Genomic DNA, 55095 nt, shown 5'->3' on the forward strand with positions numbered 1-55095 from the left:
TTAGACTTGACATCTAAGGTACTTCACTTCTAGTGAGCACTTGATTTCATTGTGCCTGTGACCGAAGTCACTATGCACTCGCATCAAGCGCCCACACTTATCGGTTGTTTAATTGTTAAAGAGCGGTGCTGCTAAATTCTGTACTACTTACTGCCTGCTCGCTTCGCTACGCCGCTTTCGCCGGCGCCGCGTTGTTTGCAGCAGAGAAACGAGATTATGAAGAAGTTTTTTTCGCTTGTCAAGTCGGCGTCACATACTGCGTTTCGCTTTCTTGCTTGCGACCTCTTCAGGTCCGCCTCTCTTAGCAGCTATCGAAATATCAGGGTTAACCCTAAGTTTTCGGCAACTGCCAAGCCCAAGACTATAACACGATTTTTGCAGATTGTGCAACTGCTTTTGCCTAATTTGCACCTTATCTAGCAACCCCATCGCCGCCGCTTTCGCTTTGAATCTGAGATCGGTTACCGCCTGGATGGCCAGCGATATAAGGGCAAACCCTTAATAATCATCACGAGCCAAGCCCAAGACTATAGCACGATTTTTGCAGATTACGCAACTGGCTTCTGCCTAATTTGCTGCAACCCTTGCAATAACCGCTGTCAACATCGCTGCTGACCTGGCGGCAGGCCGGCTAGGTTTCCCTTAGCCAACCCGTGTGCCTGCTTGGCTTCACGCTTCAAAACTGCCCGAATCGCGAAGGAGCGAGACTATAGCACGGAATTTTGGCGGGACTACGAAGGTGACACCCTTTTTTTAAAAGATGCATCCTTTACGGGGACGCACCATTCGCCCTGGACACCCCACGACAAACGTCTGAGGGCGGTACCTATATATATAGAGGGGCTGAAAAGCCATAGCTAGAGCCTGAGCTCCGTGGTTTCCTTGATCTGCTGTAGGGCGAAGAATGAACGCATGTCCACCACTGCAGGGTGGCGCATCAGCGTATCCATGGCGAACCGGGAGAAATGCGCCAGGTCGGCGACCTGTATACGCAACAGGTAGTCCATGTCTCCGGACATGGCATAGCACTCCACGACCTCCGGCCATAGTTGCACGTCGCGTGCGAAGTCGCTCATGGGAGCATGACTGGATCCGCTGTGCTTGTTCAGACGGATGTTTACGTAGGCGAGCAGCCCCAGGCCGACCTTCTTCGCGTCGATCAGGGCGACGTACTTCTTGATGAAGCCCTTCTCTTCCAGTCTGCGGACCCGCCGCAGGCAGGGACTGGGCGACAGCGACACACGATCGGCCAGCTCCTGGTTGCTGAGGCGGCCGTCGCGCTGCAATTCGGCCAGAATCCGTATATCTGTCCTATCCAGCTCAATGTCAGACATTTTCAGCCCTTAATATTTTCTATCCGGCAATATTATTGCTCAACCTACTGGCTTTCGCGACATGTTTGCAATTGTCTGCCCGTCGTTCCTTCCTACAATCTCCGTCTAGACTTGAAGAACAAGTCGTCCTTAAAAACGATGCAAGGGAGCAGACTTATGAGCAGCGCTTTCCAACCCTGGGACAACCCGATGGGCACCGCCGGGTTCGAATTCATTGAATATGCCGCGCCGGACCCCGCCGCGCTGCGCAAGGTGTTCGAACTGCTGGGCTTCAAGGCCATCGCCAAGCACCGCCACAAGGACGTGACCCTGTACCGCCAGGGCGGCGTCAACTTCCTGATCAACGCAGAACCGGATTCCTTCGCCCAGCGTTTCGCGCGCCTGCATGGCCCGTCGATCTGTGCGATCGGCTTTCGTGTGCAAGATGCCAACGCCGCCTACAAGCGCGCGCTGGAACTGGGCGCGTGGGGCTTCGATTCGCACAGCGGCCCGATGGAATTGAACATTCCGGCGATCAAGGGAATCGGCGATTCGCTGATCTACCTGGTGGACCGCTGGGCTGGCAAGGACGGCCATGGCGGTATTGGCGACATCAGCATCTATGACGTGGACTTCGTTCCCGTGGATCCGCAAAACGCCCAGGCCGACCTGAATCACCGCGGCGCCGGCTTGACGCTGGTGGACCACCTGACGCACAACGTGCACAAGGGCCGCATGGCCGAGTGGGCAGAGTTCTACGAACGCCTCTTCAATTTCCGCGAAGTCCGCTACTTCGACATCGAGGGCAAGGTGACGGGCGTGAAGTCCAAGGCCATGACCTCGCCTTGCGGCAACATCCGCATTCCGATCAACGAGGAAGGCACGGAAGAAAAGGGCCAGATCCAGGAATACCTGGACCTGTACCGTGGCGAAGGCATCCAGCACATCGCCATGGCCACCGAAGATATCTACGCCACCATCGAAGCGCTGCGCCAGAACGGTGTAGTGTTCCTGGACACGCCGGAAACCTACTACGAGCTGCTGGACCGGCGTCTGCCGAACCACGGCGAAGACGTAGCGCGCCTGCAAAAGAACCGCATCCTGTTGGACGGCGCCCCCGGCGGCGGCCTGCTGCTGCAGATCTTCACCGAAAACCAGATCGGCCCGATCTTCTTCGAGATCATCCAGCGCAAGGGCAACGATGGCTTCGGCGAAGGTAACTTCAAGGCCCTGTTCGAGTCGATCGAACTGGACCAGATGCGCCGCGGCGTGGTGAAGACCGTCGAATAAAGTCTTCCCCCGCCAGCGCCCGGTGCTCGGGCATCGGCGCTGGCTTTGAAACCTCACCTTGTGGTGAGGTTTTTTTTGCCTGCTACTTTTGCAGCCGCTCCTGGAACTGCTTGCGGAACTTGGCGACCTTGGGCGCGATCACGAATTGGCAATAGCCTTGCTCGGGATGCAGGGCGAAGTAGTTGCTGTGGTAGTCCTCGGCCTGCCAGAACTTGGCGGGCGGCAGCACGTGCGTCACGATGGGCGCATCGTAGATCTGCTGTGCATTGACCTCGGCGATGACGGCTTGGGCCTGCTCGCGCTGCCCCTCGCTCTGCCAGAAGATGGCGGATTCGTATTGCGGACCGACGTCATTGCCCTGGCGGCCCGGTGTGGTGGGGTCGTGGGTCGCGAAGAATACGCGCAACAAGTCACTGTAGGACAGTTCAGCGGGATCGAACTCGATGCGGGCCACTTCAATGTGGCCCGTGGCCTTGCCGCAGACCTGCTCGTAGCTGGGATTGTCCACATGCCCGCCGCTATAACCGGGCAGCACGCTCTTGACCCCGCGCAGCTCGGTGAACACCGCTTCAACGCACCAGAAGCAGCCGCCGCCAAGTACCGCGACCTCATTGCCCGGAGAGGGTTGTTCTGCCATGACGATTCCTTCCTGATAAAGGGCCGCGGAATACGGCCTGGCGTCCCGGCTTTCGTGCGCGGAACGCGAGAGAATAAGACTACTGCTTGGGCGGAGCCAGCGACAAGATCCATTCGGCGAGCGCGCGGGCGTCGTCCGGGCTGACCTGAGTCTGCGCGGGCATGGGCACGGCACCCCAGGCGCCGCGACCGCCGCCGCGGATCTTGCCTGCCAGGTAATCGACCATGGCGTCGCCCTGCCCCGCATAGCGTTCAGCCACGCTCTTGAGCGGCGGGCCGACACGCTTGGCTTCGACCTGGTGGCAGGCCATACAGGCCTTGTTCTTGGCCAGGTCCAACCCGGTGGTTTGCGCTTGCGCCGCCCCCGCGCCCAGGACGCAGGCGGCGGCCAACAACAGACTACTCTTCAAATGCATCGGTAACTGCCCCACGGCTCGCGGTGCTGGCGAGCTTGCCGAATTTGGCAAGCACACCGCGTGTATAACGCGGCCGGGGCTGAACCCAGGCCTGGCGACGAGCCGCCATTTCTTCGTCGCTGATATTGAGCTGCAATAGCAGCTTGTGGGCATCGATGGTAACCGAATCGCCCTCGCGGATCAGCGCGATGGGGCCGCCCACGAAAGCCTCAGGCGCGACATGGCCCACGACCATCCCCCAGGTGCCACCGGAAAAACGGCCGTCGGTGATGAGACCCACCGTTTCGCCCAGTCCCTGGCCGACCAGCGCGGAGGTCGGCGCAAGCATCTCACGCATGCCGGGACCGCCCTTCGGCCCTTCGTAGCGGATGACCACCACGTCGCCATCGCGGATCTCGCGCGCCATGATGGCGGTCATGGCGTCATCCTCGGAATCGAAGACGCGCGCCGGGCCCGTGATGACGGGATTCTTCAGGCCAGTGATCTTGGCGACACAGCCTTCGGGAGAGAGATTGCCTTTCAGGATGGCAAGATGGCCTTGCGGGTACAGCGCGCGATCCAGCGGCATGATGACATCCTGGTCCGCCCTGGGAGCGTCGGGCACATCAGCCAGGGTCTCGGCGATGGTCTTGCCGGTGATGGTGATGCAGTCGCCGTGCAACAGGCCGGCGTTGAGCAGCAGCTTCATGACCTGCGGAATGCCGCCGGCGCGATGCAGGTCGGTGGCGACATATTTGCCGGACGGTTTCAGGTCGCACAGGACAGGCACGCGCTTGCGGATGCGTTCAAAGTCGTCGATGGTCCACGGCACTTCCGCCGCATGCGCGATTGCCAGGAAATGCAGCACGGCGTTGGTGGAGCCGCCCGTGGCCATGATGACGGACACCGCGTTTTCGATGGATTCGCGCGTGATGATGTCGCGCGGGCGCAAACCCTTCCTGACCGCCTCGACAAGCACGCGCGCAGACTCCGCGGCGGAGGTGACCTTTTCTTCGTCCTCGTTGGCCATGGTGCTGGAGTATGGCAGGCTCATGCCCATGGCTTCGAACGCGGAGCTCATGGTGTTGGCGGTGTACATGCCGCCACAGGACCCGGAGCCGGGAATCGCGCACTTCTCTATCTGCTTGAAATCTTCTTCGGGCATGCGGCCCATGGTGTATTCGCCCACGGCCTCGAAGACGGAGACGATGGTGAGATCGTTGCCCTTGTAGTGGCCGGGCTTGATGGTGCCGCCATAGACGTAGATGCCGGGCACATTGGTGCGCGCCAGTGCGATCATGCCGCCAGGCATGTTCTTGTCGCACCCGCCTATCACCACCACGCCGTCCATCCACTGCCCTTGCGCCGCGGTCTCGATGCAGTCGGCGATGACCTCGCGGGAGACCAGCGAGTACTTCATGCCCTCGGTGCCCATGGACATGCCGTCTGAAATGGTGGGCGTGCCGAATACCTGGGGATTGGCCCGTGACGCGCGGATCGCATCGATGGCCGCATCGGCCAGGCGCTGCAGGCCGCTATTGCATGGCGTGATCGTCGAATGGCCGTTGGCCACGCCGATCATGGGATTTTCGAAGTCGGCTTCCTGATAGCCCAGCGCGTAATACATGGCGCGATTGGGCGCGCGCGCGACACCGTGGGTGATGTGGCGGGAACGATCGTTGTGCGGCATGGTCTGTCTCCTGTCGGCCGCCGGGGCTCGGACATGGCAACCGCCCCGGGGGAACTGGCTCGCTTGCGCGCGAATCTTCAATGTTCGCCGGTTATTATCATTCAACTTTATTGTGTCGGGCAGAACATGCTGCAATATCCCCAATTTGACCCCGTCGCCCTGCAGATCGGGCCGCTTGCCATCCACTGGTACGGACTGATGTACCTGGTGGGCTTCGCCCTGGTGTACCTGCTGGGACGCCGCCGCATCACCTCCGGCCACACCACGTCACTGAACGTGAAGGATCTGGAAGATCTGATCTTCTATAGCGTGCTGGGCGTGGTGCTGGGCGGACGGCTGGGTTATGTGCTGTTCTACAAGCCCTCTTACTACCTGTCCCATCCGCTGGAAGTGCTGTACCTGTGGCAGGGCGGCATGTCGTTCCATGGCGGGCTGATCGGCGTAATCGTGGTGATGCTGCTGTTCGCACGCAAGAAGAAGCTGCCATTCTTCGCGGTCAGCGATTTCATCGCGCCGCTGATTCCGCTGGGGCTGGGCTTTGGCCGCCTGGGCAACTTCATCAATGGCGAACTCTGGGGCCGGCCCACCGATGTGCCGTGGGCCATGGTGTTTCCGGGCAGCGGCGACGGACTGGCGCGCCACCCCTCGCAACTCTATGAGCTGGGCCTGGAAGGCATCGTGCTGTTCGCGCTGCTGTGGTGGTTTTCGAGCAAGCCGCGCCCGCTGGGCCAGGTGAGCGGGCTCTTCCTGATGGGTTACGGAACGTTCCGCTTCCTGGTGGAATTCACCCGCGAGCCGGACAATTTCCTGGGCCTGCTCGCGGGCGGGTTGAGCATGGGACAGTGGCTGTCCGTGCCGATGGTCGCCCTGGGCGCCATCATGTTCAGCCTTACTGCAAAACGATCGTCCCGTTGACCGCGATGCTGACCGTGACGTTGCCCGCTTCCAGCGGGACGTCCGGGCTATAGCCGCCCGAGGCGTCCTTGGCCATGGCCGCGGCGCCCATCATGCGCGGCATCGGCACGGGGCCGCCCGAGCCGCCCAGTTCCAGCTTGGACAGGCGGTAGCCCGAGAAACCGAAGGCGTTGGCTGCGGCCAGCGCGCGGTCCTTGAAGGCTTGCGCGGCTTCCTTGAGCAGCTTGCGCTCTTCGGCCTCGCGCACTTCGCGCGACAGCAGGAAGCTGATATTCGAGATGGCGGTCTTGTCCGACAGCTTGGACGCCAACGCCGCCGCGGCTTCGAAGTCCTTGGATTCCAGGATCACTTCGCCCTGGCCGCGCCAGGAACCGATCTTGCCCTTGCTGGAAGTGTTCGGCCAGACGTTGTAGCCGCCAGTGCGCACTTCCACTCCTTTGACGTCGCGCGCACGCTTGACCACGTCGTCCAAGGCCGCGCTCAGCTTCTTGCCTGCGGCGGGCTGGTCGGGCGCCTCGACTTCGGCGGACAAGGAAATGCGGACCGTGTCCTGCTTGACTTCAGAAGACGCATTGGCCTGCAGAGTCAGTTCGGGCGCGCGGCTGGCCGACGCTTCGGTCGCGGCGGCGGGCGCCTGGGTCTGCGCATGGGCAAGCGGCGCGGCGCTCAGAGCGGCCACGGCTGCGCACGCTGCGCCGAGTTTGGTCAGCGAGAAAACAGGGTGTTTGAACATGGACTGGTCCTAGAGGGAGGACGAAGGGGAGTGGTGAGGCGCCCGAGGCGGACCTGCTCTTATGGCAGGCCCGCTGGGATAGATGCCCCGCCTGTGCCGTCAAGGCCGGCATCTCGAACCCTGAGGTTCAAGGTGGTCGCGTTCCGAAGAGCGTCGGGTTCGTCTACAGGAGACGATCACTCCAGCTCTGCACTCCCGCAACCAATATGCCATAAGACATAGGTTCAGAGAATGTATGGCCTAGTCACGAACACGGCAGGGACAAACTGAAAATACTTGAATACTGCTATATGAACTGTCAGAGCAGCTTTTCCTGACCCGACAAGGCGTCATCGAGTACTGCGTTCATGTCCTCGATTCTACGCTTGAAGTCGCCGACCGCCAAACCGCCCAGCGGACCATCGGGCGCTTTCATGGCGAGCAGCTCGCCCGCGACTTGCAGCGCGGCCATCACGGCGATGCGTTCATTGCTGGAGACCTTGCCCGTGCCCTGGATGCGCAGCATCAGTTGGTCCACGTGGCGCACGGCGGCCAGCAGCGTCGGCTTCTCTTCGGCGGAACACGCCAAAGAATAGTCGCGCCCCAGTATGGTGACATCTACGCGTTCCATCAGTGTTGCTCTCCAGACGGTGCGCCCGGCAAGCGGGCCAGCACGGCGTCAATGCGCTCGCGGGCCGATGCGGCGGCCACGCGCAAGCGCTGTAATTCGGTGTCGCGGGTCTGCAAGCTGCCTTGCAATTCGGTTTCACGGGCGGAGAAACGCGATTCGAGAGACTGGCGCTCGGAGGTTTCGCGGGCCAGTTGCTCGCGTAGCGCGGCCTCGGCCTGCTGGGCTTGCTCGAGCATGGAGGTGACCGCGCCGTCGTGATCCTGAAGCTTGCTCTGGAGCGTGACGATTTCGGCCTCGCGCTCGGCGGCGCGCTGCTTGAGCACACGCTGCTCAGCTTCGGTTTCGTTCAGGCGTTGGCGCAACGCGTCACGCTCTGCGTGGAGTTGCCGGGTGCGTTGCACCAGTTGCCCTATGCGGGCGGCGAGTTGGTCTAGATCTTGCAGCATGGGCGCTATCGTAAACCATCCTGAGTTGAACGGGGTCTCTTCACGCAAGGTGAGAAACCCGGCAATATTCAGTAGGATTTATTCCTGCCTCATTCGAAAGCCACGCATCCGGCCGATCCTGCTTTCGTCTTTCTTTCTATAAACTTTCACTTAGCTTTCAAAAAGCCCTCAAACTTCCTGACCCGTTACAACTCGGGGTCGGGAGTTCCCGAATTCTAGGGAAAACCCCAGCCTTTCACCGACCTTACAGGGTTTGCAGCGTGGCGGGCGTCCATTACCATTCGCCCTTTCAAGAATCCCAGCCTTACCTTTCATAAGAACAAATGGCACCCTGAAGTGCCTTTTTTGTGCCTGTCACTCGCCTGTCGGCGGGATTGGCCACAGACCTTTTTATCTACATGCTGTAAACAGGAGCCAACCAATCATGCAGCTACGCAATCGACAGGACTTCTGGTCGGGGGTGATGTTCATCGCCCTTGGACTGGGATTCGCCTGGCAGGCCAGCAGCTACCAAATGGGTACTGCCGCCCGAATGGGCCCAGGGTATTTTCCTTTCTGGCTAGGCATTGTTCTGGCATTGCTGGGCGCCATCGTGCTGCTTGGCTCGATGTCCAAGAAGGCGCACGAAACCCACGTCGACAAGTTCGATTGGCGCATCGTGTTCCTGGTGGTCGGATCGGTCGTGCTCTACGGCTTCATCCTCAAGCTGCTGGGCATCTACATCTCGGTGTTCGTTCTGGTTGTCGTCAGCAGCCTGGCCAGCCATGAGTTCAGCCTGAAGGTCGCCGTTGCCAACGCGATCTTCCTGGTGGTGTTCTCGTATCTGGCATTCGTCAAGGGGCTGGGGCTGATTTTCCCGCTGTGGCCGTCGTTTCTGGGCATGAACTAAGGAGCCTTCGGCCATGGAATTGTTTGACAACCTCATGCTGGGCTTCTCGGTGGCGTTCACGCCCGAGAACCTGGCCTATGCCCTGCTGGGCTGCATCCTGGGCACGCTGATCGGCGTGCTGCCGGGCATCGGCCCTGTCCCGACCATCGCAATGCTGCTGCCGATCACGTACGTGCTGCCCCCGGTGGCCGGCCTGATCATGCTGGCAGGCATCTACTACGGCGCCCAATATGGCGGCTCCACAACGGCAATTCTCGTGGCCTTGCCAGGGGAAACGTCCGCGGTGGTGACCGTGCTGGACGGCCACCAGATGGCCCGCAACGGCCGCGCGGGCGCCGCGCTGGCAATCGCTGCGCTGGGTTCGTTCTTCGCAGGCTGCGTGGCCACGCTGCTGCTGGCCGCCTTCGCGCCCCCGCTGGCTGAAGTCGCGTTCAAGTTCGGCCCGGCCGAGTACTTCTCGCTGATGTGCCTGGGCCTGGTCGGCGCCGTGGTGCTGGCTTCGGGTTCGCTGCCGAAGGCCATCGCGATGATCCTGCTGGGTCTGCTGCTGGGCATGGTGGGCACCGACGTGAACTCGGGCGTCGCCCGCTTCGACTTCGGCATCCCCGAACTGCAAGACGGCATCGACTTCGCCATCGTGGCCATGGGCGTGTTCGGCTTCGCCGAAATCATGACCAACCTCGAGCAGAAGGAAAACCGCGTCGACATCACCGACAAGATCGGCTCGCTGTACCCCAACAAGCAGGAATTCAAGGAAGCCGCCCCCGCTGTGCTGCGCGGCACGGCTCTGGGTTCGGCCCTGGGCATCCTGCCTGGCGGTGGCGCCGTGTTGTCGTCGTTCGCCTCCTACACGCTGGAAAAGAAGATCTCGCGCAATCCGGAACGCTTCGGCAAGGGCCACCCGGCCGGCCTGGCTGGCCCGGAATCGGCGAACAACGCTGCTGCCCAGACCTCGTTCATCCCGCTGCTGACCCTGGGCATCCCGGGTAACGCCGTGATGGCGCTGATGGTCGGCGCGATGACCATCCACAACATCCAGCCCGGCCCGCAAGTCATGACGAGCCACCCGGAGCTGTTCTGGGGCCTGATCGCCTCGATGTGGATCGGCAACCTGATGCTGGTCGTGCTGAACCTGCCGCTGATCGGCCTGTGGGTCAAGCTGCTGAAGGTGCCCTACCGCATCCTGTTCCCGGCGATTCTGGTGTTCTGCACGATCGGCGTGTACTCGTTGAACTACAACACGTTCGACATCTTCACCACCGCCATCTTCGGCATCATCGGCTACGTGTGGTCCAAGCTGAAGTGCGAAGGCGCACCGCTGCTGCTGGGCCTGGTGCTGGGTCCCATGATGGAAGAGAACTTCCGTCGCGCCCTGCTGCTGTCGCGCGGCGACTTCACGACCTTCGTGACGCGTCCGCTGTCGGCTTCGCTGCTGGCCGTCGCCGTCTTCCTGGTGATCCTGGTGGCCCTGCCGGCGATCCGCAAGAAGCGCGAAGAGACCTTCGTCGAAGAAGACTAAAGCCAGCCTGCCGCCCCACTGCGGCAGTCTCGCCCTGAAAACCCCCGGGTTCCGCCCGGGGGTTTTTCTTTGCGCGTCCGGCATCCAGTCCGATAAACGCTACGAATCAATACAACTCAATACGGGTTATGTTCAAACGCAGTTCGCGTACGGTAAGCTAGGGGTTTACCCCACGCGATGATTCGAGATGAATTTCAACTGGAACAACCCCTATCCCACCACCCGCCGCCCCGTGTTCGCACGCAACGTGGTCGCCACGTCACAACCGCTGGCCGCCCAGGCAGGCTTGCGGATCCTGGCGCAAGGCGGCAACGCTGTCGACGCGGCGATCGCTGCGGCCGCCACGCTGGCCCTGACGGAGCCGGTCAGCAACGGGCTGGGATCGGATTGTTTCGCCATCATCTGGGACGGGTCCAAGCTGCATGGACTGAATGCCTCGGGAACGGCGCCGGCAGCCTGGAACATGGATTATTTCCGGCGCAAGCACCAGGGCGCCATCCCGATGCGCGGCTGGGACAGCGTGACGGTGCCGGGCTGCGTGGCGGGCTGGGCCGCCCTGCACGAAAAGCTGGGCCGGTTGTCCTTTGCCGACGTGCTTGCACCCGCCATCGAATACGCCGAGCGCGGCTTTGCCGTGTCGCCCATCGTGCAGGAAAAGTGGGCGGCGCAAGCCGACCTCCTGCAACCGCAGCCGGGCTTCGCCGAGCATTTCCTACCTCGCGGACGCGCGCCGCAGGTCGGCGAGCACTTCGTGCTTCAAGGCGCGGCCGCCACGCTCAAGCGCATTGCGGCCAGCGGCGGCCGGGACTTCTACGAAGGCGAGACCGCCCACAAGCTGGTGGCGCATGCCCAAGCCCACGACGCCGCGCTGACGCTGGCGGATCTGCGCGATTACGCGCCGCAGTGGGTGACCCCGATCAGCCAAAGCTACCGCGGCCACACGCTGCATCAGATTCCGCCCAACGGCCAAGGCATCGCCGCCCTGATCGCCCTGGGCATCCTGCAGAACTTCGACGTGGCGGCACGCCCGGTGGATCACCCTGCAACGCAGCACCTGCTGATCGAGGCGATGAAGCTGGCCTTTGCCGATGTCTACGCGCACGTGGCCGACTCGCAGCACATGCAGGTCACGCCCGAACAGATGCTGGCCGCGGACTATCTGGCGCAGCGCGCGCGCCTGATCGACCCCGATGCGGCGCAGGCCCACGCCAGCGGCCATGCGCCGCGCGGCGGCACCGTCTACCTGACTGCCGCAGACAAGTGCGGCATGATGGTCAGCTTCATCCAGTCGAACTACATGGGCTTCGGCTCCGGCGTGGTGGTGCCGGGCACCGGCGTCAGCCTGCAGAACCGCGGCCATTGCTTCAACACCGACCCTGGCCACCCCAATGCGGTGGCGGGCGGCAAGCGCCCCTTCCACACCATCATCCCCGGCTTCCTGATGCGCAATGGCGCACCCGTCATGAGTTTCGGGGTCATGGGAGGCAATATGCAGCCCCAGGGGCAGGTGCAGACGCTGGTCCGGATGCTGGACTATGGCCAGCAGCCGCAGGCCGCCTGCGACGCGCCTCGCTGGAAATGGAACCATGGACTGTCGCTGGACGCGGAGGCCGGCCTGCCCGCGGCCGTTGCCGAGGGACTGCGCGCCCGCGGCCATGTGCTCGAAAGCATGGCGGATCCCTACATGGACTTCGGATCGGGGCAGTTCATCTGGCGCCTGGGCGACCCGGCCGTGGACGGATATGTCAGCGCCAGCGACAGCCGGCGCGATGGACTCGCCGCGGGCTTTTGATTGCGTTAAGGTTAGGGCCTGTTTACAGGCGTCAACGCCTGACGGCCCCAATCACATAAAGCGGAGTCCCCTGCATGGCAACGATCGGTACCAAGAGCTACGACGCTGTCGTAGCCCAGAAAGTCACTTTCCTCGGATTGGGCGTGATGGGCCTGCCCATGGCCGGCCACCTGGCGCGCGCAGGACACGACGTCACGGTCTACAACCGCTCGCCCGCCAAGGCCCAGGCCTGGGTCGCCGAATTCGGCGGCAAGAGCGCAGCCACGCCGCGCGAAGCCGTGGCCGGCGCGCAGATCGTGTTCGCCTGCGTCGGCAATGACGATGACCTGCGCAGCGTCGTGCTGGGCCCCGACGGCGCTTTCGCCGGCATGACGCCCGGCGCGGTCTTCGTCGACCACACCACCGCATCCGCCGACGTGGCGCGCGAACTCTACGCGCAGGCCAAGGAGCTGGGCCTGAATTTCGTCGACGCGCCGGTATCCGGCGGACAGGCAGGCGCGGTCAACGGCGTGTTGACCATCATGTGCGGCGGCGAACAAGCCGTGTTCGATGCGATCAAGCCCGTGGCGCAGAGCTTCGGCCGCGCGGTCACGCTGGTGGGCCCGCCCGGAGCCGGCCAACTGGCCAAGATGGTCAACCAGATCTGCATCGCAGGCGTCGTGCAGGGCCTGTCCGAGGCGATCGCTTTCGGCCAGGCTGCCGACCTGGACATGAAGCTGGTGCTGGACGTGATCAGCAAGGGCGCGGCGCAGAGCTGGCAAATGGAGAATCGCGGCGGCACCATGGTCGACGACAAGTTCGACTTCGGCTTCGCGGTGGACTGGATGCGCAAGGATCTGGGCCTGGTGCTGGCCGAAGCCCGCCACAATGGCGCGCGCCTGCCCCTGACGGCCCTGGTGGACCAGTTCTATGGCGACGTCCAGAAGCTGGGCGGCGGCCGCTGGGATACCTCCAGCCTGATCAAGCGCCTGCGCGACTGAGCCCTGCCCTCGCGGCAAGAAAAAAGGCGAGCCGCAAGGCTCGCCTTTTGCTTTGGACGCCTGCGCTTACGCGGCCAGGCTGTCCTGCTGCGCAGCGGGCAGCAGCGCGTCGATGCGCTGCTTGGCCTGCGCCATGCCTTCCAGCGCGGCCACTTCACCCATGGCCATGCCTTCGGCGGCGATGAAGGTGACGTCGGTCATGCCCAGGAAAGCCAGCATCTGGCGCAGGTAAGGCGTCATCGTGTCCGAAGGCGTGCCTTCGGCCTTGCCGCCGCGGGCGGTCAGCACGAACACCTGCTTGCCCTTGACCAGGCCTTCCGGCACGCCTTCGGGGGTATAGCGGAAGGTGACGCCAGCGCGGGCGAGATGATCGAGATAGCTCTTGAACTGAGCGGGCATATTGAAGTTGTAGACCGGAACGGCGAAGACGATGCGATCGGCATCCATCAATTCGGCTACCAGCGCGTCGCTCATCTCAACCAGGCGTTGCTGGTCCACGTTGCGGGCATCGGCCGGAGTGAACAGGGCGCCGGCGGTGTTGCCGTCGAAGTAAGGGATGGGCTGGGCGCCGATGTCGCGGACCTTGATGGCCGCGGCCGGATTAGACGCCTTGACGCGGTTGATCAGGTGATCGGCCAATTGCTTGCTGTTGGAACGATCGCCGAGAATAGAGGAAAGGATAACCAGGGTCTTCATTGCAAATTTCTCCAGTGAGGGCCCGCTCGCTGCGGGCGGTCAGGATCCGTAGGCTTTGATCAGATCCCGAGTGCATGGCGTCACTGTAGACGGGTTAATTGTTCACACAAATCCGGTTATGATGAACTATTCGTTCCAGGAATAGAACAATCATGCAAGATCTCAACGACCTCTACTACTTTTCCCAGGTAGTCGAACAGGGAGGGTTCAGCGCCGCCGCCAGGGTGCTGGACATTCCGAAATCCCGCTTGTCGCGCCGAATCTCGCACCTGGAGGAAAGCCTGGGCGTGCGCCTTCTGCAACGCACGACGCGCCGCTTGCGCCTGACCTCGGCGGGCGAACGTTATCTGCACTATTGCCGCGAAATGGCCGCATCGGCGCGCGCGGCGGACGACGCCATGCGGCAGTTGCAGGCCGAACCCACCGGCCCCGTGATCGTGAGCTGCCCCGTATCCATCGCGCAGGACGTGCTGTCGCCGCTGCTGCCCGAGTTCCTGGACGCCTGGCCCGCCGTGTCGGTGCAGTTGCTTGTGACCAACCGCCGCGTGGACCTGATCCGCGAGGGCGTGGACCTGGCGCTGCGCGTGCGCACCAAGCTGGATACCGACGCCGAACTGGTCGTGCGCCACTTCGGCACCGCGCGCGGCACGCTGGTCGCCAGCCCCAGCTACCTGCAGCGCCATGGCACGCCCGACACGCCGCAGGACCTCGCCACGCACACCACACTGAGCTTCAGTGATCCGCAAAACGAAGTGCGCTGGCCCCTGCGCAACGACAAGGGCGAGGAAGTGCATGTGGAATTGAAACCGCAGCTGTCATGCAACGACTTCATCGTGCTGACCGAAGCCGCAGTGCGGGGCCGCGGCATCGCCCTGCTGCCCTCGATCGCCACGCATGAACAGCTACGGCGCGGCCAGCTGGTGCAGGTCTTGCCGCAATGGCAGTCACCCGAGGGCATCGTGCATTGCATCTATCCGTCGCGGCGGGGCATGATGCCCGCCGTGCGCGCCCTGCTCGATTTCCTGTCGGAGCGCCTGCCCGCCATGTACCAGCGGCTGGAAAAAGCCCCGCTGCCGCCGGCTCAGTAGCCGCGCGAGCGGTCGACCACGCCGGTGATGGCTTCGCCGCGCTGCAACTGCGCGACCTTGCCTGCGATCTGGCGAATGCTCTCATCGCGCAAGGTGCGCGCCGCGATGTGCGGAGTCACGTGCACCCGCGCATCGCGCCAGAACGCGTGGTCCTTGGGCAAGGGTTCGGTGTGGAACACATCCAGCGTGGCGCCGTCGATTTCGCCTTCTTCGAGCATCTGCACCAGGTCATCCTCGACCAGGTGTTCGCCCCGGCCCACGTTGACCAGATGCGCATGGGGCAGCAACTGCGACAGCGTTTCGCGGTTGAGGATGCCAACGGTGTCCGGCGTGAGCGGCAGCACGTTCACCAGGAAGCGCGTGCGGGCCAGGAACGCCGGCAAGGCGGCCGCGCCCGCAAAGGTCTCGACGCCGGGAATCTCGCGCGGCGTGCGCGACCAGCCCGCCACGGGATAGCCGAATTCGGCCAGCGTCTGAGCGACTCTGGCGCCCACCTGCCCCAGGCCCAGCACGCCCACCGGCCAGTCCGCCTGCCGCGAGCCTTCGCGGGTATCCCAGTGTTGCCGCGCCTGCGCATGATCGAAAGCTTCGAAATCGCGCGCGACGCGCAGCAACGCGTACAGCGCGTATTCCGCCATCTGCACCGACATGCCCGCGTCTTCCAGACGGACGATGCGCACCTGCGGCGGGATCTCGGGCATCTTCAGCAAGGCGTCGACGCCCGCGCCCAGGTTGAACAGCGTGGTGAGGCCGGTCTCGTGCTTGAAGAGTTCGGCCGGCGGACGCCACACCAGAGCCGCCTGCGCGCCCGAAGGCGGGCCGTCCGGGTTCCACACGGAAATGCGGCATCCGGGCATGGCGGCTTCCAGCAGCGGAACCCAGGCGGCGGGATCATGGTGGGGACAGGCAAAGAGTATGTGCATGGTGGCTCTGTGTGCAGACTGGGGAAGCCTCAAGCATGAGGGATGCCGCCGCACAAATCAAACGGCCCGGCATGTAGCCGGGCCGCGTGCAGGCAAACGGAAAAGCGCTCAGGCCGCCTGCGGCACCTCGGGCTTGCCTTTGCCCTTGTTCTTGTTGCGGCGCAGGAAGGCCCACACCTGCAGGAGGACCAGCAAGGCGCTCGCACCGATGAACCACGCGCTGATCGGGCGCTCCACAAACACCGCCAGATCGCCGCGCGACAGCAGCAACGCCCGGCGGAAGTTCTCTTCGACCATGGGGCCGAGCACGAAGCCGAGCAGGATGGGCGCAACCGAGAATTCCAGCGTCATGAGGATGGCGCCGATCACACCGAAAGCCAGCACTTCCCAGATCTGGAAGAGACTGTTCTGGGTACTGAACACGCCCACCGCGATGAAGAACAGCGCCGACGGGAACAGATAGCGGTACGGTACCTGCAGCAGTTTCACCCACACGCCGATCAGCGGCACGTTCAGCACCATGAGCAGCACATTACCCACCCAGAAGCTGGCGATAAGGCCCCAGAAGATGTCCGGATGCTCGGTGATCAGTTGCGGGCCGGGCTGGATGCCCTGGATCAGCAGCGCGCCCAGGATCAGCGCCATCACGGCGTCGCCGGGGATGCCCAGGCTCATCGTGGGGATGAAGTCGACCTGCGTCTTGGAGTGCGAGGACGCTTCCGGCGACGCCACGCCGGCGATCATGCCGGTGCCGAATTTCTCGGGCGTCTTGGAGATCTTGCGCTCCAGCGCATAGGCCACGAAGGTGGTGATGGTAGGACCGGTGCCGGGCATGGCGCCAAACAGCGTGCCTACCGCCGTGCCGCGCACCATAGGCCAGAAGGCGGTCTTGAGCTCCTGCTTGCTGGGCCGCATGTCGCGCAGGCGCAGCTTGGCGCCGCTGCCGATGATGGTCATGCGGTTGACGCTCATGAGGAAGTCGGCAACGCCGAACAGGCCCATGGAAATCGCCACCAGCTCCAGGCCGTCGGACAGGTCCAGCAGCCCGAACGAAAAGCGGATGGTGCCGGTATTCACGTCCGTACCCACCACGCCGCACATCAGGCCGAACAAGGTCATCGCCACGCCCTTGAGCGGCGAGCCGCGCGACATGGTGGCGCCGGCCAAAAGGCCCAGCAACATAATCGAGAAGATCTCGGTGGGACCGAACTTGAACGCGACTTCGACCAGCAGCGGAGACGCGAAGATCATGACGATGATCCCCACCGACGCGGCGAAGAACGAACAGATCATCGTGATGCCGAGCGCCGTTCCGCCCTTGCCTTGTTTGGTCAGCGGATAACCGTCCAGGCAGGTGACCGCGTGCGGCGGATGCGAAGGCAGATTCAGCAGGATCGCGCCGATGGCGCCGCCGTACTGCGAACCGTAGAAGATGCCGGCCAGCATCAGGATGGCCGGCACCGGATGCATCACGTAGGTGAGCGGCAGCAGAATGGAAATGGCCGACAGCGCGCCCATGCCGGGCAGCACGCCGATGAGGTTGCCCACCAGCACGCCGAAGAACGACCACATCAGGTTATGCCACTGGAAGGCGACGCCGAAGCCGTACCAGAGGTCCATCAAGGATTGCGAAATCATGGCGCTTCAACCCCAGCGAAACAGCGGAAGCTGCAGCTGCAGCGCCCACCAGAAGACGACGACCGCGATGACGGTCATGGCGATCGAAAGCAGCAGAGCCTGCTTGATCGTGTTGTTGCGGTCGCCCAGCGCCGAAATGAAAACGATGGCGAACGTGGCAGGCAGCAAACCGCCGTAATGGCCCAGCAGCAGGAAAGCCAGGATGCCCAGCAGGATGCAGGCGCCGCCGCGGAAGTCCGGCAGGCCGTGGGCATGGCCGTCGCCGGGCGCAGGCGCGGACGATTCACCCGAGCGCGCCGAGATGGCGATCAGCACGCCGGTCAGCGCCAACAGGCCGCCGAGCGCCGCGGGAAAAAAGCCCGGCCCCATGTGACTCAGGGTGCCGATGTGATAGTCGGTGCCACCGTAAATCGCCCCCAGCCCGATGAGGACCATCAGCGCTCCGCCGTAATAGTCCTTTCTATTGATTGTCTTTTGCACTTCATCCTCCTTCGTGGTGCGGCCGTGCGCCTGGCCGGGACGCACCCGCGAAACGAGCGCCATCCGGTGCCTGGCGACAGGCCCGGACGCAGATTACGGAAGGAAGCTGCTAATCCGCTTTCTGTGCGCTGTCGCGTTCCTGAATTCAGGGGTTATCCCTGAACGGAAGCCGCGCATGACTGCGGAAATGGGGAGAAGTTACTGATCGCCCTTGAGCTCGACATCGAGCGGACGAGGATATTGGGAGACCGTGGACGCCAACGGCAGCCACAGCACGGAGGCCAGGCCAACACCGCCTTGCGCGTTCGGTTCGCCGTCGCGCAGTTCGATGTCACCGTCGTTGCGGCGCGCGTAGGCGCGGGCAATCGCCAGGCCCAGGCCCGAGCCCGACGAGGCGACCGGCTTGTCCGTGCCGACCCGCTCGAAACGCGCGAAAGCGCGCTGGCGCAGTATCGGGTCCAGCCCCGGCCCGTTGTCGGAAACAGCGACCTCGGCGCGGTTGTCGTGGCAGCAGACCGACACGGTGATGCGTGCGCCCGCGGGCGCGTAATGGATGGCGTTGTGCACCAGGTTCGACAAGGCTTCGTGCAGTTCGGCCTCGTTGCCCGACACCGGCGCGGGGATTTCCTGGCCCTCTTCGGAACCCGCCTGTACCCAGCCCAGGTCCTGCTGTTTTTCGTGCGCCAGCGGCAGATATTGCAGCACCACCTCGCGCGAGACGGCGTTCATGTCCAGCAGTTGCCGCGGCAACTGGTCGGCCTGGTTGGCGTGAGCCAGCGACAGCAGCTGTTCAGTCAGGCGACGTGTGCGACCCAGCTGGTCGACGATGCCGCGCAGGCCCTCCTGCGCCCGCGCCGGATCGCGTTCGCGCAGCGCATACTGCGCCTGCGTCAGCATGATGGCCAGCGGCGTGCGCAATTGATGCGACGCATCGGCCAGGAACTGCGACTGCTCGTCGAGGACGCGGCGGTAGCGGGCGATATGGTGATTGACCGCATCGACCAGCGGCGCCACTTCGCTGGGCACGCGCGAGGCATCCAGCGGCGTCAGGTCGTCGGGGCGGCGCGCGCGGATGTCGTTACGCAGGCGGCGCAGCGGCTTCAGCGCCCACGACACGCCCCACCACACCAGCAGCGCGACCAGCGCCAGCATGCGGGTGTCGCGCAGGATTTCCTGGCGCCGGGCATTGTTCTCGGCCTCGATGCGCTTGCCTGTGCTTTCAGCCACCACGACCAGCACCTGGCGGTGCTGACCCTGGTAGTACAGGTCGCGCACGACGGCCACGACGCGCACGGGATCGTTGCGATAGACGCTGTCGTAGAAAATCGGCTGGCTGTTGGAACGTGGCCAGGTGGGCGGACGCGGCATTTCCGGCATGCCGAGCAAAGTCTTGCCGGGCTCGGTGGGCACGGCGGCGCCGTCCGGCAGCGGCGGATCGATCTCTTCGATGCGGAAATACTTGCGCAGGCCAGCGCGGGACTCGAGCATCACCTGCGCGTACAGCGGCGTAGCGACCTGCAGGTTGCCGTCAGCAGTGAATTCCAGGCTGCTTTCCAGCACCCGGGCCGGCTCGACCAGGGCGCTGTCGTAGGCTTCGTTGGTGATCTCGGCCAGCGTGCGGTAGTCGTTCACGCTGTCCACGACCAGCAGCATGATCACGCCAGGCAGCAGCAGAATGATCAGCAGCGCGCGGATGCCCACGCGCGGCAGCTCGGATAGCCGCAGCCTCACTCAGGATTCCGCGGACTCGCTGGCGACGCTTTCCAGCATGTAGCCCAGCCCGCGCACGGTGACGATGCGCACGTCGCTGCCAGCCAGCTTCTTGCGCAGCCGGTGCAGCACCACCTCGATGGCGTCGGGATTGGCTTCGCTGTCGTGCGTGAAGACCTTGCCGAACAGCTGGGATTTGTCCACCGGATAGCCGCTGCGCGTGAGCAAGGCAGCCAGGGCGGCATGCTCGCGCGGGGTCAGGAACAGCAGCGAGCCGTCCAGGGTGAAGGCGCGGCTTTCGCTGTCGTAGGACAGCGAACCGCATTGCAGGCGCGGATGCTGGCGGCCGCGGCTGCGCCGCACCAGCGCCGTCAGGCGCGCTTCCAGTTCCTCGAGCGCGAAAGGCTTGGTGAGGAAATCGTCCGCGCCCAGGTTCAGGCCACGCACGCGGTCCTGCAAGGCGCCCTGGGCGGTCAGCAGGAGCACGGGGGTGCGGTCGTCGCGGTTGCGCATTTCACGCAGCACCACCAGGCCGTGCTTGTCGGGCAGGCGCAAGTCCATGACGATGGCGTCGTATTCGGTACCGGCCATGAAGGCTTCGGCGGTGCGGGCGTCGGCCGCGTGGTCCGGCACGAACCCGCTCTGGGCGAGCGCGCGCATCAACCAGGACGCCATGTCCCGTTCGTCTTCAACCAACAATATGCGCATGACCGTCCGTTCCTTCGGGCAGATTCTCTGCCGCCCGTTGCCCGTGCACCCGCTGGCGCAAGTAGCGGGTTTCGTGATGGCGCCGGAAGAGGATAGCCGACAGCTCGTTCAGCGCCTGGGTGTAGACGTCGCGCTTGAACTCGATCACGGCGTCCAGGGGCACCCAATACTGGCTCCAGCGCCAGGCATCGAATTCCGGATGCTGCGTCGCGCGCAAGCACACGTCACTGTCACGTCCTACCAGGCGCAACAAGAACCAAATCTGTTTTTGTCCTTTATAGTGGCCACGCCACTCACGCCGGACGAAGTGATCGGGCACGTTATAACGTAACCAATCGCGTGTACGCCCCAAAATACGGACATGCTCGGGCTTCAAGCCCACCTCTTCATGGAGTTCGCGATACATGGCCTGCACCGGGCTTTCGCCATACTTGATGCCGCCTTGGGGGAACTGCCAGGCATGTTCCCTGATACGCTTGCCCCAAAAGACCTCGTTTCTACCGTTGACGAGAATGATGCCGACATTGGGGCGGTAGCCTTCGCGGTCAAGCATGGGCCACCCCCACCGAATTCAATACAATTACGATCGATTATACGTATCTGCAGCCACCTTTAAACATGCGCGCATCCAACTACCACATCAACACCCTCAAAGAAGCCCCTTCCGAAGCCGAAGTCGCCAGCCATCAGCTGATGACCCGGGCAGGGATGATCCGCAAGCTCGCGGGCGGCATCTACACCTACATGCCCCTGGGGCTGAAAGTCATTCGCAAGGTCGAGGCCATCGTCCGCGAAGAAATGAACGCCGCGGGTGCGATCGAGCTGCTGATGCCGGTGGTGCAGCCGGCCGAGCTCTGGCAGGAGTCGGGCCGCTGGGAGCAATACGGCGCCGAGCTGCTGCGCATCAAGGACCGGCACCAGCGCGATTTCGTGCTGCAGCCCACGTCCGAGGAAGTCATCACGGACATCGCGCGCAATGAAATCCACAGCTATCGCCAGCTGCCGGTGAACTTCTATCACATCCAGACCAAGTTCCGGGACGAGCGCCGCCCGCGCTTCGGCCTGATGCGCGGCCGCGAATTCACCATGAAGGACGCCTATTCGTTCGACCGCGACGAAGCCGGCGCGCAGGCCAGCTACGACACCATGTTCAACGCCTACATGCGCATTTTCGGTCGTCTGGGCCTGGAATTCCGCGCCGTGGCCGCTGACACGGGCTCGATCGGCGGCACCCGCAGCCACGAATTCCAGGTGATCGCCGACACCGGCGAAGACCTGCTGGTCTACAACGCCGACTCGGACTACGCCGCCAACATGGAACTGGCCGAGGCCCCCGGCCTGTACCCCACCCGCGCCGAACCCGCCCAGGCCATGGCCGAAGTGCCCACGCCGGGCGCCGCCAAGTGCGAAGACGTGGCCAAGCTGCTGGGCCTGCCGCTGGAGCGCACGATCAAGTCCATCGTGCTGGCCACCGACGGCGAGAAAGGCGCCGACATCTGGCTGCTGCTGCTGCGCGGCGACCACGAACTCAATGAAATCAAGGCAGGCAAGCTGACCGGCCTGGCGGGCTTCCGTTTCGCCACGGAAACCGAGATCGTCGAAACCTTCGGCTGCAAGCCGGGCTACCTGGGCCCGGTCAAGACCGTCCGCCCCGTGCACGTCATTGCCGACCGCACCGTGGCCAACATGGCCGATTTCGTCTGCGGCGCGAACAAGGAAGACTTCCACATCCAAGGCGTGAACTGGGGCCGTGACCTGCCCGAGCCCGAACTGGTGGCGGACCTGCGCAACGTGGTTGCCGGCGACCCCTCGCCGGACGGCAAGGGCACCCTGTCGATCCAGCGCGGCATCGAAGTCGGCCACGTGTTCTACCTGGGCAAGAAGTACTCGGAAGCCCTCAAGGCCACCTTCCTGGACGAAACCGGCAAGCCCGCCGTCCTGGAAATGGGCTGCTACGGCATCGGCGTGACCCGCATCGTGGGCGCGGCCATCGAGCAGAACCACGACGCCCGCGGCATCATCTGGCCGCGCGCGATCGCCCCCTTCGAAGTGGTAATCTGCCCGGTCGGCTGGGGCAAAAGTGAAACCGTGCGTGACACCGCGCAAAAGCTCTATGAATCCCTGCTGGCGCGCGGCGTGGACGTCATCCTGGACGACCGCGATGCCCGCCCGGGCGTGATGTTTGCTGAATGGGAGCTGATCGGCGCCCCGCTGCGTGTAACAGTTGGAGAACGCGGGCTGAACGATGGTGTGGTGGAATTGCAGGCCCGTCGGGAAACCGAAGCGGCCAAGATTCCGGTAGAGTCCGCGCTTGAAGCCGTGCTGACGAAACTCGACACGCTGTAAACTTTATAGTAACTACGGACTTTCCGCGTCCCGACTGCCCTTTCCTATCCATCGTGACCGATCCGAAGTCCGCCGAATCCGTCCTGCAGGTCCGTGTCTATTACGAGGACACGGATGCAGGCGGAGTGGTTTTCTACGCCAACTACTTGAAATTCCTGGAGCGCGCACGCACCGAGTGGCTGCGCGACCTGGGGGTCAACCAGTCCAACCTGGCGGTCAGCGAGCAACGTCTATTCGTTGTCCGCTCGCTGGACATGTCCTACCGCAAGCCGGCCAGGCTGGACGATTTACTGACGATACGCAGCCGGGTCACACGACTGGGCCGCGCTTCGATACACTTCGCGCAACGCGCGGAACGCGACGGGGAACTGCTTGCCGAAGGCAACATCCAAGTCTGCTGCGTCGATGCCGTTCACATGCGGCCGGCGGAGTTGCCGGCTGACGTTCGCGCCAAACTGGAATTCATTCAGGAATAACCATGCAAGTCACCAACGACATGTCGTTGCTTTCGCTGATTTCGCACGCCAGCGTGCCGGTCCAGCTGATCATGCTGATGCTGTTGGGCATTTCGATCATGTCCTGGACCTATATCTTCGCCAAGCGGCTGGCGATCAAGCGGGCCCATGCCCAGACCCGCCGCTTCGAAGACGATTTCTGGTCGGGCGGCGACCTGTCCATGTTGCAGCAGGCCGTGGCCTCGCGCCGCGACGAGCAAGGCGCGCTGGCTCGCATCTTCGATGCCGGCATGACCGAATTCCTGAAAGCCCGCCGCGGCAATGCCTCCGGCGACGCCACCGCCCTGCTGGACGGCCCGCGCCGCGCCATGCGCGCCGCCTACCAGCGCGAGATGGATTCGCTGGAATCGCACCTGAACTTCCTGGCTTCGGCCGGCTCCGTGTCCCCTTACATCGGCCTGCTGGGTACGGTCTGGGGGATCATGCACGCCTTCATCGGCCTGTCGAACATGCAGCAGGCCACCCTGGCCTCGGTGGCTCCCGGCATCGCGGAAGCGCTGATCGCCACCGCCATCGGCCTGTTCGCGGCCATTCCCGCCGTGGTCGCCTACAACCGCTTCACGAACGACATCGATCGCATCTCGATCCGTTTCGACAGCTTCGTCGATGAATTCCTGAACATTCTGCAACGGCAGGTGCGCTAATGCCCTCGGTAAGCTCACGCGGCAGGTCCGGCCGCCGCATGAAGGCCGACATCAATGTGGTGCCGTACATTGACGTGATGCTGGTGCTGCTGGTCATCTTCATGGTGACCGCCCCTCTCATCACGCCCGGCCTGATCCAGTTGCCCTCCGTTGGCGCGGCCTCGGACGTGCCGGTCAAGCCGCTGGAAGTCCAGATTTCGGAAGACGGCAAGATCGCCCTGCGCGTGCGCGAACCCGGCGCCACCATGCAGGACATCGCGCGCCCCGAACTGGTGGCGCAAGTGCGTTCGCGAATTACCGCGGAAACCCCGGTGGTCATCGCCGCCGACGGCAAGGTGCCCTACGAGACGGTCGTGAAGGTCATGGATGAACTTCGCACCAGCGGCATCACCCGCCTGGGTCTGCTGGTGGACCAGTCCGCCGGCGCATCCCAGCCTGCTCCCGCGAAAAAACGCTAACGCGACGCCTTCCGCCGGCGCCGCCGGCATGCAACGCTCATGACGCCACCCATAATCCGACACCGCAGCGGCCCCCCGGCCACCCCGCCCAACCACGACAACCGGAAGGCATTGATCCTGGCCGTGGCCGTGCACGTGCTGCTGCTGATCGTCTTGATCTTTGGCGTGAACTGGCGCTCCGAGAGCCCCGGCCCCGTGCAGGTACAGCTCTGGGCAGACGGCAACTCGCCCGACTCCCCGCCGCCCACGCCGCAACCCGACCCCCCGAAGCCGCAGCCCAAGCCGGAACCGAAGCCCGAGCCTGAAAAGGCGCCCGAGCCTCCCCCGCCGCCGCCCCCTCCTCCCAAGCCTGAGCCCGAGGCCCAGCCCAAGACCGAGGAAGTCGATCCCGAGATCGCGCTGCAGGAAGCCAAGAAAAAGCGCGAGCAAGAGGAAAAGGCACGCCAGGCCGCCGAAGCCGCCAAGGAAAAGGCGCGCCTCGACGAAGAACGCAAGCAGGCCGAGCTGAAGGAAAAGAAGCGCCTGGAGCAGGAACGCCAGGCCGCTGAAAAGGCTGCTGCCGAAAAGGCCGCCGAGAAAGCCGCCGCCGACAAGGCTGCCGCCGAGAAGAAGGCCAAGGACGACGCTGCCAAGAAGGCCGCGGCGGAAAAGGCTGCCGCCGAAAAGGCCGCTGCCGAGAAGGCTGCGGAAGAAAAGGCTGAAAAGGCGGCTGCCGAGAAGGCTGCCGCCGAGAAGAAAGCCGCGGCCGAGAAGAAGGCCAAGGAAGAAGCCGCCAAGAAGGCCGCCGCCGACAAGGCGCTGAAGGATGCCTTCCGCAACGACGCCCTGGGCGCCGCCGGCATCCCCGGCGGCACCGCCGACCGCAATCAGGCGGGCGGCGGACGCGACAGCGGCTATGGCGCCAAGGTCCGCGCCTGCGTGCAACCCGGGGTGGCTTATCCGCCCCCGCCCCGCAGCGGATCGGAAAATCCCACGGCACAATACCGGGTACAGTTAGGTTCCGACGGGAAGGTCAACGGCGTCACCTTGACCAGTTCTTCGGGCAATGCCGGCTTCGACCGTGCGGTCGAGACGGGCATCCGCCGTTGCAACCCCTTCCCGAAGCCCTCGACGGGCCGCTACGAACCCATTATTGACGTTGTGTACAGAATGTATGATTGACAGGAGATTGATGAATATGACTCCCGCTTATAGCCGACGAGTACCCCCCCTCGCTCTCTGGCGATCGTATGGACTCGGGCTGCTGATGCTGGCCCTGGCCTGCCTGATGGCCATCAAGCCCGCCCATGCGCAGCTGCGCGTCGATATTTCCGGTACCGGCGCCACCCAATACCCCGTGGCCATCGCCGATTTCGCGGTCGACGACACCCATGGCCGCGCCCTGGCCGAAGTCATCCGCGCCGACCTGACCCGCACGGGCCAGTTTCGCCTGATCAACGCCGCCGGTTCCGGCCTGAACGTGGACTCCCCCATCGCCCATGACGACTGGCGCGGCAAGGGCGCCGACTTCATCGCCTACGGCAGCATCGTGCGCGGCGCCGACGGCCGCTACGACGTGCGCTACCGCCTGGCCGACACGGTCAAGAAGAGTCAGCTGGACGGCGTGGCGTTCTCGGGCACCGAGCAGGAACTGCGTCGCGTGGCGCACCAGATCGCCGACCGCATTTACGAGAAGATCACCGGCGTTAAGGGCGTTTTCTCGACCCGTATCGCGTACGTGCTGAAGAAGGGCGCCACCTACGAACTGCAGGTGGCGGACGCCGACGGACAGAACCCGCAGGTCGCCCTGCGTTCGCGCGAGCCCATCATTTCGCCGTCCTGGTCGCCCGATGGCTCCAAGCTCGCCTATGTGAGCTTCGAATCCGGCAAACCTGTCGTCTACGTGCACAATCTGGCAACCAGCGCCCGCTCGCCCGTCGCCAACTTCAAGGGCAACAACAGTGCGCCCGGCTGGTCGCCCGATGGCAGCAAGCTGGCGGTGGCTCTGACCCGCGATGGTTTGTCGCAAATTTACATCGTTGGCGCGACCGACGGCTCGAATCCGACCCGAGTTACGCGTTCTCCCGGGATTGACACCGAACCGAGCTTTACGCCAGACGGTGCTTCCATTATCTTTACGAGTGACCGCAGCGGCGGGCCGCAGATCTACCAGACCGGCTCGAGTGGTGGCGAAGCACGCCGCCTCACGTTTAATGGTGGTTACAACATATCACCCCGAATTTCCCCCGATGGATCGACGCTGCTGTACGTTGCAAGACGCGACGGCGCGTTTCGAATCGCATCGTTGAACCTGTCCTCAGGCTCCGAGACCTTGTTGACTGATGGTCGTGACGATCAGTCCCCGAGTTTTGCGCCGAATGGAATGCAAGTCCTCTACGCAGCCATCCAAAATGGCCGTAGCGTGCTTGCTGGTGTCTCGAGCGATGGCCGCGTACGGCAGACGCTTTCGGTACTGAATGGGGAAATACGTGAACCGACTTGGGGCCCATTTACCCGATAACACGTGTGACTCTCTTTGCAAAGGAACTATCATGAAGTCGCGCATTGCCAAAAGCCTAACCATCGCCGCTCTGGCTGCCGCCCTGGCAGCTTGCAGCTCCGTCCCTCTCGACGATAAAGCGGGTCAGGGCGGAGGCGCTGGCCAAGGATCCTCGGCCTCTGGCCAGATCCTTGATCCCTTCAACCCCCAAAGCATCCTGGCGCAACAGCGCTCGGTGTACTTTGACTTCGACAGCTACACGGTGTCGGACCAGTACCGCAGCTTGGTCGAAACCCACGCCAAGTACCTGGCCTCGCATCAGCAGCAGACCATCAAGATCGAAGGTAACACCGACGAACGCGGCGGCGCTGAATACAACCTGGCCCTGGGCCAGCGCCGTGCCGACGCTGTGCGCCGCATGATGACCCTGCTGGGCGTCAGCGACAACCAGATCGAAACCATCAGCTTCGGTAAAGAAAAGCCGAAGGCGACTGGCACGTCGGAAGCCGACTTCGCGGAAAACCGCCGCGCCGATATCGTTTATCGCCGCTAAGCTTTTTCGTATAGTCTAGAGCCCTACCACGCGTCGGGACGGTCAACCGGCCGTCCCGACGTTTGTTTTTATACCCGGGAATTTTCATGCGCGATAACGTTCTGTCCCTGCGTCCTCTGATTGCGGCCACCGGCCTGGTGCTTGCCGCCCTTGCGGCGCCCGCCCACGCTTTTTCCGACGATGAAGCCCGCCGGGCCATCCTGGACTTGCGCCAACAGGTGCAGCAGCAGAACGAACAAAGCCAGCGCGCCAAGCTGCAATTGGCCGACCAGATCCAGGCCTTGCAGCAGGAAGTCGCCCAACTGCGCGACCAGCTCGAACTGGTGTCGCGCCAGCAGCCCTCGGCCAAGCCGGGCGGCGCGGCGGGCAGCGCCAATCCGCCGGGGGCCTCCGCTGGCGATCCCCAGGAACAGGCCGCCTATGACGGCGCGATCGATCTGTTCCGCAAGGGCCAGTACAAGGAAGCGTCCGAATCGCTGGCCGCCTTCACCGCCCTGTACCCTGCCAGCCAGCTCGCGCCCAGCGCCCAGTTCTACCTGGGCAGCAGCCGCTATGCGCTGAAGGACTTCAAGGGCGCCATCGAGCAGTTGAACGCCATGGTGCAGAAGGCCCCGGACAACGCGCGCGCACCGGACGCCCTGCTGGTCATCGCCGGCAGCCAGATCGAAATGAACAACCGCGCCGGTGCCAAGACCACGCTGCAGCGCATCGTGCGCGACTACCCGACCACGCCGGCCGCCAACACGGCCAAGAGCCGTCTCCAGCTGCTGCAGTAATGCCGCCTGCCGCGAGCGCGGTTGCCGCTTACCAGCACATCCTGCGCCGCCGGGCAGGGCTTATCGCCCTGCTGCTGGCGGCGCTTTTCATTGCGCTGCTGGCCGACTTCACGGTTGGCCCTTCGGGCCTGCCCTGGGGCGAACTGTGGCAGACGCTCACGGCTCCCGCCGCGGCCGATCCAACCACACGCGTGATCGTGTGGGAGATCCGCCTGCCATCGGCGCTGATGGCGGCTCTGGTCGGCATGGCGCTGGGAATGGCGGGTGCGGAAATGCAGACCATCCTGAACAACCCGCTCGCCAGCCCGTTCACGCTGGGCGTGTCGTCCGCTGCGGCCTTTGGCGCCTCGCTGGCCATCGTGCTGCAGCTGGGCCTGCCCGGCGTCCCCGCCGGCTGGCTGGTGGCGGGCAACGCCTTCCTGTTTGCGCTGCTGGCGGCGCTGATGCTGGACGCCGTGACCCGCTGGGGCGGCATGAATACGTCGGGCGTGGTGCTGTTCGGCATTGCCATGCTGTTTACCTTCAATGCCCTGGTGTCGCTGGTGCAGTTCATGGCCAGCGCCGAGGCGCTGCAGAACCTGGTGTTCTGGACCATGGGCAGCCTGTCGCGTTCCAGCTGGATCACGGTCGGCGTGCTGGCTGCGGCCTTCGCAATGGCGCTGCCGCTGGCCATGCGCCAATCCTGGAAGCTGACCGCGCTGCGCCTGGGTGAAGACCGCGCCGCAAGCTTCGGCGTGGACGTGCGCCGCGTGCGCGTCGCGGCGCTGGCCCGGGTCAGCCTGCTGTCGGCGCTGGCCGTGGCTTTTGTCGGCACGATAGGCTTCATCGGGCTGGTCGCGCCGCACATTGCGCGGCGGCTGTTTGGCGAGGACCACCGGTTCTTCCTGCCGGGCAGCGCGCTGGTGGGCGCGGTGATCCTGTCGCTGGCGTCGATCGCCTCCAAGAACCTCATGCCGGGCGTGATCGTGCCGGTAGGCATCGTGACGGCACTGGTCGGCATACCCTTTTTTGCGTCGGTGGTGCTGCGCCGGCAGATGCCATGACCGCGCCGCGCACCGCTTCTGCAACGACGCTATCCGTGCGCGGCCTCACCGCCGGCTACGGACGCACGGACGTGCTGCATGCGCTGTCGATACCCGAGTTGGCCGCCGGCCAGGTGACCGCCCTGCTCGGCCCCAATGGCAGCGGCAAATCCACCCTGCTCAAGGCACTGGCGGGCCTGGTCCGCGTGCGCGCCGGCAACGTCACGCTGGACGGCCGCGACCTGCTGCGACAAAGCTTCGGCGAACGCGCGCGGCACGTGGTCTACCTGCCCCAGGGCCTGCCCGCCGCCGTGCACCTGCGGGTGTTCGAATCCGTGCTGGTGGCGGCCAAGGCCGGCGACGGCCTGGGTACGCCGGTGGACATGCACGCCATAGACCGGCTGCTGGAGCGCCTGGGCATTGCCCATCTGGCCTTGCAGTACCTGGATTCGCTGTCCGGCGGACAGAAGCAACTGGTGGGACTGGCGCAGGCCTTGATCCGCCATCCGCGCGTACTGCTGCTGGACGAGCCGCTTTCGGCGCTGGACCTGAACTACCAGTTCCACGTCATGCAACTGCTGCGGCAGGAAACCCTGGAGCACGGCCTGATCAGCGTCATCGTGCTGCATGACCTGAACGTGGCGCTGCAGCACGCCGACCGGGCCGTCATGATCCATGATGGCCGGCTGCACGCCGAGGGGCTGCCGGCGGATGTGATCACGCCGGCATCGCTGGCGGCGGTCTACGGGGTGGAAGGACGGGTGGAGGCCTGCTCGCGCGGCCTGCGGCAGGTGCTGATCGACGGGCTGCAAGTACACCCGCACTGAGCGCGAGACGGCGCGATGTCAGGCGCGCAGCGCCACATCCACGACCGGCGCGCCGGTCATGTCCGCCAACTGCCGCGGCGTCAGGTTGAACACCGCGTGCGGATGCCCGGCGGCGGCCCACAGGCTGTCGTAGTTGAAGAGATCCGCGTCCAACAGCATCACCGGCTTGACCGCATGGCCGATGGGGCAGACGCCGCCGATCGCGTAGCCGGTCATGTCGCGCACGAACTTCGCGTCCGCCTTGGCCAGCCCGCCCACCTGCGAGGCCACCTTGGCCTCGTCTACGCGGTTCGCGCCGCTGGCGATGACCAGCACCGGCGCGTCATCCGAGGCGCGCCGGAAGATGATGGACTTGGCGATCTGCGCAACCTCGCAGCCTAGCCCCGCCGCCGCTTCCGCCGAGGTCTTGCCGGTTTGCGGCAGGACGACCACGGGCTTGTCATGGCCCAGCTCCAGCAGCAGGCGCGCGACGCGCTGGGCGGATTCGGGCAAGGCGGCAAGGGACTCAGGCGACATCGGGGCGGCTCCGTGGAGTTGGGAAATCAGCGCGGCCAGCGCGCCGAGGGATCGGAAAACGAGTTTATCAGCGCCGGGGCCCGGCGCCTGCGGGCTAGAATGCGCTCCTGGCTTTCCCATCCGACACCCATGCGTTCCGAACCCGTCCTGCCCCTGCAAACCGCCCTGATCGGCGGCTACGCCTTGTCCTACACCGAGTACGGCAGCGGCGCGCCTCTGGTGCTGGTGCACGGTTCCCTGTCCGACTGCCGCTACTGGAAGTCGCAGATGGCGCCGTTGGGCAAGTCGTTCCGCGTGCTGGCGGTATGCCTGCGCCGCTACTGGCCCGAGACCTGGGATGGCGAGGGTGATGGCTTTTCGATCGAACAGCATGCCAGCGACGTGCTGGAGTTCATCGATACCGTGGCGGGCGAACCGGCCCATCTGGTGGGGCATTCCCGCGGCGGCCGCGTAGCGCTGGAAGCGGCGCTGCAGCAGCCCGGCGCGCTGCGCAGCCTGACCCTGGCCGACCCGGGCCTGCCCTTGCCTGGTGACGACGACCTGCGCGGCGGTTTTCGCCAGCGCGCGCTGGCGCTCATCCGCGACGGCGAGATCGAAGACGGCCTGGCGCTGTTCGTGGATACCGTGACTGGCCCCGACACCTGGCAACGCATGGTGCCGTGGTTCAAGGAGATGGTGCGCGACAACGTCGGCACGCTGTTCGGACAGGCCGAGGAGAAGCCCGAAGCGCTGACGCCGGCGCAGATCGGCACGCTGAAGCTGCCGACCCTGCTGATTGGCGGCGCGCTCAGCCCTGCCCCCTACCCGGCCGTGCTGGACGCGTTGTCGCAATGGCTGCCGCAGGCGCAGCGGGTGACGATCACGGGATCGTCGCATGGCATGAACTTGGGCAATCCGCGCGCCTTCAACGGCGCCATCGAAGCCTTCATCAACGGCTGACGCCGGATCTGCCCGGCCGCAGCGCGCGCCTCAGGGTTCGACCGAAGGCGTGTGCTTCAAGCGCCGCAACACAAAGGTGGATCGGCTGTGCCGCACGCCGCGCAGCTTGTAGAGCCGCTTGCGCAGGAATTCCTCGTAGCCTTCGGTCCCCGCCACTGCCACCTTGATCAGATAGTCGTACTCGCCCGTCACGAGAAAGGCCTCGACCACTTCCGGCAGCCGCGTGATCTCTTCGCCAAAGCGCGCCAGCGTGTCGTCGTCGTGATGTTCCAGCGTCACCTCGATCATGACGGTGTCCGGCAGGCCCAGCGCTTTCTGGTTCAAGAGGGCCGCGTAGCCTTCGATCACGCCCGCCTCTTCCAGGGCCTTGACCCGGTTCCAGCAGGGCGTGGGCGACAGCCCCACCTGCTCGGCCAGCTTCAGGTTGGTAAGGCGTCCGTCGGCGCGTAGCGCGCGCAGGATCTTGCGGTCGGTTTCGTCGATTTTGGGCGATGCGGGCATGATGGACGGATAACGAAGATATTTTCCCTGCAAAAACTAATTCTACAAGACAACTATTCTCCTGATTCCCCAAATATGGCGTGAATCAGGAAACCTATTTTGTCCTCCTGCCCGTAGACTCTCCTGCAAGACGGTCACCTATCCCGCCCGTCCGATTTCGGCGTCCACGCTGCGGCATAACCCGGCGCAGGCGCCGGCAGTATCAACGCAGCACGCCGCGCGCCGATCCGCGCGGCAGGAAACCATGTCTCTCGCAGCAGCAGCACCCGCAAGATCCGGCCTGGGCCTGTCCGGCACCGCCATGCTTTTCGCCGCTCCGGCGCTATTCGCCTCCAACATGGTGGCGGCCCGCTGGGCCCATGATGCCAACCTCCCTCCTGTTTTTCTGGCCTTCGGCCGCTGGCTGGTCGCCCTGCTGATCCTGCTGCCGCTTGCCGCGCCCGCCCTGCGCGCGCACCGCAAGACCTTGTGGCGCGCCCTGCCGTCGCTGGCGCCGCTGGCAGTGCTGGGTATGGGCGTGGCCGTGGCACCGCAGTACATCGGCGCCCAGAACACCAGCGCGACCAATATCGCCCTGATCTTTTCGTGCAGCCCTATCCTGGTGGCGCTGCTGGAAGCCATCATCTGGCGCAAGCCGCTGTCCGCCCTGCGCGGCGCGGGCCTGGCGCTGGCCCTGGGCGGCGTGCTGGTGGTGCTGGCGCGCGGCGATGCGCAGACGCTGGCCCGCCTGGATTTCGGCCAGGGCGACCTCTGGGTGCTGCTGGCCGCCACCGGCTGGGCCTTCTACACCGTGCTGCAAAAGCGGCTGAGTCTGCCCGCGGTGCCGGACAGCGCCCGGCTGGCGGCCATGATGCTGGGCGGCGTGCTGGCCCTGGCGCCCTTTGCCGCGATCGAGGCTGCGGCCGGCGCCACGCCGCCCTGGGGCGATCCGCGGCTGGCCGCGGTGCTGCTGTTCCTGGCGGTGGTGCCCAGCCTGGGCGCGTACTACGTGTACGGCCGCCTGATCAGCCAGGCGGGGCCAGCCACGGCGGGGCTGTCGATGTTCCTGGTGCCGGTCTATGCCGCGCTGCTGGCCTGGCCGCTGCTGGGCGAGGCCCCGCAGCTGTTCCATGCCTACGGCTTCGTGATGATTCTGCTGGGCGTGAAACTGGCCTCGTCGCGCATGCGCGCGGCGGCGGCCACGGCCGCCGCCCCCGCCTGACGTTGACTCAGCGGCCCGAGCCCTGGGCCGCCATCACTTCCTGCGCCACCTGGCGCGGCGCCTCGGCATAGTGCTTGAACTCCATGCTGTAGGTCGCGCGCCCCTGGGTCAGCGACCGCAGCGAGGTGGAGTACCCGAACATTTCGGCCAGCGGCACTTCGGCGCGCACCAGCTTGCCGCCGCCACCCGCGATGTCCTCCATGCCCTGCACCATGCCGCGCCGCGAGGACAAGTCGCCCATGACGTTGCCGGTGAAGTCTTCGGGCGTTTCCACCTCGACCTGCATCATGGGTTCCAGCAGCACGGGATCGGCGCGGCGCATGCCTTCCTTGAAGGCCATCGAGCCCGCCATCTTGAAGGCGTTCTCGTTCGAGTCCACGTCGTGGTACGAACCGAAGAACAGCGTCGCCTTCACATCCACCACGGGGTAGCCCGCCAATATGCCGGCGTTCAGTGCTTCGCGTATGCCCTTGTCGACGGCCGGAATGAATTCGCGCGGCACCACGCCGCCCTTGATGGCGTCGACGAATTCATAGCCCTTGCCGGGCTCCTGCGGCTCAAGCTTGAGCACCACATGGCCGTACTGGCCGCGTCCGCCGGATTGCTTGACGAACTTGCCCTCGACCTCGTTGCAGGTCTTGCGTATGGTTTCGCGGTACGCGACCTGGGGCTTGCCCACCGTGGCCTCGACGCCGAACTCGCGCTTCATGCGATCGACCAGGATCTCCAGGTGCAGCTCGCCCATGCCGGAAATGATGGTCTGTCCGGACTCTTCATCCGTGCGCACGCGGAAGGACGGATCCTCCTGCGCCAGGCGGCCCAGCGCGATGCCCATTTTTTCCTGGTCTGCCTTGGTCTTGGGCTCCACCGCCTGCGAAATGACGGGCTCCGGAAAGACCATGCGCTCCAGGATGATGATGTGGGCCGGGTCGGTGAGCGTGTCGCCGGTAGTGACGTCCTTGATGCCCACCGCCGCGGCGATGTCGCCCGCGTAGACCTCGGTGATTTCGCGCCGTTCATTGGCGTGCATCTGCAGGATGCGCCCCAGGCGTTCCCGCTTTTCCTTGATGGGATTGAAAACGGAGTCGCCCGACTTCACCACGCCGGAATAGACGCGGAAGAACACCAGCTGGCCGACGAAGGGGTCGGTCATGATCTTGAAGGCCAGCGCCGAGAACGGTTCGTTGTCGGTGGGATGCCGTTCGATTTCGTGGTCGCGCTGGTCATGGCCCTTGATCGCAGGCACGTCCACCGGCGAAGGCATGTAGTCGATGACCGCATCCAGCATGGCCTGCACGCCCTTGTTCTTGAACGCGCTGCCACAGAGCATGGGGACGATTTCGTTGGCGATGGTGCGCATGCGCAGACCCTGCTTGATCTCGTCTTCGGTCAAGGGTTCGCCCGACAGGTATTTTTCCAGCAGGGTTTCGTTGGCTTCGGCCGCCTTCTCCACCATCTTGTCGTGCCATTCCTGGGCCTGCGCCTGCATTGCGGCGGGAATGTCGCGGTACTCGAAGCGCACGCCCTGGCTGGCCTCGTCCCAGATGATGGCCTTCATCTTGACCAGGTCGATCACGCCTTCGAAATGGTCCTCGGCGCCCACCGGCAGCTGGATGGGCACGGCGTCGCCCTTCAGGCGCTCGGCGATCTGGCGCTGCACGCGCAGGAAGTCCGCGCCGACCCGGTCCATCTTGTTGACGAAGGCCAGCCTCGGCACCTTGTACTTGTTGGCCTGGCGCCAGACGGTTTCCGACTGCGGCTGCACGCCGCCCACGGCGTCGTAGACCATGACCGCGCCATCCAGCACGCGCATGGAGCGTTCGACCTCGATGGTGAAATCGACGTGGCCCGGCGTGTCGATGATGTTGATGCGGTGTTCGGGATAATTGCCCGCCATGCCCTTCCAGAAGGCGGTGGTGGCGGCCGACGTGATGGTGATGCCGCGCTCTTGTTCCTGCTCCATCCAGTCCATCACGGCGGCGCCGTCGTGCACCTCGCCAATCTTGTGGGTGATGCCGGTATAGAAGAGGATGCGCTCGGTGGTCGTCGTCTTGCCCGCGTCGATGTGGGCGCTGATGCCGATATTGCGGTAAAGCTCGATACGCGTCTTGCGAGTCATGGCCTCTTCCCTTGCAGTGAACTACCGGGCGAAGACGGCAAGCCCGACCGGGCCTTGCCGCGGCGGGCGCCATGCCGCGTAGGGTGCTTGAGAATCGCGGAACCGCGCCCGCACTGATGCGTAAATATTACGCGCGGCGCGCCAGGAAACAAGCCTAGTCCCTGCAAAGGCCAAGGATAAAAAAAGCCCCTCCAGCGGGAGGGGCTCGGTAGCCATGCACCAGCCTGGGGCAGCTCCGTAGAGCATTCCGCGGCGGTTGATGCGGCAGGCTACTTCTTTTCTTCCTTGACGCGATACACCAGCACTGCCGTGCTGGCCAGCGACAGGACCTTGGCGGTGACGCTGCCCAGCAGCAGGCGCGACAGGCCGCTGCGGCCGTGGCTGCCGATGAAGATCAGGTCGCAGCCGGCGTCGGCGGCGGCTTGCACGATGCCGTCGGCAACGTTGAAGTTCGACACGGCGCGCGACTCGGACTTCACGCCAGCGGTGTCGGCGCGGTCGGTGATCTGCTTGAGGTACTTGTCGGCCTGCTCGGCGGAGGCCTTTTCGTAGTCTTCGTCGGTGATGGCGTAAGCGGCAGCCATGCCGTCAAAACCGATCGTTGCCGCGAAAGGCTGGGTCACGTAGAGCGCGACGACTTCAGCGCCCACGGAACGCGCAAAGCAAATGCCGGCATTGGCGGCTTGGGCCGAGAGCGGAGAACCGTCGGTGGGAATCAGGATCTTCTTGAACATCTTGCCTGCTCCTGTTTGTGAGGTACCTCCATGCTACCGGAAACGCGCCAGGTTCACATCAACCGAACCCGGCGCGCCTTGACGCGCGTCAAGCCTGCGTTCAACCCAGCTGCTGGGCGGCGGCGAACAGATTGGTGCAGCGGGTGCCGGTGCGGCAGTACGCCAGGACCGGGCCGGGCAGCGTGCGCAACAGCTCGGCGAAACGCACCACGTCGGCGGCGGTCATGGCGCTGCCCACGACGGGCTGGTATTCGATCTGCAGGCCGGCGGCCAGGGCGGCCTTGGACACGTCTGCGGCGGTGGGCTGGTCCGGGCCGCCTTCGAAATCGGGACGGTTGATGATCACGCTCTTGTAGCCGGCGGCGGCGACGTCCGCCATGTCGTCCGGGCCGAGCTGGGGCGCGACGGCGAAATTCTGGGTCAGGGGTTTGATGGGTGCGGACATGGCGGTTCCTTCAATGGCTTCAAAGAGACAGCTTTCTATTATTGATTGCTGGAGACGTTTTGCGCGAAGATTTTTTCCAGATCGGTCCAGACGCCCCGATGATCGGCGATCGTGACCGAAAAGCGCAGCATCGTTGACGGCGCCTGGGACGGGGAAAACAGCGTGCCCGGCGCCAGCAGCATGCCGTGGTCGGCCGCCACGCGCGCCAGCGCCTCGGTATCGCGACCGTAGTCGGCCCAGACGAACATGCCGGCGTGGGGCTCGTGATGCACCGTCAAGCCCAGTTTCAGCAGTCCTTTCAGGCACCGCTGGCGGGCATCGTCCACCCGCAGGCGCACGCGTTCGATGTGGCGGCGGTACTGCCCTTCCATCAGCACCCGGTGGATCACCCGCTCGCCGAGTTCTGGCGAGGTCAGGCCGGCCAGCATCTTCAGGTCGGCGAGCTTCTGCAGGATCTCGGGATTCGCGGCCAGATAGCCCACCCGCAGGCTGGCCGCCAGCATCTTGGAATAGCCGCCCACCAGGATCACCCGCTTCAGGCGGTCCAGCGCGGCCAGCTTCATGGCGCCGCCTGGATGCAGTTCGCCGTAGGTGTCGTCCTCGACCACCAGGAAATCGTGGCGTTCGGCGATGCGCAGGATGTCGTAAGCGGCGCCGGCCGACAGCGTGTGGCCGGTGGGGTTGTGCACCGAACCGTTGATGATGAAGAGCTTGGGCTTGTGCTGGGCCGCCAGCTGTTCGAGCAGCGCCGTGTCGGGGCCGTCCGGGCCGCGCGGCACGCCGATCAGGCGCGCGCCGAAGGCGGCCAGCCGGCCGAAGATGACGAACCATGCCGGGTCTTCGACCAGTACGGTGTCGCCCGGTTTGACCAGGTGCCGCGCGATCAGGTCCAGCCCGTGCGTGACGCCGTTGGTCGTGAGCAGATTGAGTTCCGGATGCGCAGGCACGCCGTCGTTCTGCAGGAAGGCGGCGATCTGCTGGCGCAAGGGGCCGAAGCCCTGGGGATGCCCATAGCTGACCAGATGGCCGCGTACGGAGCGGCCCACGGCGCGCACCGCGCCTGCCACCATCTCGGGGTCCAGCCAGTCCGCGGGCAGCAGTCCCGCGCCGCCGGGCATGCCTGAAGGATTGGTGTCGCGGAACATGCTGCGCAGCAGCCAGGCGACGTCGATCCGCGCAGGCGGCGTGAACGCCGCGGGCGCCGCGCTGGCCACGGCGGCCAGTTGCCCGCTGCGCGCCCGTACGAAGAATCCCGCGCCGCGCCGCGACTGCACCAGGCCGCGGGCCACCAGGCGGTCGTAGGCCTCGACCACGGTGAAGCGGCTGACGCCCGACTGTTCGGCCATCTTGCGGATCGACGGCAGGCGGGTGCCGGGCCGCAGGCCCTGTTCATCGATGCGGCGCGCCAGCCCGTCGGCCAATTGCGCCACCAGGGTGGCGTCGGCCTGGCGCACGGGCTGCCAAGGCATGGAGGCGGTCGCGGCGGAAGCAACTGTCATGGGGATTTCACCAGGCCAGTGATTAAAGTGATATGCAAAAGTGTACCGGTACTGTACCGACAACTATGCGTAGAGTGACAGCAATGCCGAAAACCCGCAATAGCGGATGGGCGCGATGCCCGCGGCGTTCCCCTACCTTGGTGGCTGCGATGACCCGTCCCGCTTTCTATCCGACCTCCCAGGCTGCGCCTGGCGCCCCCGCTGGGCTATGGGAGGGGTACGGCTATGGTTTTCTGGGAGTGCTGGTCTTTTCCCTGACGCTGCCCATGACGCGCCTGGCGGTCGGCGAGCTGGCGCCGCTGCTGGTGGGACTGGGCCGCGCGCTGCTGGCGGCCGTGCCGGCGATTGCCGTGCTCTGGCTGACGCGCGCCCGCCGGCCCAACCGCGAGGAATGGCCCGGCGTGATCCTGGCCGCCCTGGGCATCGTGGTGGGCTGGCCGCTGGCGTCCTCGCTCGCCATGCAGACCGTGCCCGCGTCGCAGGGCGCCGTCTTCAATGGGCTGCTGCCCCTGTCGACCGCGGCCTTTGCCGCGTTGCGCAGCGGTGAGCGCCCCTCGCCCGCCTTCTGGGCCTGGGCCGTGCTTGGCGCCGCGCTGGTGACGGCCTATGCGCTACGCCAAGGTGAAGGCGCCCTGCAGACGGGCTATCTGTGGCTGCTGCTGGCCGTGTTGCTGGGCGGCATGGGCTATGCCGAAGGCGCGCGCGCTTCCCGCACGCTGGGCGGCGGGCGCACCATCTGCTGGGCCCTGGTGATCAGCGCCCCCGTGGTGGCCGCGCCAGTCGGCTGGATGGCGGCGCAGCAGGCCAGCTGGCCCAGCGCCCCGGTGATCTACGCCAGCGCCTATCTGGCGCTGGGATCGATGTTCCTGGGCTTTTTTGCCTGGTATCGCGGCCTGGCCGTGGGCGGCATCGCCCGGGTCGGCCAGGTGCAGTTGCTGCAACCGTTCCTGACGGTGGTGGCGGCCGCATTGTTGTTTGGCGAATCGGTGGAACCGGCGACGTATGTCTTCGCCGCTGCCGTGATCGCCGTCATCGCCGGCGGACGCCGCGCCATCGTCAGGACCAAAGAATGAATCTGCTCCCCTCCAACTGGGCCGACGTGCCTCTGATGTCCCTGTCCTTGCTGGGCCCCCTGGCCATGTTCGCGCTGGTCAGCTCCATTACGCCCGGACCCAACAACGTAATGCTGGCCTCATCCGGCCTGAATTTCGGCTTCCGCCGCAGCGTGCCGCATCTGCTGGGCGTGAACCTGGGCTTCACCTTCATGATCTTCCTGGTCGGCATCGGACTGGGCTCGGTGTTCCAGCAGGTGCCGCAGTTGTACACCGTGCTGAAGTACGCGGGCGCGGCCTATCTGCTGTACCTGGCGTGGAAGATCGCGAATTCAGGTGAAATGGACGACGGCGAGACGCGCGGCAAGCCGTTCACCTTCCTGCAGGCCGCCGCCTTCCAGTGGGTCAACCCCAAGGCCTGGGTCATGGCCGTGGGCGTGATCGCCACCTACACGCCGCAGAACGGTTTCTTCGCCAATCTGGTCATCGCCACCGTAGTCTGCGGCATCGTCAACCTGCCCAGCATCGGCATCTGGGTGACCTTCGGCACGGCGCTGCGCCGCGTGCTGCACAAGCCCTGGGCGATCCGCGCCTTCAATGTGGGCATGGCGCTGCTGCTGGTAGCGTCGCTGTATCCGGTGGCGCTGGAAATGCTGCACTGACGCGGCCCTCAGGCCAGCAGTCCCACAACCACGGCGGGCGTGACCAGCACATTGAACAGGCCCGCCATCACCATCACCAGGCCCGCGACGGCGCCCTCATCGGCCGCCAGCTCGCGGGCCTTGGCCGTTCCGGCGCCATGCGCGCCCATGCCGAACAGCGCGCCGCGCGCCAGCGCCGAGCGCAGCGGCAGCCAGCGCCGCATCAACTGGCCCATGGCCGCGCCGAACACGCCCGTAACGATCACGAAGACGGCGGTCAGGTCCGGCACGCCGCCCACGTGCGACGACACGGCCACCGCGAACGGCGTGGCCACCGAACGCGGCAGCAGGCTCAGGCGCAGGTCCGGCGACAGGCCCAGCAAGCTGCCCAGCATCCAGGCGCTGGCGCCTGCGATCAGGCTGCCCACCGCCACGCCCGCCACCAGCACGGGCCAGTAACGGCGGATCAGCGCGCGCTGTTCGTACAAGGGCAGCGCGAAGGCGACGATGACCGGCCCCAGCATCGCCATCAGCCAGTGCGACCCCGCCATGTAGTCCCGGTAGCCGGTGTGCAGCGCAAGCGCAAGCGCCAGCAACAGCGCGGGCGCCACCACCAGGGTCGACGTGCACCAGTAGGCGTAGCGCCGGTAGAACAGGCGCGCGCAGACATAGGCCAGCACCGTCGCGGCGGGCCAGAACAACAAGTTGAAATCAGCTGGCATGGCGGTTCATCCAGCGGTAGCAGAGATCGATGGTCAAGGCCGTGCCCGTCATCACCAGGGCCGTGCCCAGCAGGATGACGGCCAGCAGCTTCAGGCCCAGCACGCCCAGAAATTCGCGGTGGTCCAGCAGCGACATGACGGCCGGCACGAAGAACAGCAGCATCTCGCCCAGCAGCCAGCTGGCGCCGCGATGCACGTTGCGCACCCGCAGGCGGCGCGTGGCCAGCAGCAACAGCACCAGCGCCATGCCGATGACGCCGCCCGGCACGGGTAGCCCCAGCAACTGAGCCAACGCCTGACCCAGCAGGGAGAAGAGGACCAGCAGGCAGATTTGCAGCACGCGGCTGCGGCGCAGCTTGCTGCGTAGAAGAATGGCGAGGCGTGGGCGAGACATGAGACGAAGTTCCTGCGGCAAGCAGATGTTTTACGCCCGCGCCGCCCATAGATAAAATGAATTCGTTGAATTCAGGCCATTCCAATAAGGCATAAATATGGAACTGCGTCCCCTGCGCGCCTTGGTCGAAGTGGTCCGCCAGGGCGGTTTCTCCCAGGCCGCCAAGACCATCTTCGCGACCCAGCCCACCGTGAGCAAAGCCGTGCGGCAACTGGAAGACGAACTGGGCATGCCGTTGCTGGACCGCCACGCCCAGCCGCCGCGGCTGACCGCCGCCGGCGAAATCGTCTACCGCCGAGCCGTCGCCATGCTGGCGCAGCGCGACGATCTGCACGCCGAGCTGGACGAACTGAAGGGGCTCAAGCGCGGCGTGCTGCGCCTGGGCCTGCCGCCGCTGGGCAGCAGCACGCTGTTCGCACCCATGTTTGCGCGCTTTCGCAGCCGCTATCCGCAGATTGAAATCAGTCTGGTGGAACACGGCAGCCGCCGGCTGGAGGAAATGGTGATGGCCGGCGAGATCGAACTGGCCGCCTCGCTCAAACCGGTGCCCGACATCTTCGAATGGCAGCCCGTGGCGCGCGAGCCGCTGGTGGCGCTGATGCCGGCCGACCACCCCAAGGCGCATGCTGAAACCGTCGGGCTGAGCGACTTGCGGGACACGCCTTTCATTCTGTTCGAGACGGGCTTCGCCCTGAACCGCATCATCCACGATGCCTGCCAGCGCGCCGGCTTCGCCCCTGCCGTTGCCGCGCGCAGCGGCCAGATCGATTTCATCGCGGCGCTGGTGGCGGCCGGCCTGGGGGTGGCCTTCCTGCCGCGCCTGAAGGCCCGCGAAGAGCTGCACGCCGGCGTGGCGCGGGTGCCGCTGCGCGATGCCGGCACGGACTGGGAGATGGTGCAGGTGTGGCGGCGCGGCGGTTACCTGTCGCATGCCGCCCAGGCCTGGCTGGCCCTGACCCGCGAAGTCCATCCCGAAGTATGCTGATGCCGGAACCCAGCCGCCTCGCCCGGGTCAGATAATCCATGCCAGCCTTCCCCCGCCTCTCTCCCCGCCGCCTGTTCGCCGTTGCCCTCTTGGCCGGCGCCAGCGTCGTCGGCTGCACCCAGCTCGATTCCTGGCAGCGGCAGACCATTTTCTCCCCCCAGTCCGAACCGCAAACATGGTGGCGCGAGCCCGCCGCCGGCACCCAGGTTTACGACCTGACGCTGGCCGGCGGCGACAAGGTGCGCGCCTGGTACTGGCAAAGTCCCCAAGCCGGCGCGCCCACCGTGCTGTACCTGCATGGCGCACGCTGGAACCTGAACGGCAGCGCCTTCCGCATCGACGGCTGGACGCGCATGGGCTATTCCGTGCTGGCTATCGACTACCGCGGCTTCGGCGCCTCGACCCCGCGCCTGCCGTCCGAGGAAAGCGCGCTGGAAGACGCAATGGCCGGGTTGAAGGAGCTGGCCCGCATCCAGCCCGATCCGGCGCGCCGTTTCATCTACGGCCACAGCCTGGGCGGCGCGATCGCGATCGACCTGGCCGCGCGCCCCGAACAACCGGCGTTCGCCGGCCTGATCGTGGAATCCAGCTTCACCAGCATCGGCGCGATGCTTGCCACGCTGCGCTGGGGCAAGGTGCCCGGCGCCAGCCTGCTGGTCACGCAGCCGTTCGCCTCGGTGGAAAAGCTTGCGCGCATGCACACGCCCATGCTGTTCATGCACGGCACCGCCGACCGCGTGGTGCCGCACACCATGAGCGACGAGCTCTACGCCGCCGCCAGCAACGTCGCGCCCGAGCTCAAGCGCCTGGTCAAGATCGAAGGCGCCTCGCATTCCGGCGCCTTCCGCAGCGGCGCGCAGTATGAAACCGCGGTGAAGACTTTCATGCAGGACGCGAGCCGCGCGTATCCGCGCAAGGCAGGCTGACAGCCCTCCGCGTCGACGCGGCAGGCTCGGACTGCCTGCCCACGCCTCCTTAGCGCGCTTCCCTTTCGTGACCCGCCCCGCGGAAAGACACGCGCCGCGCTGGCCCCACGCCGAAAGCAATGCCCTCTTGGGAAATCCCCCCGGGTTGACCCGCCCCGGGAAATCCCCGAATCAAAATATCTTCTAAATATATTTATCAGATATTAGACTTTGCACCTGCTCGCCGCTCCGCCATTGAAGCGACGGCATCTTGAGGAGAAGCCAGTTGAGTAACGTGCATTGGCAGGGCGTCTTCCCTGCCGTAACGAGTAAGTTCCATGCCGACGAGACCCTCGACTTCGAGGCGATGCGCAAGCACTTCGGCTTCCTGATCGACAACGGCGTACACGGCCTGGTCACCTGCGGTTCGCTGGGCGAAGCCAGCACCCTGACCCTGGAAGAAAAGCTGGAAGTGACGCGCTGCGCGGTGGAAGTCAGCGCCGGCCGCATTCCGGTCCTGGCCAACGTGTCCGAGACCAGTACCCGCGAAGCGCTGCGCTTCATCAAGGCCGCCGTGGAACTGGGCGTGGACGGCTTCATGCTGATGCCCTCGCTGATCTACGTGGCGGACTCGCGCGAAGCGATGCAGAGCATCCGCACGATGGCCGAGGCCGCGCAGAAGCCCTGCATGATCTACAACAACCCGGTCGCGTACCGCGTGGATCTCAAGCCCGAGCACATGGCCGAACTGGCCGACTGCAAGTGGCTGGTCGCCATCAAGGAAAGCAGCGACGACGTGCGCCGCCTGACCGACCTGCGCAACGCGCTAGGCACGCGCTATCAGCTGTTCATCGGCGTGGACGACCTGTCGTTCGAGGCGCTGGCGCTGGGCGCGGACGGCCTGCTCGCCGGGCTGGTCACCGCCTTCCCGCGCGAAACCGTGGCCCTGTACGACCTGATGAAGGCCGGCAAGTGGCAGGAAGCGCTGGCGCTGTACCAGTGGTTCACGCCGCTGTTGCACCTGGATGTCTCGACCAAGCTGGTGCAGAACATCAAGCTGGCCGAGACCCTGGCCGGCGTGGGCAATGAGCACGTGCGCCGCCCGCGCCTGCCGCTGGCCGGCGCCGAACGCGAACGCTGCGCCGCCATCATCCAGGCCTCTCTGGCCAAGCGCCCCGCGCAGTACCAGTCGAAGTAAGGCCGGGCTCCGGAAGAAGCACGAACCTCCTGGCGCGTGGCGGGACCGCGACGCGCCAGGGCCTGTCCCCAGCAAGCCCAACGGACATCATGCAAAGCGACATCATTCTTCAGACACGGGGCCTGAGCAAGGAATTCCGCGGCTTCGTGGCCGTCAACAACGTCGACATGAGCGTGCGCCGCGGCGCCATCCACGCGCTCATCGGCCCCAACGGCGCGGGCAAGACCACCTTCTTCAATCTGCTGACCAAGTTCCACATCCCGACGCGCGGCGAGATCCTGTACGACGGCGTGGACATCACGCAGGAACGCCCCGCGCAGACCGCGCGCCGCGGCATCGTGCGCTCGTTCCAGATTTCCGCCGTCTTTCCGCAGCTGTCGGTGCGCGAGAACGTGCGCGTGGCCCTGCAGCGCAAGCTGGGCGTGGACTATTGCTTCTGGCGGTCGGAACGCACGCTGGAAAGCCTGCACCACCGCGTCGAGGAACTGCTGGATCAGGTCGGCCTGCGCACGCACCTGGACGTGGCCGCGGGCGACCTGCCCTATGGCCGCAAGCGCACGCTGGAAATCGCGACCACCCTGGCGCTCGAACCCGAGCTGCTGCTGCTGGACGAACCGACGCAAGGCATGGGCCACGAGGACGTGGACCGGGTCAAGCATCTGATCAAGCAGGTCAGCGCGGGCCGCACCATCCTCATGGTCGAACACAACATGAAAGTGGTGGCGGACATCTCCGACACCATCACCGTGCTGCAGCGGGGCGAGATCCTGGCCGAAGGCCCCTACGCGACCGTATCGGAAAACCCGGCGGTGCGCGAAGCCTACATGGGAGCCGAAGATGAATGAAGCCGCCGCAGCCTCCAGCATGCTGGAGATCCGCAACCTGCACGCCTGGTACGGCGAATCGCACATCCTGCACGGCATCGATCTGGACGTGAAGCCCGGCGAATGCGTGACCCTGCTGGGCAGGAACGGCGCGGGCCGCAGCTCCACGCTGAAGTCCATCCTGGGCCTGGTGGGCCGGCGCAGCGGCTCGATCAGGATCCAGGGCCAGGAGACCGTCGGCCTGCCGCCCCATAAGATCGCGCGCCGCGGCATCGGCTATTGCCCTGAAGAGCGTGGCATCTATGCATCCTTGACCGCCGAGGAAAACCTCATGCTGCTGCCCTCGGTAGGGCCGGACGGCATGTCGGTGGCAGAGATCTACGACATGTTCCCCAACCTGAAAGAACGCGCGCACAGCCCCGGCACGCGCCTGTCGGGCGGCGAACAGCAGATGCTGGCGATGGCGCGCATCCTGCGCACCGGCGCCCGCCTGCTATTGCTGGATGAAATCACGGAAGGCCTGGCCCCCGTCATCGTGCAGTCCCTGGGCCGCGTGATCCGGCAATTGAAAGAGCGCGGCTACACCACCGTGCTGGTCGAGCAGAACTTCCGTTTTGCCCAGCACCTGGCCGACCGCCATTACGTCATCGAGCACGGCCAGGTGGTGGCGGTGATAGACCGCGCCGAAGTCCAGCAATCGCAGGACAGGCTGAACGCCCTGCTCGGCATTTGAGTTTTCCAGACGCATTCCTTCCGACCGCAGTCCCCTTCCTACACGGAGCGTAGTCAGATGAAATTGAATCGAATCTCAGCAGCGCTGTTCGCCATCGGCATGATCGGCGCCGCCCAGGCCCAGACCAAGGTCAGCGATGACGTGGTCAAGATCGGCGTCCTGACCGACCTGTCCGGCGTCTATTCCGACCTGGCCGGCAACGGCTCCGTGATCGCGGCCCGCATGGCCGCCGAGGAAATGGGCAACAAGGTGCTGGGCAAGCCGGTGGAAGTGGTTTCCGCCGACCACCAGAACAAGCCCGACGTCGCGGCCAACCTGGCCCGCGAATGGTTCGACCAGGGCAAGGTCGACATGATCACCGACTTCCCCACCGCGTCCACCGCGCTGGCGGTGATGGAAATCGCCAAGCAGAAGAACCGCGTGACCATGCCGTCGGCGGGCCTGTCCACCGCGATCCTGGGCGAAAAGTGCTCGCCGTTGAACGCCCAATGGACCACCAACACCTACGCCCTGGCCGCTGGCACCGCGCGCGCGCTGGTCAAGGAAGGCAAGAAGAGCTGGTACTTCATCACCGCCGACTACACCTTCGGCCACTCGCTCGAAAAGGACGGCACCGAAGTCATCCAGGAGAACGGCGGCAATGTGGTGGGCGTGTCGCGCCATCCCTTTCCCGGCAACGACTTCTCTTCGTTCCTGCTGAAGGCGCAGGCCTCCAAGGCCGACGTGATCGCGCTGGCCAACGCCGGCAACGACACGGTCAACGCGGTCAAGCAGGCCAACGAGTTCGGCATCAACAAGAAGCAGATCGTGGCGCCGCTGCTCACCTACATCTCGGATGTGCACAGCATGGGCCTGGCCAAGGCGCAGGGCATGTACCTGACCGAAGCCTTCTATTGGGACTATGACGACGCTTCGCGCGCCTGGGCCCAGAAGTTCTTTGAAAAGGCCAAGAAGATGCCGACCGCCTCGCAGGCCGGCGTGTATTCGGCCACGCTGTCGTACCTGAAGGCGATCGAAGCCGCCGGCACCGACGACGCACCCGCCGTGATGGCCAAGCTGCGCGAAATGACCATCAACGACGCCGTGATCCGCAACGGCAAGCTGCGCGCCGACGGCGCGCTGGTGCACGACATGCTGCTGCTGCAGGTCAAGACGCCCAAGGAGTCCAAGGCGCCGTGGGACTACTACAACGTGAAGTCGGTGCTCAAGGGCGAGGACGTGTTCCCCAAGCCCCAGGCCGCGTGCTCGTTGAACAAGACCTGATGCCGCCACGCGCCGCACGCACAGCGTGCGGCGCCGGCTGCCATGGCCGCGGCGCACCGCCGCGCGCTTCCCGGAAATCGACGCGACACCTTTCCGCCCGCCGCCTACCATGTTCGACATCTCGCTTTCCGCCTTGCTCGCCCAACTGCTGGTGGGTCTGATCAACGGCTGCTTCTACGCCATCCTCAGCATGGGGCTGGCCATCATCTTCGGCTTGCTCAACATCGTCAATTTCACGCACGGCGCCCAGTTCATGATGGCGGCGTTCCTGGCCTGGATCGGCTTCACCCAGCTGCCGCAGTTGCTTGGGCCGGGCGTGCAGATCAACTTCTGGGCCGCGCTGATCCTGGCTCCCCTGCTGGTGGGGCTGGTGGGGGTCGTGATCGAGAAGACGCTGCTCAAGCGCCTGTACCACCTGGACCACCTGTACGGCCTCTTGCTGACCTTCGGCATCGCGCTGATGATGGAAGGCGGCTTTCGCTACTTCTACGGCATTTCAGGGGTGGGCTATGAGCCGCCCGAGGTTCTGCAGGGTGGCTTCGACCTGGGCTTCATGTTCCTGCCGGCCTATCGCGCGTTCGTGGTGGTGGCGTCCCTGGTGCTGTGCCTGGCCACCTGGTATCTGTTCGAACGCACCCGCCTGGGCGCCATGCTGCGCGCCGGCACCGAGAACCCCAGGCTGCTGCAGGCTTTCGGCGTGAACGTGCCAGTGATGATCACCCTGACCTACGGCTTCGGCGTGGCGCTGGCCGGCGTGGCCGGGGTGCTGGCCGCGCCCGTCATGCAGATCAACCCGCTGATGGGCTCGAACCTGTTGAACATCGTGTTCGCCGTGGTCGTGATCGGCGGGCTGGGCTCCATCATGGGCGCCATCGTCACCGGGCTGACGCTGGGCCTGCTGGAAGGGCTGACCAAGGTGTTCTATCCCGAAGCCTCGACGGTGGTCGTCTTCATCGTCATGGCGATCGTTCTGCTGACGCGCCCCGCCGGCCTGTTCGGCAAGGAGAAATAAGGTGCAGCGCATACCCTCCTCGATCCGCATCCTGGCGCTGCTGCTGGTGCCGGCCCTGCTGGTGCCGCTTTTCCCGCAGATCGTCTATCCCGTGTTCGTCATGAAGGTGCTGTGCTTTGCGCTGTTCGCGCTGGCCTTCAACCTGCTGACCGGTTTTACCGGCCTGGTGTCGTTCGGCCATGCCGCCTTCTTCGGCTGGGCCGGCTACGCGGCCGGCGAAATGATGATCCTGTTCGGCGCCCGCGGCCTGCCGCCCGAAATCGCCATCGCTTGCGGCGTGGCCATGGCCGCGGCCATCGGCTGGGCCATCGGCTGGCTGGCGATCCGGCGCACCGGCATCTATTTCGCGATGATCACGCTGGCGCTGTCGCAGGTGGCGTACTTCATGGCGGTGCAGGTGGGCTGGACGCGCGGTGAGGACGGCATGCAGGGCATCCCGCGCGGAAAGTTCCTGGGCCTGGTGGACCTGAGCGTGGACGCCAACATGTATTACTTCACGCTTGGGGTCTTCGTGCTGGGCTTTCTGTTCGTCTACCGGGTGATCCATTCGCCCTTCGGCCAGGTGCTCAAGACCATCCGGGACAACGCGCCGCGCGCCATATCGCTAGGTTACGATACAGACCGGTGCAAGCTGCTGGCCTTCGTGCTGTCGGCCTCGGTGGCCGGCCTGGCCGGTTCGCTGAAGGCGCTGGTGCTCCAGCTGGTTGCATTGAACGACGTTTCGCTCGCCACCTCCACCGAGGTGCTGCTGATGACGCTCCTGGGCGGCATCGGCACGGTATGGGGGCCGGTGGTGGGCGCGACGCTGGTCGTCAGCTTGCAGAACTATCTTGCCACCCTGGGCGACATCGTCACCATCGTCATCGGACTGATTTTCGTGTTGTGCGTGTCGTTCTTCCGGCGCGGATTCGTCGGCGAATGGCTGGCCTACACGCAGTGGCGCAAAACGAAGGAAAACAACAGTTGATGGCAGCAGCAGAATCCAAACGGCGCGCCGCCGATGTCGCCTACGACCAGATCGAAAGCATGATCGCCACGCTGCAATTACAGCCGGGCAGCGCGGTCGTGGAAGCGGATCTGGTGGAAATGACCGGCCTGGGACGCACGCCGCTGCGCGAGGCGCTGCTGCGCATGGTGGCCGCCGGGCTGATACGCCAGGAACCGCGGCGCGGCCTGCGCGTGTCCATGATCCAGCTGGCAGACCACATGGACCTGATCCAGACCCGCCGGGCGCTGGAGCAGCTGATCGCGGCCAGCGCCGCGCGCCGCGCCACCCCGGCGCAGCGCAGCCAGATCGTGGATTGCGCGGCGCAGATGATCCAGGCGGCGGAAGGCGGCAATCTCGACAACTACATGCATGCCGACCAGATGCTGGACCACGTCTGCCACCAGGCCTGCCGCAACGCCTCGGCCGTGAATGCGGTGGCCCCTTTGATCATCCAGTGCCGCCGCTTCTGGTACGCCTACCAGCACGAGGGCGACATCGCCGAGGGCGCTCGCCGCCACATGCTGATGGCCGAGGGCATCGCCACCGGCAACGAGTCCGCGGCCATCAAGGGCGCGGACTCGCTGATGGACTACCTGGAGATGTTCACGCGCAAGGTGATTGACGCGTGACGGCCGGCGCGGCCTGCCCTTTGCGGCGGGCCAGCCACTGCAGGACCCGTGGCCGCGAGCGGTCATAGGCCAGGTTGTAGAGGAAGGCGTAGGGCAGATAGAACAGCACCAGCGCGATATCCAGCACAAAGGCCTGCCACAGGCTGATGTCTAGCCACCAGGCCGCCAGCGGGATCACGATCAGGATCAGGCCCAGCTCGAAGCCGAAGGCATGCACCACGCGCAGCCGCAGCGTGCGGGTCCAGCCCATGCGGTTCTCGATGCGGTCAAAGCCGGCGTTGTAGATCATGTTCCAGACCAGCGCGATCCAGGCGATCACTGCCGTCAGCACGCCCATTTCGAACAGGGACTTGCCCATGGCCCAGGCGGCCGCCGGGGCGCACAGGCCGATGGCGATGATTTCGAACAGAAAGGCGTGGAGGAAACGTTCTTTAATGGATTTCTTGGCTTGCGTCATGACCCACCTGCGGTCGGTTGATACTCAGTGGCAGGGATTCTCGACGATATTTCCGTTACCATAAAGATAGTTTTCATCGGAAAAACCGATAACATCGGACATCCCACCCATGCGCCACTCCCTGGAATCCCTGGCGGCGTTCGCCCAGGTCGCCTCCGAAGGCACGTTTTCGGCTGCCGCCCGCAAGCTCGGGAAAAGCCAGTCCACGGTCAGTGAAACCATCGCCAACCTGGAAGTGGACCTGAACGTGACATTGTTCGACCGCAGCCAGCGCCAGCCCGCGCTAACCGAAGCCGGCCAGGTCCTGCTGGGCCAGGCCCTGCAAGTGCTGGCTGCCAACGATCGGCTGAACCGCAGCGCCAGCCAGCTGGCCGAGGGCCTGGAGCCCCGGCTGACGGTGGTGCTGTCCGACACATTCCAGTCCGAGACCTTCGACACCATGCTCAGCCAGATCGACCGGCGTTATCCGGCGCTGCGCTTCGAATGCCTGATCGCGGAATACGAGGACGTGGTGGCGCTGGTGCAGCAGGGCCGCGCGCACCTGGGACTGATGGCCGCCCAGGACAGCTACCCGCCCGACGTGGCGCACGCGACGCTGGCGGAGCTGTCTGAGATCGTCCTGTGCGTGGGCCGCGGGCATCCGCTGGCCCAGCTGCCGCAGGTCACGCAAGACCAGCTGAAGTCCGAACGCGCGCTACGCCTGAGCACTTACGAGCTGGGCGACAAAGACGCCGAGCCTGCCTATGCGACCTGGTCGGCGCCCGGCTATCTGATGCTGCTGGAAATGGCCAGCCGCGGATTCGGCTGGACCGAGCTGCCGCGCTGGATGATCCAGCGCTTCGGCCAGGATCAGCTGGTGGAGTTGAAGTCGCCGGGCTGGCCGCGCCACATCCGCGTCGATGCGGTCTGGTCACGGCGGCGCGCGCTGGGACCTGCGGGCGCCTGGCTGCTGCAGAGCCTGACGGGCGGCTAGAGCCAGCCCGCGCCGCAACGACCTTGCAGCCTATCAGCGCGCCGTGGCCGGCAAGCGCGAGATATGCACCCCGTTGGCGTTGAGCCAGTCGCCCAGCTTGGGGCTGGCCAGCACGTCGAATTCCGCGCGGCGCTGGCGTGACATGGCGCAGCCGTCCTGGTTGCCCATGGCCGGATGGCACATGAGCAGGTCGCAGTCGCGCGCATTGAACAGCCAGTTCTGCAGCAGATCCGCATAGCGGCGCTTGCCGCCTGCGAAACCATAGACGCCCAGCAGCCGGCGGTTGGTGCGCATGCCATCCTGGCGCGCTTGGCGCGCCAACGCCGCGGCGCCCAGCGCGCCGATGACACGCGCCTTGATGGCCTCCTTCATGGGAATGCCGAACTGCATGCCCGGCGCCGTCTGGCGCAGCCATGGCATACGGGCGCCGTAACGGCGCTTGAGCAGTTGCAGCAGGCGCTCGCGAATGCCGGGCAGTTGATGCACGTGCTGGTGACCGTCGACATAGTCGGGCGCGCGGCCGAACGCGGCCTCGAAGGCGTCGAACTGACGCTCCAGCTGCGCCTCGATCCACTCTCCGTCCAGCCTGCCCGTGTAGGCATTGAGGATCAGCCGGCTCAGCGTCGGCATGGGCTCGGCGCCGGGCATGAGCGATTCGGTGAAGTTCACATGCAGGCCGATATCCACGTTCAGCGGCGCCAGCCGCCTCGCATTGACCGCAAACGAAGGGCCCAGCGCGAGGCAGCTGACCGCGCTCAGGCGGCCCATGCCGGCCAGCGCAATCATGCCTTCATCGATGTCGGCATTCATGCCAAAATCGTCCCCGCAGACAACGATACGTTTGCTCATCGCTATACCTCTGACTTCCTTATCTTCACGGCTTTCATGCGCGCCCTGCTGCAACAAGTAAGCACTTTCATTGCTGTCGGATGCGCGGCCGCAGCCACCCATTGGGCTGTCGCCGTGGGTTGCGTCGAACTCTTCCGCCTGCCGCCCCTGGCCGCCAACCTCGTGGGCTGGCTGATCGCCTTCGCAGTGTCCTTCGCCGGCCATTACCGGCTTACATTCCGACATTCCAAAACTCCCTGGACGGTAGCAGCGCGCCGTTTCTTCTTTGTGTCAGCCGCAGGCTTTCTCATCAACGAAGCCACCTACGCCTGGTTACTGCACAACACTGCCATCCGCTACGACATCCTGCTGGCGCTGATCCTGCTCGGGCTTGCCGTGGCGACTTTCATCGTCAGCCGGTTCTGGGCATTCCGCCACAAACCCGCTGCCTGAACGCCGCGTCCACGTCGACGCGCCACATCACGTACTTCACGCTGCTCACCACCGGCGCCAGCCCCTGCAGCGGCGGATAGGTGGGGTTGTCGGCCGCAGTGCCCCACACCCAGAAACGCGCGCCTTGCTCCGCCTGGCACAGGCGCGCGGTGAACTCCGCGGGACTGAGCAATACCTCTCCGCCCGTCTCGGGATCGAACTGGGCGGCGTCGTACAACTCCTTGCGCCAGTTGTCGCGCACGGGGACCTCCGGGTTGCGCCAGTCGTCCACCACCCACGCAGGACGCGCCGCCCTTGCGTAGAGCGCCAGATCGAAGGGATAGGTGTGCAGCGAGACGAACGTATCGTCCGGCCGCGCCTGTTCCCGCACCACCCTGGCCAGCGGCTCCGCGCTGCCGCGCGCGTTGTTCGCCGCAATGCCCACCGCGATGACGCAGATGCCCGCCGCCAGGACCGCGCTCAGGCGCACCAGGCGAGTTGCACCCTCGGCATCGGCGCGCCTGGCCCCCTGGATCACTTCAGCCAGCAGAAAAGCCAGCGGCGCCAGCGCCGGCAGGACATAGCCCACGAGCTTGGACTGCGGCAGCGAAAAAAACACGAGCACGACGGCAAACCACACCAAAGCCAGGCGCCGCAGGCTGCGCGTAGGGCCCACCCAGAACGCCTGGCGCAATATGCCGCCGCCCCACAGCGACCAGGGCAGGCTGAGCCCGACAATCACCGGCAGATAAAACCAGAACGGCTGCGCATTGTTGAAGCCGCTGGCCGCGAAACGCTGGAAATGCTGATAGACGAAGAAGTAGTCGTAAAAACCGGGATAGCGCAGCTGCATCAGCAAGAACCACGGCGCCGCCACGGCGATGAACGCCAGCAGCGCGGGCGGCCAGCACAGCGCGGCCAGGCCGCGCCAGCGCCGCTCCCACAGCAGCCAGACCAGCAGGATCGCGCCCGGCAGCGCCAGGCCGATCAAGCCCTTGGCCAAGACCGCCAACGCCGCCAGCACGCCGGCCGCCACCGCCATCGCGCGCCATGCCTGCCCGCGCTCGACGCGCAGCGCCGTGTCCACGGCGGCCAGCACGCATAGCGTGATCAGGCCGGCAACCAGCATGTCCAGATTTGCGAACTGCGCGCCGCCATAGAAGAACGGCATGGTGGCGAGGACCAGCACCGTCAATGCGGCGGTCTCGGTATCTCGGTAGCGCCGCACGAAGCAATACAGGGCCGCCACGGCGCCCCACGCGGCCAGCCAGGAAGGCACCCGCGCCGCCCAGGGATGCACGCCAAACACCGAGAAGGACAGCTCGGTCAGCCAGTAATAGAGCGGCGGCTTGTGGAAGTACGGCATGCCGTCCAGCAAGGGCACCGCATGCGAGCCGCTGCGCAGCATGTCCCAGGCCACGCCTGCATAGCGCCCTTCATCGGGCAGGGTCAGGGGCCTGATCCAGGCCAGGAAGGCAAGCCACGCGCCTATCGCAAGCAGGAAGCGTCCTGCCGGCGGGGTCCAGTCGGAACGCCGCCAGAAAGTCGTGGCGGACATGTCAGCCCAGGCCTTTGCCCGGCCGGGAAGCCTGGCCCTGCCGGCGGCGCACGACGAAGAGCGGCCGTCCCTTCACTTCATCGAAGATGCGGGACACGTACTCGCCCACCACGCCCAAGGAAATCAAATTTACGCCGGCAAAGAACAGCACCGCCGTCACGATGGTCGTCCAACCGGAGACCTGGTTGCCGAAGAACAGGTACTCGCCGACCAGATAGGCCGCGTAGCTCAGCGCCAGCATGGCGAAGGCCACGCCGACCAGGCTGACCAGACGCAGCGGCCAGGTGGTGAAGGCGGTCAGGCCATCCAGCGCCAGCCGGAATAAGCGCATGCTGCCGAAGCGGCTGTCGCCGTGCATGCGTTCCTCGGGGGTATAGGCCAGGGCCTCGCCCTTGAAGCCGACCCAGGCGTACAAGCCCTTCATGAAACGGGTGCGTTCGGGCAGCGCGATCAGCGCGTCCACCACGCTGCGGTCCATCAGGCGGAAGTCGCCCGCGTGCGCCGGCACATCCACGCCGCGCGCGCCGCTCAACAGCTTGTAGAACCAGCGCGCGCCGGTGCGCTTGGCCCAGGATTCGTCGGCGCGGGTCTCGCGCACCGCGTAGACCATTTCGGCGCCGGCGGCCCAGCGCGCCAGCATCTGTTCGATCAAAGCAGGGGGATGCTGCAGATCGGCGTCCAGGCAGATCACGGCATTGCCGGTGGCGGCTTCCAGGCCGGCGCTGATCGCGGCTTCCTTGCCGAAGTTGCGCGACAGCTGCACGTAGCGGAAACCGTCGTGTTCGGTCCATTCGGCCATCAGCGCTTCCGTGCCGTCCGTGCTGCCGTCATCGGCCACGATGATCTCCCAGCTGGTGCAAAGCGCCTCCAGGCGGTTGCGCAGCAAAGGCAGCAGGACCCGCAGGTTCTCGCATTCGTTCAGGCAGGGAATCACGCAAGTCACGCAGGCGTCATACGGTACGGGCGCCTCGGCCGCCGGCCATACCGCTTCCAGAGGATACGATTTGGTCAACACTTGCGGGACGGCGGATTCGGACCGGAATTGGATGTGCATGGCTCTAGACTCGGAATGCAGGACTATGGTGAGCAGTATGCGAAGGGTGTCGTTGAATTTTCATAAAATGCGGCGCGCCCGACGATCCGGCAATCCAGGGCGAATTCTAGGGAGCCCCTCCCTGAAAACAATAAAGTCCCGTGAACCTGTGTCCCCAATTTGTGAAGCCCTGTAAAGCCTGAGGCCGTCCGTGCATCGGTAAAATGCGCCCGAGTTTTTTGTTTTCGCAGGTTGTCATGCAATATCAAGTCCGGCTCATGCGGGCCAGCGACGTGGACGCCATCCTGGCTCTCCAGACCCTGGCCTACCCCGGTTTCCTGCTGGAAAGCGCGGATTTCTTCCAGAATCGCCTGGCGCTCGCCCCCGCGCACTGCTGGGTGGCGCAGCCCGCGGCCAGCTCCGATGCGCTGCTGGGCTACCTG

The 55095-nt window shown here is 65.1% G+C and carries 59 protein-coding genes and 1 other RNA gene (1 of these 60 only partly in view); 33 read left to right on the top strand and 27 right to left on the bottom strand.

Annotation, left to right across the window (positions count from 1 at the left end):
* Window positions 1-857: 857 nt before the first annotated feature.
* Window positions 858-1334, bottom strand: a complete 477-nt coding sequence (locus IB257_RS28575) for an Lrp/AsnC family transcriptional regulator (protein WP_054458545.1) — start codon at window positions 1332-1334, stop codon at window positions 858-860.
* Window positions 1335-1490: 156 nt separating this feature from the next.
* Between IB257_RS28575 and hppD the strand changes: the two genes are divergently transcribed.
* Window positions 1491-2603, top strand: a complete 1113-nt coding sequence (gene hppD / locus IB257_RS28580) for a 4-hydroxyphenylpyruvate dioxygenase (protein WP_054458542.1) — start codon at window positions 1491-1493, stop codon at window positions 2601-2603.
* Between the two features lie 82 nt (window positions 2604-2685).
* Here hppD and msrA read toward each other — a convergent pair whose 3' ends face one another.
* From msrA to ilvD, 3 genes are all read right to left on the bottom strand, one after another.
* Window positions 2686-3240, bottom strand: coding sequence for a peptide-methionine (S)-S-oxide reductase MsrA (gene msrA / locus IB257_RS28585; protein ID WP_192493183.1), 555 nt, complete (start codon window positions 3238-3240; stop codon window positions 2686-2688).
* 79 nt (window positions 3241-3319) lie between these two features.
* Window positions 3320-3655: a c-type cytochrome gene (locus IB257_RS28590; protein WP_054458538.1), complete on the bottom strand. Its 336-nt coding sequence runs from the start codon at window positions 3653-3655 to the stop codon at window positions 3320-3322.
* Complete coding sequence (gene ilvD / locus IB257_RS28595; protein WP_054458536.1) at window positions 3639-5324, bottom strand: dihydroxy-acid dehydratase; 1686 nt, start codon at window positions 5322-5324, stop codon at window positions 3639-3641. Before ilvD ends, IB257_RS28590 begins: the two co-directional genes overlap by 17 nt.
* 126 nt (window positions 5325-5450) lie before the next feature.
* On the opposite strand from ilvD, the gene lgt reads away from it, so the two are divergent.
* Window positions 5451-6239 carry a prolipoprotein diacylglyceryl transferase gene (gene lgt, locus IB257_RS28600; RefSeq protein ID WP_054458535.1) on the top strand — a complete coding sequence of 263 codons (789 nt, stop codon included), beginning with the start codon at window positions 5451-5453 and terminating at the stop codon, window positions 6237-6239.
* Here the strand turns inward: lgt and IB257_RS28605 are convergent.
* From IB257_RS28605 to IB257_RS28620, 4 genes are all read right to left on the bottom strand, one after another.
* The gene (locus tag IB257_RS28605; RefSeq protein ID WP_054458533.1) at window positions 6214-6972 is read right to left on the bottom strand and encodes an SIMPL domain-containing protein; all 759 of its coding nucleotides are present in this window, start codon (window positions 6970-6972) and stop codon (window positions 6214-6216) included. The genes lgt and IB257_RS28605 overlap by 26 nt on opposite strands.
* A gap of 80 nt (window positions 6973-7052) precedes the next feature.
* Window positions 7053-7237: non-coding RNA, 6S RNA (ssrS, locus tag IB257_RS28610), on the bottom strand.
* A gap of 33 nt (window positions 7238-7270) precedes the next feature.
* Window positions 7271-7582 (bottom strand): cell division protein ZapA, encoded by a 312-nt coding sequence (locus IB257_RS28615; protein WP_006388757.1) that lies wholly within the window; start codon window positions 7580-7582, stop codon window positions 7271-7273.
* Entirely contained in the window at window positions 7582-8028 is a 447-nt protein-coding gene (locus IB257_RS28620) for a hypothetical protein (protein ID WP_054458532.1), read from the bottom strand. Before IB257_RS28620 ends, IB257_RS28615 begins: the two co-directional genes overlap by 1 nt.
* A gap of 424 nt (window positions 8029-8452) precedes the next feature.
* On the opposite strand from IB257_RS28620, the gene IB257_RS28625 reads away from it, so the two are divergent.
* From IB257_RS28625 to IB257_RS28640, 4 genes are all read left to right on the top strand, one after another.
* Window positions 8453-8917, top strand: coding sequence for a tripartite tricarboxylate transporter TctB family protein (locus tag IB257_RS28625; RefSeq protein ID WP_054458530.1), 465 nt, complete (start codon window positions 8453-8455; stop codon window positions 8915-8917).
* 13 nt (window positions 8918-8930) lie between these two features.
* Window positions 8931-10436 carry a tripartite tricarboxylate transporter permease gene (locus IB257_RS28630; RefSeq protein WP_054458528.1) on the top strand — a complete coding sequence of 502 codons (1506 nt, stop codon included), beginning with the start codon at window positions 8931-8933 and terminating at the stop codon, window positions 10434-10436.
* A 187-nt stretch (window positions 10437-10623) separates the two neighbouring features.
* Window positions 10624-12228 (top strand): gamma-glutamyltransferase family protein, encoded by a 1605-nt coding sequence (locus IB257_RS28635; RefSeq protein WP_192355180.1) that lies wholly within the window; start codon window positions 10624-10626, stop codon window positions 12226-12228.
* A 74-nt stretch (window positions 12229-12302) separates the two neighbouring features.
* Entirely contained in the window at window positions 12303-13208 is a 906-nt protein-coding gene (locus tag IB257_RS28640; RefSeq protein WP_119449440.1) for an NAD(P)-dependent oxidoreductase, read from the top strand.
* A 66-nt stretch (window positions 13209-13274) separates the two neighbouring features.
* Here IB257_RS28640 and IB257_RS28645 read toward each other — a convergent pair whose 3' ends face one another.
* Window positions 13275-13904, bottom strand: coding sequence for an FMN-dependent NADH-azoreductase (locus tag IB257_RS28645; protein ID WP_175181728.1), 630 nt, complete (start codon window positions 13902-13904; stop codon window positions 13275-13277).
* Between the two features lie 152 nt (window positions 13905-14056).
* Here IB257_RS28645 and IB257_RS28650 point away from each other — a divergent pair, with 152 nt between their 5' ends.
* A complete protein-coding gene (locus tag IB257_RS28650) occupies window positions 14057-14992 on the top strand; it encodes a LysR family transcriptional regulator (protein ID WP_054458519.1) in 936 nt (311 codons plus the stop codon).
* Here IB257_RS28650 and IB257_RS28655 read toward each other — a convergent pair.
* The 6 genes from IB257_RS28655 to IB257_RS28680 form a co-directional block, all read right to left on the bottom strand.
* On the bottom strand, window positions 14986-15915 hold the full coding sequence (locus tag IB257_RS28655; RefSeq protein WP_119449438.1) for a glyoxylate/hydroxypyruvate reductase A: 930 nt from the start codon (window positions 15913-15915) through the stop codon (window positions 14986-14988). The genes IB257_RS28650 and IB257_RS28655 overlap by 7 nt on opposite strands.
* Window positions 15916-16023: 108 nt before the next feature.
* Window positions 16024-17553, bottom strand: a complete 1530-nt coding sequence (locus IB257_RS28660; RefSeq protein ID WP_042796392.1) for a tripartite tricarboxylate transporter permease — start codon at window positions 17551-17553, stop codon at window positions 16024-16026.
* A 6-nt stretch (window positions 17554-17559) separates the two neighbouring features.
* Window positions 17560-17988: a tripartite tricarboxylate transporter TctB family protein gene (locus tag IB257_RS28665; RefSeq protein ID WP_054458558.1), complete on the bottom strand. Its 429-nt coding sequence runs from the start codon at window positions 17986-17988 to the stop codon at window positions 17560-17562.
* Window positions 17989-18231: 243 nt separating this feature from the next.
* Complete coding sequence (locus IB257_RS28670; protein ID WP_119449443.1) at window positions 18232-19734, bottom strand: sensor histidine kinase; 1503 nt, start codon at window positions 19732-19734, stop codon at window positions 18232-18234.
* Window positions 19735-19764: 30 nt separating this feature from the next.
* On the bottom strand, window positions 19765-20451 hold the full coding sequence (locus IB257_RS28675) for a response regulator (protein ID WP_008157866.1): 687 nt from the start codon (window positions 20449-20451) through the stop codon (window positions 19765-19767).
* Complete coding sequence (locus tag IB257_RS28680; protein WP_042796390.1) at window positions 20432-21004, bottom strand: RNA pyrophosphohydrolase; 573 nt, start codon at window positions 21002-21004, stop codon at window positions 20432-20434. Before IB257_RS28680 ends, IB257_RS28675 begins: the two co-directional genes overlap by 20 nt.
* Before the next feature lie 65 nt (window positions 21005-21069).
* On the opposite strand from IB257_RS28680, the gene IB257_RS28685 reads away from it, so the two are divergent.
* From IB257_RS28685 to IB257_RS28730, 10 genes are all read left to right on the top strand, one after another.
* Complete coding sequence (locus tag IB257_RS28685) at window positions 21070-22797, top strand: proline--tRNA ligase (protein WP_192493184.1); 1728 nt, start codon at window positions 21070-21072, stop codon at window positions 22795-22797.
* A 53-nt stretch (window positions 22798-22850) separates the two neighbouring features.
* Entirely contained in the window at window positions 22851-23273 is a 423-nt protein-coding gene (gene ybgC / locus IB257_RS28690; protein WP_054458513.1) for a tol-pal system-associated acyl-CoA thioesterase, read from the top strand.
* A gap of 2 nt (window positions 23274-23275) precedes the next feature.
* Complete coding sequence (gene tolQ, locus IB257_RS28695) at window positions 23276-23956, top strand: protein TolQ (protein WP_054458511.1); 681 nt, start codon at window positions 23276-23278, stop codon at window positions 23954-23956.
* Entirely contained in the window at window positions 23956-24414 is a 459-nt protein-coding gene (locus tag IB257_RS28700) for an ExbD/TolR family protein (protein WP_054458509.1), read from the top strand. Before tolQ ends, IB257_RS28700 begins: the two co-directional genes overlap by 1 nt.
* Window positions 24415-24453: 39 nt before the next feature.
* A complete protein-coding gene (gene tolA, locus IB257_RS28705; protein WP_192493185.1) occupies window positions 24454-25575 on the top strand; it encodes a cell envelope integrity protein TolA in 1122 nt (373 codons plus the stop codon).
* A 16-nt stretch (window positions 25576-25591) separates the two neighbouring features.
* The gene (gene tolB, locus IB257_RS28710) at window positions 25592-26914 is read left to right on the top strand and encodes a Tol-Pal system beta propeller repeat protein TolB (protein ID WP_054458554.1); all 1323 of its coding nucleotides are present in this window, start codon (window positions 25592-25594) and stop codon (window positions 26912-26914) included.
* Window positions 26915-26945: 31 nt separating this feature from the next.
* Entirely contained in the window at window positions 26946-27446 is a 501-nt protein-coding gene (gene pal, locus IB257_RS28715; RefSeq protein ID WP_042796384.1) for a peptidoglycan-associated lipoprotein Pal, read from the top strand.
* A gap of 86 nt (window positions 27447-27532) precedes the next feature.
* Window positions 27533-28222, top strand: coding sequence for a tol-pal system protein YbgF (gene ybgF / locus IB257_RS28720; RefSeq protein WP_054458506.1), 690 nt, complete (start codon window positions 27533-27535; stop codon window positions 28220-28222).
* A complete protein-coding gene (locus IB257_RS28725; protein ID WP_192493186.1) occupies window positions 28222-29265 on the top strand; it encodes an iron ABC transporter permease in 1044 nt (347 codons plus the stop codon). Before ybgF ends, IB257_RS28725 begins: the two co-directional genes overlap by 1 nt.
* Window positions 29262-30071, top strand: coding sequence for an ABC transporter ATP-binding protein (locus IB257_RS28730; RefSeq protein ID WP_192493187.1), 810 nt, complete (start codon window positions 29262-29264; stop codon window positions 30069-30071). The genes IB257_RS28725 and IB257_RS28730 overlap by 4 nt, the downstream gene beginning before the upstream one ends.
* 18 nt (window positions 30072-30089) lie before the next feature.
* On the opposite strand, the gene IB257_RS28735 is transcribed toward IB257_RS28730, so the two are convergent.
* Entirely contained in the window at window positions 30090-30587 is a 498-nt protein-coding gene (locus tag IB257_RS28735) for a YbaK/EbsC family protein (RefSeq protein WP_054458501.1), read from the bottom strand.
* A gap of 129 nt (window positions 30588-30716) precedes the next feature.
* Between IB257_RS28735 and IB257_RS28740 the strand changes: the two genes are divergently transcribed.
* A complete protein-coding gene (locus tag IB257_RS28740; RefSeq protein WP_054458499.1) occupies window positions 30717-31526 on the top strand; it encodes an alpha/beta fold hydrolase in 810 nt (269 codons plus the stop codon).
* A gap of 30 nt (window positions 31527-31556) precedes the next feature.
* On the opposite strand, the gene IB257_RS28745 is transcribed toward IB257_RS28740, so the two are convergent.
* Entirely contained in the window at window positions 31557-32027 is a 471-nt protein-coding gene (locus IB257_RS28745; protein WP_054458496.1) for an Lrp/AsnC family transcriptional regulator, read from the bottom strand.
* A 244-nt stretch (window positions 32028-32271) separates the two neighbouring features.
* On the opposite strand from IB257_RS28745, the gene IB257_RS28750 reads away from it, so the two are divergent.
* On the top strand, window positions 32272-33228 hold the full coding sequence (locus tag IB257_RS28750) for a DMT family transporter (RefSeq protein WP_225589286.1): 957 nt from the start codon (window positions 32272-32274) through the stop codon (window positions 33226-33228).
* 7 nt (window positions 33229-33235) lie between these two features.
* On the opposite strand, the gene fusA is transcribed toward IB257_RS28750, so the two are convergent.
* The 4 genes from fusA to IB257_RS28770 form a co-directional block, all read right to left on the bottom strand.
* Window positions 33236-35347 carry an elongation factor G gene (fusA, locus tag IB257_RS28755; protein WP_054458492.1) on the bottom strand — a complete coding sequence of 704 codons (2112 nt, stop codon included), beginning with the start codon at window positions 35345-35347 and terminating at the stop codon, window positions 33236-33238.
* A 269-nt stretch (window positions 35348-35616) separates the two neighbouring features.
* Window positions 35617-36081, bottom strand: coding sequence for a universal stress protein (locus IB257_RS28760; protein ID WP_013391481.1), 465 nt, complete (start codon window positions 36079-36081; stop codon window positions 35617-35619).
* Window positions 36082-36181: 100 nt separating this feature from the next.
* The gene (locus IB257_RS28765) at window positions 36182-36526 is read right to left on the bottom strand and encodes a TIGR01244 family sulfur transferase (RefSeq protein ID WP_042796377.1); all 345 of its coding nucleotides are present in this window, start codon (window positions 36524-36526) and stop codon (window positions 36182-36184) included.
* A 38-nt stretch (window positions 36527-36564) separates the two neighbouring features.
* On the bottom strand, window positions 36565-38025 hold the full coding sequence (locus tag IB257_RS28770) for a PLP-dependent aminotransferase family protein (protein WP_054458490.1): 1461 nt from the start codon (window positions 38023-38025) through the stop codon (window positions 36565-36567).
* Between the two features lie 149 nt (window positions 38026-38174).
* Between IB257_RS28770 and IB257_RS28775 the strand changes: the two genes are divergently transcribed.
* Window positions 38175-39098 carry a DMT family transporter gene (locus tag IB257_RS28775; RefSeq protein WP_175181732.1) on the top strand — a complete coding sequence of 308 codons (924 nt, stop codon included), beginning with the start codon at window positions 38175-38177 and terminating at the stop codon, window positions 39096-39098.
* Window positions 39095-39739, top strand: coding sequence for a LysE family translocator (locus IB257_RS28780; protein WP_054458487.1), 645 nt, complete (start codon window positions 39095-39097; stop codon window positions 39737-39739). The genes IB257_RS28775 and IB257_RS28780 overlap by 4 nt, the downstream gene beginning before the upstream one ends.
* A gap of 8 nt (window positions 39740-39747) precedes the next feature.
* Here IB257_RS28780 and IB257_RS28785 read toward each other — a convergent pair whose 3' ends face one another.
* Complete coding sequence (locus IB257_RS28785) at window positions 39748-40440, bottom strand: LrgB family protein (protein WP_054458486.1); 693 nt, start codon at window positions 40438-40440, stop codon at window positions 39748-39750.
* The gene (locus tag IB257_RS28790; protein WP_054458484.1) at window positions 40430-40834 is read right to left on the bottom strand and encodes a CidA/LrgA family protein; all 405 of its coding nucleotides are present in this window, start codon (window positions 40832-40834) and stop codon (window positions 40430-40432) included. Before IB257_RS28790 ends, IB257_RS28785 begins: the two co-directional genes overlap by 11 nt.
* Window positions 40835-40931: 97 nt before the next feature.
* Between IB257_RS28790 and IB257_RS28795 the strand changes: the two genes are divergently transcribed.
* The 9 genes from IB257_RS28795 to IB257_RS28835 all read left to right on the top strand — a co-directional run bounded on the left by IB257_RS28795 (window position 40932) and on the right by IB257_RS28835 (window position 49371).
* On the top strand, window positions 40932-41819 hold the full coding sequence (locus IB257_RS28795; protein ID WP_054458482.1) for a LysR family transcriptional regulator: 888 nt from the start codon (window positions 40932-40934) through the stop codon (window positions 41817-41819).
* A 38-nt stretch (window positions 41820-41857) separates the two neighbouring features.
* Window positions 41858-42745: an alpha/beta hydrolase gene (locus IB257_RS28800; protein ID WP_119450679.1), complete on the top strand. Its 888-nt coding sequence runs from the start codon at window positions 41858-41860 to the stop codon at window positions 42743-42745.
* A 265-nt stretch (window positions 42746-43010) separates the two neighbouring features.
* The gene (locus IB257_RS28805; protein ID WP_175161276.1) at window positions 43011-43922 is read left to right on the top strand and encodes a dihydrodipicolinate synthase family protein; all 912 of its coding nucleotides are present in this window, start codon (window positions 43011-43013) and stop codon (window positions 43920-43922) included.
* 89 nt (window positions 43923-44011) lie between these two features.
* Window positions 44012-44767, top strand: a complete 756-nt coding sequence (locus IB257_RS28810; protein ID WP_082401334.1) for an ABC transporter ATP-binding protein — start codon at window positions 44012-44014, stop codon at window positions 44765-44767.
* Window positions 44760-45479: an ABC transporter ATP-binding protein gene (locus tag IB257_RS28815; RefSeq protein WP_054458474.1), complete on the top strand. Its 720-nt coding sequence runs from the start codon at window positions 44760-44762 to the stop codon at window positions 45477-45479. The genes IB257_RS28810 and IB257_RS28815 overlap by 8 nt, the downstream gene beginning before the upstream one ends.
* A gap of 57 nt (window positions 45480-45536) precedes the next feature.
* The gene (locus IB257_RS28820; RefSeq protein WP_054458472.1) at window positions 45537-46742 is read left to right on the top strand and encodes an ABC transporter substrate-binding protein; all 1206 of its coding nucleotides are present in this window, start codon (window positions 45537-45539) and stop codon (window positions 46740-46742) included.
* A gap of 109 nt (window positions 46743-46851) precedes the next feature.
* Entirely contained in the window at window positions 46852-47754 is a 903-nt protein-coding gene (locus tag IB257_RS28825; RefSeq protein ID WP_054458471.1) for a branched-chain amino acid ABC transporter permease, read from the top strand.
* Between the two features lies 1 nt (window position 47755).
* On the top strand, window positions 47756-48721 hold the full coding sequence (locus IB257_RS28830; RefSeq protein ID WP_125472389.1) for a branched-chain amino acid ABC transporter permease: 966 nt from the start codon (window positions 47756-47758) through the stop codon (window positions 48719-48721).
* Window positions 48721-49371, top strand: coding sequence for a GntR family transcriptional regulator (locus IB257_RS28835; protein WP_054458468.1), 651 nt, complete (start codon window positions 48721-48723; stop codon window positions 49369-49371). Before IB257_RS28830 ends, IB257_RS28835 begins: the two co-directional genes overlap by 1 nt.
* Here IB257_RS28835 and IB257_RS28840 read toward each other — a convergent pair.
* Window positions 49346-49828 (bottom strand): multidrug/biocide efflux PACE transporter, encoded by a 483-nt coding sequence (locus IB257_RS28840; RefSeq protein ID WP_054458466.1) that lies wholly within the window; start codon window positions 49826-49828, stop codon window positions 49346-49348. The genes IB257_RS28835 and IB257_RS28840 overlap by 26 nt on opposite strands.
* Window positions 49829-49937: 109 nt before the next feature.
* Between IB257_RS28840 and IB257_RS28845 the strand changes: the two genes are divergently transcribed.
* The gene (locus tag IB257_RS28845; protein WP_119450683.1) at window positions 49938-50801 is read left to right on the top strand and encodes a LysR family transcriptional regulator; all 864 of its coding nucleotides are present in this window, start codon (window positions 49938-49940) and stop codon (window positions 50799-50801) included.
* A 33-nt stretch (window positions 50802-50834) separates the two neighbouring features.
* Here IB257_RS28845 and IB257_RS28850 read toward each other — a convergent pair whose 3' ends face one another.
* The gene (locus tag IB257_RS28850; protein ID WP_054458462.1) at window positions 50835-51650 is read right to left on the bottom strand and encodes a ChbG/HpnK family deacetylase; all 816 of its coding nucleotides are present in this window, start codon (window positions 51648-51650) and stop codon (window positions 50835-50837) included.
* Window positions 51651-51686: 36 nt separating this feature from the next.
* On the opposite strand from IB257_RS28850, the gene IB257_RS28855 reads away from it, so the two are divergent.
* Window positions 51687-52082, top strand: a complete 396-nt coding sequence (locus IB257_RS28855) for a GtrA family protein (protein WP_082401333.1) — start codon at window positions 51687-51689, stop codon at window positions 52080-52082.
* Here the strand turns inward: IB257_RS28855 and IB257_RS28860 are convergent.
* Window positions 52042-53619, bottom strand: a complete 1578-nt coding sequence (locus IB257_RS28860; RefSeq protein ID WP_175181736.1) for a glycosyltransferase family 39 protein — start codon at window positions 53617-53619, stop codon at window positions 52042-52044. The two genes, IB257_RS28855 and IB257_RS28860, sit on opposite strands and share 41 nt — an antisense overlap.
* A 1-nt stretch (window position 53620) precedes the next feature.
* On the bottom strand, window positions 53621-54673 hold the full coding sequence (locus IB257_RS28865; protein ID WP_119450685.1) for a glycosyltransferase family 2 protein: 1053 nt from the start codon (window positions 54671-54673) through the stop codon (window positions 53621-53623).
* 257 nt (window positions 54674-54930) lie between these two features.
* Between IB257_RS28865 and IB257_RS28870 the strand changes: the two genes are divergently transcribed.
* Window positions 54931-55095, top strand: the beginning of a protein-coding gene (locus tag IB257_RS28870; protein ID WP_054458458.1) for a GNAT family N-acetyltransferase. Its footprint extends 333 nt past the window's final position; 165 of the gene's 498 nt are visible here — the first part of the coding sequence; it begins with the start codon at window positions 54931-54933; its stop codon lies beyond the right edge, outside the window.

The organism is Achromobacter sp. ACM03, from assembly GCF_014851665.1.
In the GTDB taxonomy this organism is placed as follows: domain Bacteria; phylum Pseudomonadota; class Gammaproteobacteria; order Burkholderiales; family Burkholderiaceae_B; genus Achromobacter; species Achromobacter aegrifaciens.

Coding starts and splice junctions, on each gene's coding strand:
- IB257_RS28575 (WP_054458545.1), bottom strand. CDS start 1,334: ATGTCTGACATTGAGCTGGATAGGACAGATATACGGATTCTGGCCGAA.
- hppD (WP_054458542.1), top strand. CDS start 1,491: ATGAGCAGCGCTTTCCAACCCTGGGACAACCCGATGGGCACCGCCGGG.
- msrA (WP_192493183.1), bottom strand. CDS start 3,240: ATGGCAGAACAACCCTCTCCGGGCAATGAGGTCGCGGTACTTGGCGGC.
- IB257_RS28590 (WP_054458538.1), bottom strand. CDS start 3,655: ATGCATTTGAAGAGTAGTCTGTTGTTGGCCGCCGCCTGCGTCCTGGGC.
- ilvD (WP_054458536.1), bottom strand. CDS start 5,324: ATGCCGCACAACGATCGTTCCCGCCACATCACCCACGGTGTCGCGCGC.
- lgt (WP_054458535.1), top strand. CDS start 5,451: ATGCTGCAATATCCCCAATTTGACCCCGTCGCCCTGCAGATCGGGCCG.
- IB257_RS28605 (WP_054458533.1), bottom strand. CDS start 6,972: ATGTTCAAACACCCTGTTTTCTCGCTGACCAAACTCGGCGCAGCGTGC.
- IB257_RS28615 (WP_006388757.1), bottom strand. CDS start 7,582: ATGGAACGCGTAGATGTCACCATACTGGGGCGCGACTATTCTTTGGCG.
- IB257_RS28620 (WP_054458532.1), bottom strand. CDS start 8,028: ATGCTGCAAGATCTAGACCAACTCGCCGCCCGCATAGGGCAACTGGTG.
- IB257_RS28625 (WP_054458530.1), top strand. CDS start 8,453: ATGCAGCTACGCAATCGACAGGACTTCTGGTCGGGGGTGATGTTCATC.
- IB257_RS28630 (WP_054458528.1), top strand. CDS start 8,931: ATGGAATTGTTTGACAACCTCATGCTGGGCTTCTCGGTGGCGTTCACG.
- IB257_RS28635 (WP_192355180.1), top strand. CDS start 10,624: ATGAATTTCAACTGGAACAACCCCTATCCCACCACCCGCCGCCCCGTG.
- IB257_RS28640 (WP_119449440.1), top strand. CDS start 12,303: ATGGCAACGATCGGTACCAAGAGCTACGACGCTGTCGTAGCCCAGAAA.
- IB257_RS28645 (WP_175181728.1), bottom strand. CDS start 13,904: ATGAAGACCCTGGTTATCCTTTCCTCTATTCTCGGCGATCGTTCCAAC.
- IB257_RS28650 (WP_054458519.1), top strand. CDS start 14,057: ATGCAAGATCTCAACGACCTCTACTACTTTTCCCAGGTAGTCGAACAG.
- IB257_RS28655 (WP_119449438.1), bottom strand. CDS start 15,915: ATGCACATACTCTTTGCCTGTCCCCACCATGATCCCGCCGCCTGGGTT.
- IB257_RS28660 (WP_042796392.1), bottom strand. CDS start 17,553: ATGATTTCGCAATCCTTGATGGACCTCTGGTACGGCTTCGGCGTCGCC.
- IB257_RS28665 (WP_054458558.1), bottom strand. CDS start 17,988: ATGGTCCTCATCGGGCTGGGGGCGATTTACGGTGGCACCGACTATCAC.
- IB257_RS28675 (WP_008157866.1), bottom strand. CDS start 20,451: ATGCGCATATTGTTGGTTGAAGACGAACGGGACATGGCGTCCTGGTTG.
- IB257_RS28680 (WP_042796390.1), bottom strand. CDS start 21,004: ATGCTTGACCGCGAAGGCTACCGCCCCAATGTCGGCATCATTCTCGTC.
- IB257_RS28685 (WP_192493184.1), top strand. CDS start 21,070: ATGCGCGCATCCAACTACCACATCAACACCCTCAAAGAAGCCCCTTCC.
- tolQ (WP_054458511.1), top strand. CDS start 23,276: ATGCAAGTCACCAACGACATGTCGTTGCTTTCGCTGATTTCGCACGCC.
- IB257_RS28700 (WP_054458509.1), top strand. CDS start 23,956: ATGCCCTCGGTAAGCTCACGCGGCAGGTCCGGCCGCCGCATGAAGGCC.
- tolA (WP_192493185.1), top strand. CDS start 24,454: ATGACGCCACCCATAATCCGACACCGCAGCGGCCCCCCGGCCACCCCG.
- tolB (WP_054458554.1), top strand. CDS start 25,592: ATGACTCCCGCTTATAGCCGACGAGTACCCCCCCTCGCTCTCTGGCGA.
- pal (WP_042796384.1), top strand. CDS start 26,946: ATGAAGTCGCGCATTGCCAAAAGCCTAACCATCGCCGCTCTGGCTGCC.
- ybgF (WP_054458506.1), top strand. CDS start 27,533: ATGCGCGATAACGTTCTGTCCCTGCGTCCTCTGATTGCGGCCACCGGC.
- IB257_RS28725 (WP_192493186.1), top strand. CDS start 28,222: ATGCCGCCTGCCGCGAGCGCGGTTGCCGCTTACCAGCACATCCTGCGC.
- IB257_RS28730 (WP_192493187.1), top strand. CDS start 29,262: ATGACCGCGCCGCGCACCGCTTCTGCAACGACGCTATCCGTGCGCGGC.
- IB257_RS28735 (WP_054458501.1), bottom strand. CDS start 30,587: ATGTCGCCTGAGTCCCTTGCCGCCTTGCCCGAATCCGCCCAGCGCGTC.
- IB257_RS28740 (WP_054458499.1), top strand. CDS start 30,717: ATGCGTTCCGAACCCGTCCTGCCCCTGCAAACCGCCCTGATCGGCGGC.
- IB257_RS28745 (WP_054458496.1), bottom strand. CDS start 32,027: ATGCCCGCATCGCCCAAAATCGACGAAACCGACCGCAAGATCCTGCGC.
- IB257_RS28750 (WP_225589286.1), top strand. CDS start 32,272: ATGTCTCTCGCAGCAGCAGCACCCGCAAGATCCGGCCTGGGCCTGTCC.
- fusA (WP_054458492.1), bottom strand. CDS start 35,347: ATGACTCGCAAGACGCGTATCGAGCTTTACCGCAATATCGGCATCAGC.
- IB257_RS28760 (WP_013391481.1), bottom strand. CDS start 36,081: ATGTTCAAGAAGATCCTGATTCCCACCGACGGTTCTCCGCTCTCGGCC.
- IB257_RS28765 (WP_042796377.1), bottom strand. CDS start 36,526: ATGTCCGCACCCATCAAACCCCTGACCCAGAATTTCGCCGTCGCGCCC.
- IB257_RS28770 (WP_054458490.1), bottom strand. CDS start 38,025: ATGACAGTTGCTTCCGCCGCGACCGCCTCCATGCCTTGGCAGCCCGTG.
- IB257_RS28775 (WP_175181732.1), top strand. CDS start 38,175: ATGACCCGTCCCGCTTTCTATCCGACCTCCCAGGCTGCGCCTGGCGCC.
- IB257_RS28780 (WP_054458487.1), top strand. CDS start 39,095: ATGAATCTGCTCCCCTCCAACTGGGCCGACGTGCCTCTGATGTCCCTG.
- IB257_RS28785 (WP_054458486.1), bottom strand. CDS start 40,440: ATGCCAGCTGATTTCAACTTGTTGTTCTGGCCCGCCGCGACGGTGCTG.
- IB257_RS28790 (WP_054458484.1), bottom strand. CDS start 40,834: ATGTCTCGCCCACGCCTCGCCATTCTTCTACGCAGCAAGCTGCGCCGC.
- IB257_RS28795 (WP_054458482.1), top strand. CDS start 40,932: ATGGAACTGCGTCCCCTGCGCGCCTTGGTCGAAGTGGTCCGCCAGGGC.
- IB257_RS28800 (WP_119450679.1), top strand. CDS start 41,858: ATGCCAGCCTTCCCCCGCCTCTCTCCCCGCCGCCTGTTCGCCGTTGCC.
- IB257_RS28810 (WP_082401334.1), top strand. CDS start 44,012: ATGCAAAGCGACATCATTCTTCAGACACGGGGCCTGAGCAAGGAATTC.
- IB257_RS28815 (WP_054458474.1), top strand. CDS start 44,760: ATGAATGAAGCCGCCGCAGCCTCCAGCATGCTGGAGATCCGCAACCTG.
- IB257_RS28820 (WP_054458472.1), top strand. CDS start 45,537: ATGAAATTGAATCGAATCTCAGCAGCGCTGTTCGCCATCGGCATGATC.
- IB257_RS28825 (WP_054458471.1), top strand. CDS start 46,852: ATGTTCGACATCTCGCTTTCCGCCTTGCTCGCCCAACTGCTGGTGGGT.
- IB257_RS28835 (WP_054458468.1), top strand. CDS start 48,721: ATGGCAGCAGCAGAATCCAAACGGCGCGCCGCCGATGTCGCCTACGAC.
- IB257_RS28840 (WP_054458466.1), bottom strand. CDS start 49,828: ATGACGCAAGCCAAGAAATCCATTAAAGAACGTTTCCTCCACGCCTTT.
- IB257_RS28845 (WP_119450683.1), top strand. CDS start 49,938: ATGCGCCACTCCCTGGAATCCCTGGCGGCGTTCGCCCAGGTCGCCTCC.
- IB257_RS28850 (WP_054458462.1), bottom strand. CDS start 51,650: ATGAGCAAACGTATCGTTGTCTGCGGGGACGATTTTGGCATGAATGCC.
- IB257_RS28855 (WP_082401333.1), top strand. CDS start 51,687: ATGCGCGCCCTGCTGCAACAAGTAAGCACTTTCATTGCTGTCGGATGC.
- IB257_RS28860 (WP_175181736.1), bottom strand. CDS start 53,619: ATGTCCGCCACGACTTTCTGGCGGCGTTCCGACTGGACCCCGCCGGCA.
- IB257_RS28865 (WP_119450685.1), bottom strand. CDS start 54,673: ATGCACATCCAATTCCGGTCCGAATCCGCCGTCCCGCAAGTGTTGACC.